We start from the raw sequence: 57,671 nt of genomic DNA on the forward strand, positions 1-57,671 counted from the left end.
AGCTCTTCCGGAACCGCACCTCGCGGCCCGCGGGACTGAGCGCTCACGCGCGGTCCGGGCACGAGGATGCCCCCGAGTCACCTCCCCTATGCGCCATGCGGCCCCCAGGGCACGCGAGAGAGACACCCGGACACCGTAACGGTGGGCGCCGCCCACCGGTCAGCGGCCAGAGCATGGGGGGCACGCCCGGTCCCGTTCCGAACCCGGAAGCTAAGCCCCATCGCGCCGAGAGTACTGCGGGGTCAGCCCGTGGGAGGCCAGGGCGCCGCTGACCGGTGGACGGCACCGAGCCGTACGCTTGAACTGAGAAGGGGGAGGCCTCGCGGCCTCCCCCTTTTTTGCGTTTACTGGGCGTAAATGACTCATTTACACCAGACGATCTTATCGTTTTTGGTATTGAGCTTTTATTTAAAGAAAATAAATCGAATAACAAGGGCAACTGCTATGACCGCAATGATCAAAAGCAGGATTGTCAGTCGATGCTGCTTGCGTCGTTTACTTGTCGAAACGAAGATTGATTTTCCCTGTTTTGGCGTTTCGAGATAGCGAGCCGAATGCGTCAAGGTTTGCTTTGGTCGAGGACCTCTTTGTCGATGAGTGGCGGATGCTTTCATCGGCTCATCACTAGCTGCGCTGTTTTTAGATAATGGTGCGTCTTTCAGATATACAGGGTCTCCCGAGGCGACGCCCATATGTTTACGTCCCGTTTGGGCATCCTCGAGCGTTTGATATCGATTTCTCGTCACATACTCGGGCTCCGGATCATTAATGGGCTCTTGCGAGATGTGGGGGCGATGGAACCGCGGCGGCTGCGTGGAAGTATCTTCCCCCTGCGTCGGCATAAACATTTTGTTCTGGTTTTGGTCGTCCATGATGCCCTTTAGCTCGTTACCAACAACGTGTACGCGCTCATTGTAAGCCCCTTGTTATTTGTAGCTGGGGACATACTCGGTATTTAAGCTCTGGTTCAAAGAACCTTAACCTTATTTAAACCTGAGTCATACGCACTTAGATATGCTTATAGTACTGGACTCAAAAAACTTTATAGTCGATGTATATATGAGCACTGGGTGGGCATATATAAGAGCGTCAAAAGAAGTCCCAGTCACCTGGAGGATGACTCGGCAGTCCTATAAAGGAGTGGTAAACATGGCAAGCATGGTTCCTTATCGTTCGGTTTTTGGCGTTCGTCCCTCTGCAAGCTCGCTGTTCGATCTGTTTGATGATATGAGCGACCTAGCGAACAGCTCGATTGCCTCTAAGGCGTTCCCCGTTGACGTTGAGGATAAGGGCGATGGCTATGAGGTCAAGGCTTATCTGACCGGCGTCGCCAAGGACGATATCGATGTCGAGCTTAACGAGGGCCGTCTGTCCATTAGCGTGAATGTCGAGGAAGACGAGGAGAACGAGGGCAAGAACTTCCTGCAGAAGGAGTTCAGCTCGTACAGCGCGACGCGTGGCGTGTATCTTAAGGACGCTTCGAGCGAGGGCCTCTCGGCTAAGTACGCTGACGGCATCCTGACCGTTACGGTTCCCAAGATCGTCGAGAAGAAGAACGTTACGAAGATCTCCATCGACTAACTTCGTTGGTGTTCTGCGCTATTAAAAGACAGCAAAAGGGGCTGGGAAGCGATTCTCGGCCCCTTTTGCTGTCTAGGACAGTCTATTGAATGGTTGCTGGCCGATGCTGGCTTGCGGGGCGTATCGAGAGTTTTCGCGATCCTTGGAGAAGGGTTGCGGAGCTGCCGACCTCGTCATCCAGGGTTGCGGCCAGAGCTTTGGCATAGCTTTTGACGGTAAGGCTCGGACGATTGTTATCTTGGCTGATATGCATGGCAATGAGCTGTTCGGTGCGATCGGTAACAAGTTCGCGCGCGGCTTCGGCGGCTTGGCCATTGGAGAGGTGTCCCCTTGCAGACAGGATGCGCTCCTGAAGAAAGCGGGGATATTCTCCCTCGCGCAGCATGGCCACATTGTGGTTGCTTTCGAGTGCGAGGACTCGACAATCTTTGAGGGTGTTTATGGCTTGGCTCGATAGCTCTCCGGTGTCGGTGGCAAAGCCGATGGAATCATCGAGGGTGTCGAATCGATAGCCGACTGGATTGATGACATCGTGTGACGTTGAGTAGGTTTGCACGTGGATGCCGGCAATGGATAGGGTGTCACCGGGATCGAATTCCTCGACAGGCAGATGCGAAAGATTTTCTTTGCTCGAAAGAGTGCCCCTACTGGCAAAGAGGGGGCCGTGCCAGTGCTTGCACCAGACATCGAGGCCCTTGATGTGATCGCTATGCTCATGAGTAATGAGAAGAGCCGAGACGTTGTCTGCCGAGAGCCCCAGTTCTGCCATGCGCTTTAATGTCTCGCGGCGAGACAGTCCGTCATCGACCATAATGAGCCCCTGCGGGCCCTCGATGAGTGCGCAGTTGCCTTTAGAGCCACTGCCGAGGATATGAAGGTGCAGGCAAGACATAAGATTCCAAAGGATACAATGGGTGCGGACGAATAGAGGAGGAAGCGAATGCCAACGGTATCACAGCATTACGGACACCATGCCGTGCCTGGGGCAGTCGATGAGACCCGGACGAGGCAGCAGGCAGCTCCTGTCGTGCTCATGGTATCAGGCGGCGCGGACTCGACGGCACTGCTTCTTATGGCGTGCACATCAAAGCTGGATATCCAAGACGGACGCGGTGTTGCCCCCATTGCTCGCGAGCGCCTGCATGTGCTGCATGTAAACCATCATCTGCGCGGCAAGGCGTCCGATGGCGACGAGGCCTTTGTGCGTGAGCTCTGCGTGCAATATGGTTTACCGCTGTGTGTGGAGCACGCTTATTTTGATGGGGAGTCGGGCAATATTGAGGCCGCGGCCCGCGAGGTGCGCTATGCCGCGGCGCGGAGGTATGTTCGCGAACTCTGCGCCCAGACGGGGGCACCGCGAACGGCGGCTCGTATCTGCACCGCGCACACGTCTTCGGATCGCGCGGAAACGTTTTTGATGAACGCGATTAAGGGTTCGGGGCCCGCTGGTCTATCGAGCATTCCTCGCCGGAGGAATATCGTGGTGCGTCCCTTGCTCGACCTAACTCATGGCGAGCTCGTGGGCTATCTACAGGTACATGGTCAGCCGTGGCGTGAAGACGAGAGCAATGAGGATATCTCTTATCTGCGAAATTACGTGCGCCATCGAGTGATGCCGGTGGTGGCGCAGCGTAATGCGAGCGTGTGCAAGACGATTGGCGCCGCCTGTGAGATCTTGGGTGATGAAGATGCGTTTTTGTCTCAGCTTTCGGCACAGGCGTTTCGAAGCTGCCTGCGTAAGGAGGCAGCGGGCGCACTGGTGCTCGATGCCAGGCGCCTTGCTGCGGCCGAGGTGGTAATCGCGCGGCGCATCGTGCGACTGGCGATTAAGCGCATCGATCCGGACGCTCGTCCCGAGATGCGGCATGTTGAGCGAGTCCTTTCCTGCGTTGCCGAGGGTGCCGGCTCGGTCACGCTTCCGGCGGGAATTGACGCGCGCGTTGAGTTTGGCATGCTGGCGTTTAAGGGCCCGGTGGCTCGCGAGGGCCTGGTCGCGGACTGGGTTACCGTACCCGGCCGTTTGCCGTTGGGCGGGGGACGTATGCTGGTCACAGAGCCGATGGCCGTTGAGCCGGGATGCGATATCGTGCGCCGCGCCCGTGAGCTTGCGGCCGCCGGGGAAGTGACAGCTTTGGTAGACGCGGCTGCCTTGGGTTTTGCCGACAGCGATAGTGAGCGGATCCTGGCGGGCTCGCGTGGCGAGATCCCTGTCGAGGCGCGATTGGCGCGCCTGTGGGTGGACGGTCCCGCACCGGGAGACGTGATGTGCCCGTTAGGGATGAGTGGCCGAAGCAAGAAAGTATCCGACTTGCTAGGCGAGGCTCGCATTCCCGTTTCCGAGCGCGCCGGCGTGCCCGTGGTGAGGACGGCGCCGGGAGGTGCTGTGGTGTGGGTCGCCGGAGTTCGCGCGGACGAACGTTTTAAGTGCACGGCGGCGACGCGTGTGGCTTATCTGCTTCGCGTGGTTGACGCGGATTAGCCCCTCGCACCAGCTGTTCTGTGCGGCGTTGACGGTATTCCCGCGCTGATGGTGCGCGGGCTGGAAAATATGCCCCGTGCGCTGCTAGAATGTGTAGTTCGCGTCCATACGGCGGTGTGTGGACGATTAAGCACAAGAAAGGGTTGTCATGGCTTCTCAACATCCGGATATCGAGAAGGTTCTGTTCACGCAGGAGGATATCGACGGCATCGTTTCTCGCCTGGGCGAGGAGATCACTCGCGACTACGCGGGTAAGGATCTGGTGCTGATCGCGGTTCTGCGCGGTGCCGTTGTCTTTATGGGCGACCTGATGCGCAAGATTGAGCTACCGACCAACATCGATTTCATGGCTGTTTCGAGCTATGGCGACGGTGTGAAGTCTTCGGGCATCGTGCGTATCATTAAGGATCTGGATATCGACATCCGTGGTCGCGACGTGCTGATCGTCGAGGACATTCTGGACTCGGGCCTGACCCTCAAGTACCTGATGAAGAACCTCGAGAGCCGCAAGCCCGCTTCGCTGGAGGTCGCTGCCTTCCTGTGGAAGGACGTTGAGGACCGCACCTCGGCCATCACGCCCAAGTATGTTGGAACCCATTGCCCCGATGCCTTTGTGGTGGGCTACGGCCTCGACTATGCCGAGCGCTATCGTAACCTTCCGTATCTGGGCATTTTGAAACCGGAGGTTTATTCGTAAGATGCCCGACGACCATAACGATAACAATTCCCAGACTCCCCGGGAGCCTAAGATCCCGGGGATGCCCGGAGGCAAGAAGCCCACGCGTACGGGCTGGCTGTATTTTATTTTGGCTTGCGCGCTCCTGGGCTACGCCTTCTTTAACATGGGCTCCGGCTTTGCCAATTCTAGCAATACCGTTAAGCTCGCGACGAGCGAGATGGTGAGCGCCATCAAGCAGGATCGCGTCGAAGATCTGACCTATACGGTTCAAGACGGAAGCGTGACGGGTCATTACTGGAAGACGAAGAAGGACAAGGGCGATACGAGCGAGCTCAAGAGCTTCTCCTCGACCTATGTCGGCTCCGATTCGCTTGCCGAGCTCATGTCGGAGCACCCCGATACCAAGTACATCGTCAACACCAACGATCCCGATTTTTGGGGCGACTTGGCGATGAGTGTGCTTCCGACGATCGCCCTTATCGCCATCATGTTCTACTTTATGCGCCAGATGATGGGCGCCAACAACAGGAACATGCAGTTTGGCAAGACCAACGCCAAGACCAACGAGGCCACACGCCCCAAGGTCAAGTTTGAAGACGTTGCCGGCGTGGACGAGGCAGTCGAGGAGCTCGAGGAGATCCGTGACTTTTTGAGCGATCCGGATCGCTATCGCAAGCTGGGCGCCAAGATCCCGCGTGGCGTGTTGCTGGTTGGCCCTCCGGGCACCGGTAAAACGCTGCTGGCCAAGGCCGTTGCCGGCGAGGCGGGCGTGCCGTTCTTTAGCATCTCGGGTTCCGACTTTGTCGAGATGTTCGTAGGTGTCGGCGCCAGCCGTGTGCGTGACCTCTTTAAGGAGGCCAAGTCCCAGGCCCCGTCGATCATCTTCATCGATGAGATCGATGCCGTGGGACGTCAGCGCGGAGCTGGCTTGGGCGGCGGTCACGACGAGCGTGAGCAGACGCTCAACCAGCTGCTGGTCGAGATGGACGGCTTTGAGGAAAGCGAGTCGGTCATCCTGATCGCTGCGACCAACCGTCCTGACATCCTGGATCCGGCATTGCTGCGTCCCGGCCGTTTTGACCGTCAGGTTACGGTCGACCGTCCGGATGTGAAGGGCCGCGAGCAGATCTTGCGCGTTCATGCCGAGAACAAGCCGATGGACGAGGACGTTAGGTTTGAGAAGCTCGCCCAGATGACCGTTGGCTTTACTGGTGCCGATTTGGCGAACCTGCTCAACGAGTCTGCGCTGCTGGCCGCTCGCCGTCATCGTTCCGTGATCTCGATGGACGAGGTCGAGGAGTCGATGGAGCGCGTGATTGCCGGACCGCAGCGCAAGGGTCGCGTGATGACCGAGGCCGAGCGCACCACGATTGCCTACCACGAGAGCGGTCACGCCCTGGTGGGCCACATCTTGGAGCATTCCGATCCGGTTCACAAGATCTCGATCGTCAGCCGTGGCCAGGCGCTGGGCTACACACTGCAGCTTCCGCAGGAGGACCACTTCCTCAAGACCAAGAACGAGATGCTCGACGAGCTCGCCGTGTTCTTGGGCGGTCGCGTTGCCGAGGAGCTCATGTGCGATGACATCACGTCGGGCGCGAGCAACGACCTGGAGCGTGCGACCAAGATGGCGCGCGAAATGGTCACGCGTCTGGGCATGAGCGAGGAGCTGGGTACGCAAGTGTTTGGCGAGGCGCAACATCAGGTGTTCCTTGGTCGCGATTACGCCGATCACCAGGATTATTCCGAGGAGACGGCGCGCCGCATTGATATCGAGGTTCAGCGCATCATGCGCGAGGCCCATCGTCGTGCTGTCGAGATCTTGGATGCCCGTCGCGATCAGCTCGATCTGATGGCGAAGGTGCTGCTTGAGCGCGAGACTGTCGAGGGCGATGCCGTGAATGCCCTGCTCGATAACGAGTGGGACGCCTACCTTGAGCGCGAGGGCGATATCCTGGCGGCCAAGGAGGAGCGCAATGCCAAGGCGGCCGGCATGCCGACCAAGAAGCGCGTGCCTCGCATGAGCGAGGAGGAGCTGGCGGCTGATGCCGCGGCCTTTGCGCAGGCGGCCATGCAGGAGGATGCCGAAGCCGCATCCGATGATGCTGACGATGACCATGCCGTCGTCGATGCCGACACCGACGCCGACAAATAGTCTTTGTGGCGAAAGCCTCCGCGGGGAAACCTGCGGAGGCTTTTTCTTTTGAGCGATATGGGGCCGTCTGTTGATTGGGGACAGACTTAAATGAGCGTTTTCACGCATTTAAGTCTGTCCCCAATCAACATTGCTGCGGCACTTTGCTCGGCTAAAGCGTACAATAGCGCCTATGCGAAAGGGGAACAGATGATCAACGAAACTATGTATGCTCGCGGTGCGGAAAGCTCCATCATCCGTGAGATTTTTAGCTATGGCCTTGAGCGCAAGGCGCAGATCGGTGCGGAAAACGTATTCGATTTTTCGCTGGGCAATCCGAGCGTTCCGGCGCCCGCTGCTGTGGCTGAGTCGATTAAGAAGGCCCTGGAGCTGCCGAGTGACCAGTTGCACGGCTACACCCCCGCTCCGGGCCTGCCGCAATGTCGAGCAGCCGTCGCCGAATCGCTCAACCGCCGCTTTGGAACGAACTATGAGGGTAAGGACGTCTTTATGACGGTGGGTGCCGCGGCTTCGCTCACCTGCACGCTCAACGCCGTTACGAACCCGGGCGACGAGGTTATTGTTATCGCCCCGTACTTTCCGGAGTATCGCGTTTGGATTGAGAAGGCCGGCTGTACGTGTGTTGAGGCGCTCGCCGATGAAGATACGTTCCAGCTGAGCGTGGACAACGTGCTCAAGGCGATTACCGATAAGACGACTGCCGTCATCATCGACTCGCCCAACAATCCGACTGGTGCCGTATATACACGCAACACGCTGACGCGACTGGCCAATGTTCTGCGCGAGGCCAACGCTCAGCGCGATCCCGAGAATCCGATTATGCTCATCTCGGATGAGCCGTACCGCGAGATCGTGTACGGTGCCGAGGTGCCTTGGGTGCCCTCGATCTACGAGCACACCATCGTGTGCTACTCGTATTCCAAGTCGCTGTCGCTGCCGGGTGAGCGCGTGGGGTGGATCTTGGTTCCCAACACCAATCCGCAGGCTGCCCGTCTGATGCCGGCTGTTGCGGGTGCCGCCCGTACGCTGGGTTTTGTATGCGCACCGGCACTCTTCCAGCGCGTGATCATCGATTGCATCGATGAGCCGAGTGATGTCGGGGCCTATGCCCGCAACCGCACGGCGCTCACCGATGCTTTGACGGACTACGGCTATACCTATGTTGAGCCGGACGGTGCTTTCTACCTGTGGGTGAAGGCACTCGAGCCCGATGCGAATGCGTTTTGCGAGCGCGCAAAGAAGTATGAGTTGCTTGCGGTTCCCTCGGACAGCTTTGGTATGCCGGGTTGGTTCCGCCTGGGCTATTGCGTGAGCTACGAAACGATTGTCAATTCGCTACCCGCTTGGAAACAGTTGGCGGACGAGTATCGTTAAAAGTAAAGCGCTCTGCCTACAATGTTTTACGTGAAACGGGGTTTGGTGTTAAGCCGGACCCCGTTGTCATGGACGTTGTGTCTTTGGGATGGAGTGGTTTTACGACTATCGAAGGCTATGCGTACAATGAATATAAGCGACGGCCGTGCCAGATAAGGAGACCCGATGCCCTACCTGCTTTCTTGTGACATTCATACCCATACGATGTTCTCTGCGCATGCATATTCGACCATTGAGGAGAATGTGTACTGGGCGGCAGAGCGTGGTCTGCAGGTGCTCGGATCTGCCGACCATTTGAGCTCTATGGTTACGGCTTGCCCCAATGACCTGCGCAGTTACCAGTTCTTTATCAACCAGGATATCTGGCCGCGCATTTGGAGCGGCGTGCTGGTGCTGCGTGGTGCCGAGGCCGATATCGTTTCGCTGAACGGAAGCCTGTTTGGCGAGGACACTCCTGTCACGCTCGATATCGCCGGCGATTCGTACAGCCGTCAGCATTCGCTGTTCGATTTGGTTACGCGTAATTTGGATTATTTGGTTGCAAGCGTGCATAATCCGCAGATTGCTGAGGGCGCGACGCTGGCCCAGACGACCGAGATGTATATCAATGCCCTGGAGCACCCCAAGGTGTTCATGCTGGGCCACACGGGGCGTTCGGGTGTGCCGTTCGATATCGACGAGGTGCTGTTGGCAGCTAAGGCCAAGCACAAGATTATCGAGATCAACAACCATAGTCTTGAACACGGTGTCGACACTGAGCATTGGGCCGTATGCCGCAAGATTGCCGAGCGCTGCGCCGAGCTGGGCGTGGGCATTGGCGTGTCGACCGATGCCCACATTGGCATGGCCATTGGCAAGCTCGATCACGCGCGCAAGATGCTCGACGAGATTCACTTCCCGCTGGATTTGATCGTGACGCGCGACCGCGAGACGCTGCTGCGCGAGATGGCGGCAGCCAGCGTGTGCGATCTGCGCAATGGGATGTAGCGGAGTTTATAAACCAAGCGAAGGGGGCGGCCCAGGCGGGTCGCCCCCTTTCTTGTCCCAAAAATATACTGAGGTTGGTTAGCGGCGTTCGAGGACCGCTACGGTTTCGGTGTGGTCGGTGTGAGGGAACATGTCGACGGGCGTGATCTTGAGCAGGCGATAGCCTCCGTCGAGGAGCTGATGCAGGTCGCGCTCTTGAGTCACGGGGTTGCAACTGATATAGGTGATGCGGCGCGGCTTAAGTGCGCAGGCAGCTTCGAGGAACTCGGGGGTGGAGCCGGCACGCGGCGGGTCGATGGAAAGGACATCGATCCGCTCGTTGTTGTCGGCGGCATCTAGGATGTAATCGGTGGCGTCGTCGGCCATAAACCAGGCGCTGCGGGTAAGACCGTTGAGCTCGGCATTGCGGCGTGCGTCGGCAATGCCCGCCGGGTTGCGCTCCACACCGAGCAGCATGATGCCGACCCCCTTGTTCTGGGCATCTTTAGCTGCGCAAAGACCGATGGTGCCGCTGCCGCAGTAAGCATCCATAAGCACATCGCCCTGGTGCAGATCCATGCCGTCGATAGCGAGCTGATAGAGCAGCTCGGTCTGCTGCGGATTGGTCTGATAGAACGCGGTGGGGGAGATATCGAATTCGCAACCGAGCAGCTGGTCGCGCATGCACTCGGCGCCATACACGATGCGGGTTTCCTCGCCGAGGATGGCGTTGCCGGGACGTCCGTTGATGTTTTGGGCGACGGTGACGATGTGCGGATTGAGTGCGGCGACAGCCTCAAAGAACTCCTGCGCATGCGGCAAGTCGCGCTGAGCGGTCACGAGCGTGACCATGACCTGGTCGGTACGCCAGCCGCAGCGGACGACGGCATAGCGAAGCAAACCAAGATGCTTGTCCTCATTAAAGGCGGGAATATGCAGCCGCTCAGCTTCGCGTGCGATGCCGTTGAGAATCTGACGGGCGCCCGGTGCCTCGACGGGGCATTCGGGTACGGCAACGATCTTGTGCGTGCCGCGCTCAAAGAAACCGCAACGGACGGCGCCCTCCTTACCGGGAGCAAAGGGAGTGGCAGCCTTATGACGAAAGCCACGCGGCGCAGGATATTTACCCGGGTCGCCCAGGGTGACACCCATGCCACGAATAGGATCTACAGCAATGCCCTCACGCTCACAAAGCGAAGCAAAAAGCTCCTCCATAGCAGCCTGCTTAGCTGCCAACTGCTTTTTATAAGGACGATTGAGCGCCGTGCATCCGCCACAAGCTCTCATGATGGAACAGGGAGACTTGGGATCCACAGCCTTACGCGCAGGCGAAACCGGATCTTTATGCGGACGCTTGGAGCGAGTCTGAGACGCTTTGTCTCCGCCTCGACGAGAGTCAGAACGCTTGGTCTTAGCCCTGCTCTTGGTCGATTTGCTTTTTGCAGCTTTAGAAGACTTGGATTTCGTAGAAGATTTCTCCTCCTTCGACCCCTCAACCGCCTCCACCAAAGCACGACGAGCCCTACGCTCCGCACGAGATTCTGCCATCAATAACTCCACTTATTCATGAATTAAAGCTGCAAGTATTGTACCGTGCCAAGCCAGCAGACGATATACAAGCGGTTTATTCGTGTCAGTGATAAGCCCAACGACGGTTGCCCGCCGCGTGAGGGGTGTGGGGGTTAAGTTTATCGCGAGTTCCGCACGAACAGGAGGCCACTTAATGTGGCCTCCGTCGTGAGCAGGACTGTAGAGCAGGAAACTTAACCCCCACACCCCTCACGCGGCGGGCAAACTCGCCTTGTGCTCTATCACGCTAAAGTGTATGATTCTGAACGTTACACGACTCACTTTACTTAACTAAAGTGCCACCAAGGGGGAATACCATGAATACCGATATGTCTCGTCGTCAGTTTGTTGGTCTAGCCGGTTCGCTCGCTACGGTTCTAGGTCTTGGCCTGGTAGGCTGCGGTGGTGGTGCCGGTAAGGGTTCCGCTGCCGGTTCTGCTGCAGCCAAGGATGTGAAGGGCGCTGCGGAGTCCAAGAAGCTCGTGGTGGGCTTTGATAAGTCCTATCCTCCGTACGGCTTTGTGGGCGACGATGGCGAGTACACCGGCTTTGATCTCGATCTGGCCAAGGCTGTTGCCGATAAGCAGGGCTGGGAGGTCAAATACGAGGCCATCGACTGGGATGCCAAGGATACGCTGCTTAACTCGGGCGCCATCAACTGCATCTGGAATGGCTTTACCATGGAGGGCCGTGAGGACGACTACACGTTCTCCGAGCCGTACATGCTCAACGAGCAGGTGCTCGTGGTCAAGAAGGATGCGGGCATCAAGAGCTGGGACGATCTTGCCGGCAAGACCGTGATTACTCAGACCGATTCCGCTGCGCAGGATGTGCTCGAGGGTGACCAGAAGGATCTGGCGGCGACATTTGCCACGCTCGATACCATCGGCGAGTACAACACGGCCTTTATGCAGCTCGAGAGCGGCGCGGTCGATGCCGTGGCTTGCGACCTTTCGATTGCCCAGTATCAGCTTGCCGCCAAGCCCGATGCCTATACGCAGCTTGATGAGCCGCTGTCCAGCGAGCACTACGCCGTCGGCTTTAAGAAGGGCGACACCAAGTCGGCCGACGCCGTGACCGAGTCGCTCAAGGCGCTCTACGAGGACGGCACGGTTAAGGACCTGTGCGACAAGTATTCAAGCTATGGTCTATCTTTCGATAATTGGGTGCTCAAGTAATGTCTATTCAGGTCATGATGCAGATGCTTGGCCAGGGGTTCTTGGTCAGTTTGCAGCTGTTTGTGTTGACGCTGCTCGGGTCGATTCCGCTGGGAATTCCCGTGGCGTTTATGCGCATGAGCAAAATCGCGCCGCTTCGCTGGATTGCGCGCATCTATATCTCGGTCATGCGCGGCACGCCGCTCATGCTGCAGATGTTTGCCATCTACTTTGCCCCGTATTACGTGTTTGGCATTTCGCTCACGCCCGATTCCAAGTGGACGGCGTGCGTCGTGGCGTTCATCATCAACTACGCCGGTTACTTTGCCGAGATCTATCGCTCGGGCTTGCAGTCCATTCCGCGCGGTCAATACGAGGCTGCCGAGGTGCTGGGCTATTCGCGCGTGCAGACGTTTCTGTATATCGTGATGCCGCAGGTCGCCAAGCGTATTCTGCCTGCGATGGGCAACGAGATCATCACGCTGGTCAAGGACACGTCGCTGGCGTTTGCCATTGGCGTGGGTGAGATGTTCTCGACGGCCAAGGCGCTGGTCGCCTCGCAGGTGAGCATGGTGCCGTTTGCGATTGCGGCGCTGATTTACTGGGTCTTTAATTTCGTTGTCGAGATGCTGCTGGGCGCCGCCGAGAAAAAATTGGATTACTACCATGATTAATTCGGTAATGAATATATCGAACGCTCGCAAGGCGTTTGGCGGCAATGAGGTGCTCAAGGATATCTCGCTCGAGGTAAAGCGTGGAGAGGTCGTGGCGATTATCGGGCCTTCGGGTGGCGGCAAGTCCACGCTGCTGCGGTGTGCCACGCTGCTCGAGACGCTCGACGGAGGCTCGCTCTCGTTTGGCGACCTTGCCGTTGCGACGGATGCGGGTTCGGGCGCGGTCTATGCGAAGGGCGATGTGCCCAGGCAGGCGCGCTCGCGATTTGGCCTGGTGTTTCAGAACTACAATCTGTTCCCGCACTATACCGTGATGAAAAACATCACCGATGCGCCGATCCGCGTTCTTAAGCGCCCGCGCGAGCAGGCGGAAGCTCGTGCGCATGAATTGATTGCTCAGATGGGGCTTGTGGGCAACGAGAACAAGGTTCCGTGTGAGCTTTCGGGCGGTCAGCAACAGCGCGTGAGTATCGCCCGCGCCTTGGCGCTCGACCCGGAAATCTTGTTCTTTGACGAGCCGACCTCGGCGCTCGATCCCGAGCTAACGGCCGAGGTGCTGCGTGTCATTAAAGACCTTGCCGCGCAGAATATGACGATGGTGATCGTGACCCACGCGATGCAGTTTGCGCGCGATGTTGCCGATCGCGTGGTCTTTATGGACGGAGGCCGCATTGTCGAGGAGGGTCCGGCCGAGCAGGTTATCGACCATCCGCGCGAGCAGCGCACGCGTGAGTTTTTGAGCCGTATCGAGGGATAGGCTCAGGTATTTGCTCAACTATTAATTGAGGCGAAGCCGCCGCAGGTCTTACGGTCTGTGGCGGCTTTTTGTTTGCATCGGCGGGGTTCAATAATCGCCTCACAAGCTTGTCTCTTCCTCTCGCCGCCTGTATTCATACGTGTGCCGAAAGGTGTGCATGGACGGTCGCCCGTGAGGGTAGGGTGGTGGCATAGGACATTTGGAGGGTGAGTCGGCTCGGCTGCCGACCATGCTGCTCCCGGGATGGCACCGACCGCGAACTCTCCCCGTTGGCGTCGCGCAATGCGCGCGGCCCTGCAAGGAGGTCATCATGGGTGCTCCCAAGACCGGCAATGTAAGGAACGTGGTGCTCGTAGGCCAAGGCGGGGTGGGCAAGACTTCACTCGCCGAGGCCATGCTCCACCTTTCTGGCAAGACCGCCCGCCTGGGCGGCCACGACGGCACCAAGCCCACGCTCGACTATGACCCCGAAGAGGTCAAGCGTGCATTTTCCATCTCGACGACCATTGCACCGATCGACTGGAAGGGCGCGCGCATCAATGTGCTCGATGCCCCGTGTTACCCCGATTTTATCGGCGACGCCTTTGCCGCGATGAGCGTCTGCGAGACGGCTCTGTTTGTGGTCGACGCCGAGGCCGGCCCGCAGCCTACGACGGTTAAGCTCTGGTATGCCGCCGAGGACCTGCGCTTGGCGCGTGCGGTGTTCGTAAACCGCCTGTCGCGCTCCGAGGCCAGCTTTGCGACCACGATGGACCTGCTGCAGGAGCGCTTTGGCACGCGATTGGGCGCCGTGACCCTTCCCTGGGGCGAGGGCGAGGACTTTGACGGCATTATCGACCTGGTGCGCATGAAGGCGCGCCATTGCAACGGCACCGAAGCCGTTGAGTCGGAGATTCCCGAGGAGTATCGTGCCCAGGCCGAGGAGGCCCATGACCATCTGTGCGAGTTGGTGGCCGAGGCCGACGATGAGCTGATGATGAAGTACCTGGAAGGCGAGGAGACGCTGACGCAGGAGGAGCTTGAGGGCTTGCTGTCGAAGGCGATTGCCGAGCGCATCTTTGTGCCGGTCTTTGCGGGCGATTGCATCAAGGAGCAGGGCGTCAACTCGCTGATGGACGACATCGCGACGTACTTCCCGGCGCCGACCGACTACGGTGAGATGCCGCTTATCGACGGCGATTCGCTTAAGATCTCGAGTGACGATGACCGTCCGGTGGCGTTTGTGTTTAAGACCTTGGCCGATCCGCAGCAGGGTCGCATCAGCTTTATCAAGGTGCTGACGGGTACGCTTGAGCCGGGTCTTGAGCTGATCAACGCGCGTACCCGCAAGGGCGACCGTCTGGCTCACCTGTATGTGATGTGCGGCCGCGACATGACCGAGGTCGGTCACGCCTATGCCGGCGACATTATCGTGGCACCCAAGCTGGCGGCCGAGACGGGCGATACGCTCTCGATTACCGGCAAGGTCGAGGCTGCGGCGTTTAAGTTCCCCAACTCGCAGTACCGCATTGCCATCGAGGCCGAGAATCGCGGCGACGAAGAGAAGCTCTACACGTTTATCGAGAAGGCCTGCAAGGCCGATCCGACCATGAGCATCGACCGCGACGAGGAGACCGGCCAGACCATTATCTCCGCCGTTGGTGAGGCGCAGGTTTCGGTGCTGCTCAACCGTCTGGAGGACCGCACCAAGGTCGTTGCCAAGAGCGTGCCGATCCGCATCCCGTATCGCGAGACCATCCGCCGCACGGCGAGCGCTCAGGGCCGCCACAAGAAGCAGACCGGTGGCGCCGGTCAGTATGGCGACTGCTGGCTGCGCGTTGAGCCGCTCATTGGGCCCGACGGCACGAGCGATGGCTATGAGTTTGTGGACGAGGTCGTAGGTGGCCGTATTCCGCGCTCGCTGATCCCCGCCGTGGACAAGGGTGTCCAGGAGACCATGAAGGACGGTATTATTGCCGGCTATCCGCTCACGGGCATTCGCGTGGCTGTGTACGACGGCTCGTATCACAGCGTCGACTCCAACGAGATGGCGTTCCGCGCGGCGGCTCGCATCGGCCTGCGCAAGGCATGCGCCGATGCCGATCCGGTGGTGCTGGAGCCCATCGAGGAAATCACGGTGACTATCCCCGAGAGCTACGCCGGCGCCGTGATGGGCGACATCTCGGCATCGCGCGGTCGCGTGACGGGCATGGAGACCGATGAGCGCGGAGACACCGTGGTCATCGCCCAGGCGCCGCTGGCCGAGCTGACGGATTACTCGACGCGCCTGCGCTCTATCACGCGCGGCACGGGTGACTTTACCATGAAGCCCGCTGGCTATGAGCAGGTGCCTTATGACGTTCAGGCCAAGCTGGTCGAGCGCTATGAGGAGGGCCGCGCCAAGTAGCGTGTGGTTTTGCCTGCAATGTGGACGCTGACGAAAAGGCCGCCCTGGGTAATCCAGGGCGGCCTTTTTTGATCCCATGGGGACGGAGGAAAACGAATCATTTTTGGGTTACGGGCGGTGCGGTCGGCACTAGTCTCCGGATGCCTGGTTGCGGCCGGTGGCGTAGTCGATCTGCACGTGCGGCTGCAGGTTGTAGCAGTACACGTGGAAGCAGAGGGTCTTGCCGTGGTCCTCGACCGATTGCGCCTCAAGGCGCACGCCGCGGCAGACAAGTTCCTCTTCGTTATACATGGGTGTGACGCGATAGAGCACGTGGTTGCCCGTCTCGCGGATGTAGCCGAGAATCTGCTCCTCAAACGGCAGCATGCCTGTCTCGTTGAGATAACGCGTGCCGGTGAGGAGATTCTTGCGGTTGGCGTTTTCGCCGCAGAGCGACCAGGCGATGAGGTGGCAGCGGTTGTAGAGGCTCTGGCCCGGAATAAAGTCGTAGCGCTGCTGGCGCCATCCAGCGGGATGGATACGCGAGATATCGCCGCGCTCGCCTTGACCGAGTGATTCGGGGCCCACGCAGGCGAGCGCTTTGCGGGTGCGGCCCAGGCTGTCAAGCTTGGAGAACTTCTTAAAGCAACCCTCTTCTGTAGCGCGCTCGTATTCATCGAGCGTGAATGATGGTGTGCCGAGCGGGTGCGTGCTGTCGGCGCGCAGGGCAACGTAGGGGTTGCCGGCGTAGTCGGGAATGCTGCTGAGATAAACACCGCGGGCGCGGTTGAGGTCGGGGTTTTCGACCTCGTCGATGGGGGCAGCGGCGCTGTCCGCGGAAGCGCCGTCGCCGGTGTCGGTTGCGGCGGAATCGGAGCCATCGCCAGAGTCCTGGCTGTTTTGAGGGTCCGGGGAGCTCGCCGTTCCTGATTCGAGCCGATCGACCAGGTCCGCCTCGTCGTCGGTGCGGCTGGGACTTTCGTTTTGTTTTTCGGCCAGAGCTGCCGCCTGTTCATCACTTTGCGGCGACAACAACTTGGGCGCTCCGTCGAGCGACCCTGTGAACAGCGCAAACCCCAGCACCACGGCGGCGCCGATGGAAAGTACTTGCTTGTAGGCGGACTTGCGCGACATTGCGGCTCCTGGATGGACGGTTGGGAATCTACCAGTCTAGCAGGAGCCGGCAGGGGCCGTTCTGTCGAACAAATACTCAAGATTTGGGATAGACGCTACTGATTCATTTGCCTCATATGGAGCTGCGGCGGTTGTGAATGTGGGGCTATTCGGCGTTTCCCCAGATAAAACCTACCAAAACAAATCTGTCCCTTATTGGCAGGTTAATCGTGAGTTATTTCACCGCAACTTAGGGCACGGTTAGGAAGTGTGCACCTTAAAGAGTGGTGCCCTTGATTAGAGAGGTTGCGCTCGTCTCTCTAATTGTCTCTTTAAAGAGAAAGCCAGTTAAAGAGATAACATTGGGCTATCTAACAGTGAATTCGATACATCTCTCTAAATGTCTCTCTAAAATAAGGTGCTTATCTCTCTAAAGTTAGAGAGATAAATCTATTGTTTTAGAGAGACGGAATGCCAAAATTCGTCCGTCAGCTACCATCTGCCAAAATGGCGGATAAAGGACTCATCGAAGTAATGGGCTCATTGACGAGCCACAACCGCCGATATCGGAAGAAGTAGATGCAGCCGGGTCGCCCTTCTAGTGTCTCTCGAAGTTAGATGGGTGCTAGAGGGGCGACTGTCTCGCGATATTTCCCCAGATAAAACCTGCCAAAATAAACCTGTCCCTTTTTGGTAGGTCAGTTAACGCAGTCCAGGTTGAGCATATGCGAGCGAGCAGGCTCCGGGTGCGGTAAGGTGACGTGAAACAAGCGGGCGCTGACCTTTTGGTCGCGCCCGTGAAGTTGAACGTCAGATTGCCGTGCCCGGGGCCTGCGCAGCGCCGAGCAGTTACGCCGTTTGTAAAACGGCGTAACCTAAAGGTTCATGTTGCCGTGGATGTAGGGGGTGACCTCGGGGGAGATATGGTCGCAGCCCAGCTCGCGCAGCGCGGACTCGATGGCGGCGGGCAGCGGGGTCTTGCCCTTGTCGTCGACAGCGACACCGCCGAGGGCGGCAATCTTGGCGACATCTGCGGGCGCGGCCTCGATATGCATGCAGCCGCCGACCAGACGTGCGCGGACCTGAGCCAAGTCAAGATCGTGCAGGTAATCCTCGCAGGCGCGGATTAAATCGACCTTCTCGCGCGTGAGCTCCTCGCCCGTGGGGACGCGCGTGGCAAGACATGCTCCCGCCGGCAGGTTCCAAACGGGATAGCCCCATGCGCGCAGCAGCTCGCGCTCTTCGTCCTTGGTAAAGCCGACCTCCATGAGAGGGGAGCGTACGCCGAGCTCTTCGGCGGCGCGCATGCCGGGACGGTAATCGCCGCGGTCGCTCGCGTTGCTGCCATCGATGACGGTGGGAAAGCCGAGCGACTTGGCGTGGTTGACGATGGCGGTAAAGCCGGCGTGCTTGCAGTGGTAGCAGCGATTAGCATCGTTGCAGGCTACTTGGGGGAGCTGCAGCTGATCCACCGAAAGATTGAGCACGGGGAGCTTAAAATGTGCCCCTTCGTTGGCTTGTCCATCAACGGACCGCTCAAACGAAGCCTGTTCGGGCGTGCCGATGAGCGGTGTGGTGAGATGGACAAGGAGGGTATTGGTAGGCATGATGCGGGCGCATACGGCGGCCAAAAAGCTGCTGTCGACGCCACCGGAAAACCCGATAGCCACGCGTCCGTATGCCAAAAGCAGCTGTTCGAGCGCCGATAGCTTGTCTTGAAGCTCCTCTGCGGGTGCCGTGGTGTCTAAAATCATGAAACGTTCCTTACCATTGAGTACTCGGTCGAAAACTATAATCCTAATGCGTTACTTGCCATAAGTCTTCTATCTATGTAACGAAAGTGCAATATGCTATATACGTTATATACAAGTTTGTAAGTGCGGTAGAGTGGTAGTAACACAATCCGGTGAGGGGACCGATATGATCAAGGCTGTTATTTTTGACATGGATGGAACGCTGGTCGATACCGAGCGTTTGGGGATTAAGGCCTGGAAGGCAGGCGCCGCTGAGCTGGGGCTCGCGATTGATGAAGCGCTGATCCATCAGTTTATCGGCCGCACGCTGCCCGATGTTATGGACATCCTTGATAAGCATTACGGCAGCCATGAAACCACCGAGGCGATCTATCGTCGCCACAAGGAGATTCGCGACGAGATGGTCAAGACCGAACTGGAACTTAAGGCCGGTGCCGCCGAGTGCCTAGACGAGCTGCTGGCTGCGGGCTATCACGTGGGTCTAGCGACGTCGTCGCGCCTCGTTACGGCCGAGCGCAACCTTAAGATGGTCGGTCTTTTTGACAAGTTTGAAACGGTAACGTGTGGCGAGGACGTCGTGCACGGCAAGCCCGACCCCGAGATGTATCTGCTCGCCTGCGAGCGCGCGGGCTTTGCTCCCGAGGAATGTGCCGTGGTCGAGGATTCGCGCAACGGCTGCGTCTCGGGCATCACGGCCGGCTGTCACGTCTTTGCCGTCCCCGATATTGTGCCGCTGCCGCAGGACGTGGTGGATGGCTGCGAGGCCGTGCTCGATACGCTATTCGACCTGGCGGCGGCAGTCAAGGCCGTGCGCTAGACAATTGCGGTGTTGAAACGAGCAATTGCTCACGTTTGCGCTTAAGCAAAAGGGGCCGGCAATAGTCGGGCCCCTTTTGCTTAAGCGGCGACTTAGCATACTCGCGGGCGTGCTATAGATACGCACCGAGGTTGATGGCCGTGGCGTCGGTCTGGCTGCTTGCCTGGGTGCTGGCGCGTTCCAGTAGGAACGGACGTACCAGTTCTTGGCGGTTGATATCCTCGGCGGCGACTGCGGTGACGGTACGCGCTGCGGAGCCGACACGGATATGCTTGATCTTTGCCGGGGCCTTGTTCTCGATTTGCTCCATCAGCAGTTGGACACCCTTGCGGCCAATCTCGTAGCCCGGGGGCGCTACCGTAGTGAGCGGGACCGATCCGCTCCAAGCGAGCGGGTTGCCATCGCAACCTGCTACGCGTACTTGCCCGGGGACGGCGATGCCCTTGTCGACCAGTGCCGAAACGACGCCCGAGGCCAACACATCGGTCAGGCCGACGACAAAATCGGGACGTTCGTCCGCGGGGCGCTCGGCGATTTGGCTGCCGATACCATAGCCGTCGGCCGCCGTGTTCCACTCGCCGGCGTCGATGACTTCGATCTTGATATCGGGGTGCAGGGCGAGCGCCTTATGAATGCCAAGGACGCGCAGGGTGAGTTGCATAAATGCTGCTCGGCCGACGACGACAATATGGTGCGCGCCGCGGGCGATAGCAAGTTCGGCAATGATGCGACCCTGGGCCTCGTTGTCGGCCGCTACGTAGTAGCCGGGCTCGGAGCAATGGATGTCCAGATGGACGATCGGCACGGGCATCTTGGTCATGGCGGGGTGCCAGTCGGGGGATGCCATGGGCTGAACCATGACGCCGGACATCTGGGTGCCCATAAAGTAGCGCAGGTAATGGTCCTCGAGAATATCGTCGTTATCGGCGTTGGCGATGAGCAAGTCGTAGCCGTGCTTGCGGGCCTCGTTGTGGGCGCCGCTGGCGATTTGGAGCGAAAAGCCGTGATCGAGACGGGGGAGCACCAGGCCAAAGGACTTGGTGGCGCCGCCCGCGAGCTGACGGGCGCTTTGATTGGGCAGGTAGCCAAGGCGATTGATGGTCTCGTTGATGAGCTTGAGGGTTTCGGGGCGCAGCTTTTCGGGGTGGTTGAGCGCGTTGGAAACCGTGCCCAACGAAACCCCGGCTTCGCGCGCGACGTCGCTGATTTTAACCTTTGCCATAGCGGCCCCTTTGATGCGTTTCAAGTACAAGCCAGATTGTAGCATCCCAAACCTTCCAAAAAGGGACAGGTTTATTTTGGCAGGTTTTATCTGGGGAAACGCTGTTGCCAGCGCGACCACCACGAAGGGGGCAGGTACCTTTGTGGTGGTTTGGACCGGCTGGACGTGTGTGCATCGAGTGGTATCTAAGTTGAGATACCACTTCTGGTATATCAGCTTGCGTTTGCGTGAGTACAATACTCGAACGTTGTACGTCTCAGCGCCCTTTGTGCGTGGACGTCTTGCAGTCACGCGAACGAAGGGATTTATCTTATGTGCGGAATCGTCGGCTACACCGGCTCTGATATTGCAAAGAACATCCTGGTCACGGGCCTCAAGCGTATGGAGTATCGCGGCTATGACTCCTCGGGCGTCGCGCTCGAGGTGGGCGAGGGCGCCGCGGCGCACCTCGACGTCATCCGCCGCGTGGGCAAGGTCGCGGGCTTGGAGAGTGAGCTTTCCAACATCGACAGCGACGCTACCTGCGGTATCGGCCACACCCGTTGGGCCACCCACGGCAAGCCCTCCGTCGTTAACGCTCACCCCCACACCAGCTGCGACGGTCGTATCGCCATCGTCCACAACGGCATCATCGAGAACTTCGCCGAGCTGCGCGAAGAGCTGGAGGGCCGCGGCCACCACTTTAAGAGCGAGACCGATACCGAGGTCTTCGCGCATCTGATCGAAGAGGCTTATGCCGAGACGCACGACCTGATGGCCTCCGTGCGCGAGGCGTGCACCCACGTAGTCGGTGCCTATGGTCTGGCCGCCGTGTGCGCTGACGAGTCCGGCGTGATCGCCGTGGCCCGCAAGGATTCCCCGATCGTAGTCGGCGTGGGCGAAACCGGCTCCTATGTTGCTTCCGATGTCATCGCGCTCATCGACGCCACCCGCGATGTCGTGGTGCTCGAGGACGGTCAGTTTGCCAAGCTCACGCCCGCAGGCGTCGAGTACACCGACGACGCCGGCAACGTTATCGAGCCCAAGGTCACCCACATCGACTGGGACCTGGACATGGCAGAAAAGGGCGGTTATCCCGACTTTATGCTCAAAGAGATTCACGAGCAGCCGCGCGTCGTGCGCGACACGCTGGTTGGTCGTATGACGCCGGCCGGCGAGCTCGACATCGACGAGCTGGGCCTTTCGCTCGAGGAACTCAACGACATCGACCGCGTCTACGTGATCGCTTGCGGCACCAGCTATCACGCTGGCCTCATTGCCAAGAATCTCATTGAGGGCTGGGCTCGCATCCCCACCGAGGTGGAGGCGGCCAGCGAGTTCCGCTATCGCAACCCCATCATCACGCCGACGACGCTCGTCGTGGCCGTGTCCCAGTCGGGCGAGACGGCCGACACTCTCGCCGCCATCCGCGACGCGCGCATCAAGGGCGCCAAGGTCTTCGGCATCACCAACGTGGTGGGCAGCCCCGTGGCGCGTGAGAGCGACGGCGTCATCTACACCAAAGCCAACAAGGAGATCGCGGTCGCCTCGACCAAGAGCTTCATCGGCCAGGTTGTGAGCCTGACGCTGCTGGCCCTGCTGCTGGCGCAGGTCAAGTACCGCCTGACCACCAAACAGGCACGCATGCTGTTCCGCGAGCTTTCCGATACGGCCGAGCAGATCCAGTGGATTTTGGATACCCAGACCGAGGCCGTTCATGAGGCTGCCCTGCTGTGCAAGGACGCGCAGTCGGCGCTGTTCGTGGGCCGTGGCATGGGTGCCGCTATTTCCTACGAGGGTGCGCTCAAGCTCAAGGAAGTCAGCTACCTGCACGCCGAGGCATATGCCGCCGGTGAGATGAAGCATGGCCCCATTGCCCTGATCGACCCGGGCTTCCCTGTCATCGCTGTGGCCACCAAGAGCGCCACCTACGACAAGACCGTGTCGAACCTTATGGAGTGCAAGGCGCGCGGCGCCAAGGTCATCGTCGTTGCCACCGAGGGCGACGAGGAGATCAACAAGATCGCCGACTGCATCATCCGCGTGCCGGCAGTCCGCGACGTGTTCAGCCCCATCACGGCGAGCGTTCCTCTGCAGCTGCTCGCACGCGAGGTCGCCATCCTGCGCGGCTGCGACGTCGACCAGCCCCGCAACCTGGCGAAAAGCGTTACTGTCGAGTAGTTGGTTCCGCCGTTCTAGCGACTAAGGCCCGGCTCCGCATCAAGACGGAGCCGGGCCTTTTCTGCATTTGCCCAGATAAAACCTGCCAAAATGAACCTGTCCCTTTTTGGCAGGTTAGCGGAGCTTACTGGTCTCGAAGTACTCGGGGAACTGGTCCAGAACCTCGGTTTGGTTGCGGAACATCATGTGCAGGTGCTTGCTGACCAAAAAGCTCGCTTCGATGGGGTCGCGACCGGCGATAGCGCGGCGAATCTGCTTGTGCTCGTTCACGATGTCCTGATTGTCGAGAACCTGCGTGGCGGCGCGCAGCCAGCGGAAGCGCTCCAGGTCGGCATTGGTCTCTTCGAGCCACGACCACACGGTGCTGCGACATGCGATGCTAAAAATCATGTGATGCATGAGGTTGTCGCTCAAAAAGAAGCCGATGCGATCCTCCTCGGCCATGGCCTTTTCCTGCAGCACGATGGCGCGGTCGAGCTGCTCGATGCCGGCCGACGTGGCGCGCGCACAGCACTCCACAATCACCTGCTTTTCCAGATGCTCGCGGATGTAACAGGCACTCTCGGCAAGGGTGAGGTTGATGGGTGAGACGTAGGTGCCGCTCTGGGGCACGGTGCGCACCAGGCCTTCCTGCGCCAAGCGAACCAAAGCCTCGCGCACGGGCGTGCGACCCATATCTAGGTCGTCGCAAAGCTGCTTGACGCCCAGCTTTTCGCCCGGCTTGTAGTCCAGGTAGACGATTTTGCGTCGAATGGTGTGATAGGACTGGTCCTGTAGGCTCGTTTCCTGCTCGCCGACGTGCATCGATTCTTCCATAGCGCCTCGCAACTGTTCTATCAAACTCATATGTCAGTTGTTAATTATGCCGCGAATCAGCTCTCCGCGGTGGGTAATTCGGCTGTTGCCTGAGAACTATTGCGGCATCTTAGTCTGTGTTTGCGCAAGGCTGCGCTCAATGTTGCCGTATCATAAGCCGTCGCAAACGTGAAATAGAAAGAAGGAATCCCATATGCAACTGGCAAACATCGTACGCGAGCGCTGGAAAGGCGTCTTGTTCTGCCTGATCATCGCCATTCCCGCGACGTTGCTCGGCAAACAAATTGAGGTGGTCGGCGGTCCGGTATTTGCCATCCTCTTTGGCATGGTCCTGGCGCTCGTCTTTCCCAAGAATCGTCGCGAACAGCTCACCGCCGGCGTTACCTATACGTCCAAAAAAGTCTTGCAGTACGCGGTTATCCTGCTTGGCTTTGGCATGAACCTCTCCCAGATTCTGTCCAAGGGCGCCCAGTCGCTACCGATTATCGTGGCAACGATCTCGACCTCGCTTGTCATCGCCTTTGTGCTCTGCCGCGTTATGAACGTGCCGGGCAAGATCGCGACGCTTGTAGGTGTGGGTTCGTCGATTTGCGGCGGTTCTGCCATTGCTGCGACCGCGCCCGTCATCGATGCCGACGATCGCGAGATTGCCCAGGCCATTTCGGTCATCTTTCTGTTTAACGTTATCGCGGCGCTCGTGTTTCCGACGCTCGGCGGCATGCTCGGGCTGACCAACGAGGGCTTCGGCCTGTTTGCCGGTACCGCCATCAACGACACCTCGTCCGTAACGGCTGCGGCGAGCGCTTGGGACAGCATGCATCCCGGCGCCAATGTGCTCGAGAGCGCCACGGTGGTCAAGCTCACCAGGACGCTGGCCATTATTCCCATCACGTTGGTTCTCACATGCTGGCAGATGCATCTGGCGCGCAAGGCCGGCGGCGACGCCAAAAGCACGTTCTCGCTTAAACGCGCGTTTCCCATGTTCGTGCTGTTCTTTGTGCTGGCGAGCGTGATCACCACGGTGTTTCAGCTTCCTGTGTCCATCACGGCGCCCATCAAGGAGCTGTCAAAGTTCTTAATCGTGATGGCCATGGCGGCTATTGGTTTTAATACCGATATCGTCGAGCTGGTCAAAAAGGGCGGCAAGCCCATCGCATTGGGCTTTTGCTGCTGGATTGGCATTGCGTGCATGAGTTTGGGAATGCAGCACGTGCTGGGAATCTGGTAGAGAAGTAGCTTGTTTGCGTGCTGCGTGCTGGTGAGCGCATTCTCACGGTGGAGCGATAGGAGCTCTTGCGGGTATGGCTTGTCCGCAGGTTTATAAGTCCCGAAGAGCTCTTATCGCCCCGCCAGGATGGCGATGCGGGGCAACACCTATACTCGCAGGACGGCGCTTTCTGCCCTATAGTGTTTGGTGAGCAATATCGTTCAATTTTGAAACACTCGGTCGTGCGACCGTCGGCGGTTGCACGTCGCTGCGGACAGGGGCAAATCATGGATAGCGATGCCAAGCTGAACATCTTGACCGATGCCCTAGCTGCCGCCGGGGCCTCGGCATTGGCAATCGATGCGCATGGGGACGTCGCGATCTCGACCGTGAATGACGTGGCGCTTGAGCGGGATGTGGCGGTTTTTGTCGCTGAGCGCCTCGACCGTATAGGAGACGGTGCGCGTCTGGTTATGGGGCGTGCGGGTACGCGCCTGAGCCTGACCGTTCGCCCCACCGACAAAGAGGGCGGGGGCCTTTGGGTCGTCGTGGTCCGCGAGGTGCGCGGCGCCGCGGCGCATGCGGGCATCGAGTGGCTCAACGCCGACGAAGTTGAGGTCCGCTACGAATCGAGCGCGTACGGCATCGTTGAGGGGGCGGCCTCGGTGGCTGCGCCGGTTGCAGAGAGTTACGCGCGCGGTGTGCCCCTTATGCTCGAGGGCGAGCTGGGAGCGGGTCAGGTCGAGATCGCCAAGCGCCTCTATCTGGACGGTCCTTTTGCCGGTCAGCCCTTTGTTTCCGTCGCGCTCGATGAACTCACCGATCGCGGTTGGCGCCATGTGCTCAAAAGCGCCGAATCGCCGCTGTTCCAAACGGGGCTGACCCTTTGCATTGAGGACTGGAATGCGGTTGGTCCCCAACGCCTCCGCGAGCTCGTTTCCACGATGGCCGACACCGCGTTGGCGACGCGCTGCCATGTGGTGCTGACGGCGAATGACATGCCGGGCGGCAGCGAAAGTGATCAAGCCGCTTTTGTGACCGAGCGCTTCGCCTGTGCGGTGAGCGTGGCGCCGGCAATCGCCGAGCAGGGAGCCGCGTCGAAGAAGGTTGCGCGCTATTTGGAATATCTCGCTGACGCATTTGGGACGTCAGCGCCCACGCTGTCTGCCGCGGCGGCGAAGACGCTCGATGCTTACCGCTGGCCGCGCAATTATCTGCAGCTCCGCGAGGTCTCGGAACGACTGTATATATTGGTGGGGGCGGGCACGGTGGACCGCACTGTGGCGGAGGAAGTGCTCGCCCAAGAGGACGTGATTAAGACCGCAACCTTTGGCGCCCCGACACTCGAAAGTGACCTGTATATCCTGCGACCGCTGGCCGATACCGAGCGAGATATCGCGCATTTGGTTGTAGACCATCTCCACGGCAACCGAACCCGTGCGGCGGAGGTGCTGGGCATAAGCCGTACAACGCTGTGGCGCTTGCTGAAGGACGACGACCGTTGAGCGAGGCGCCCGTGACCGCGCGCGACGCGTGTGCTACAGTCCAAAGCGTTATTGTTTCGATTTGGTTACGGCGTGCGAGGGCAAATGGCTGAGACTTCAAAACCGAGCCGCAGAAGGCGGAGCGCCGCGCCGGTTAACCGGCGCACGACATCGGTGACGTGGGGCAAACACGCCTCGGCGTTTGATGGCTCGTTCAAACGCACTAAATATGGCTATCCATCGGCAAGCGCTCGCTTGGCCATGCGGGCCGAGTCGTCGCTGTGGGGCCGCAAGCGCGTGGTGGGCTCAAAGCTCAAGCACGACGGCACGCTCGGTTACATCAGCCGCGGGGCGGCTCGCCGCAGCGGGCTCAATCCGGCTGGTTGGCATCGTTATGTTCCGATCGCGGTCGCCGTTGCAGTGATCGTCATCGCACTCGCTGCGCTTGGCTACGCCGGCGGTGGCGCCAACTTGGACGCAGTGTTTAAATCGCCCGAGCTCGCGCATGCAGGCACAGAAGTTATCGAGGGCGCTCAGACCCAGACGGGCGTCGCGCCCCAGCGCGGTATCGTTGCGGCGGCCTCCACCATCGCCGATGCACAAAAGGACGAAGACAAGCAAGGCGACGACGCCGAAACGACCCAGACAAGCGAAGCGACGACAACTCAAATATCAACATAGCTTGCCGGCAGAAGGGGACGTTCCTTTTCTGCCGGCAGTTTGGGACACTCCTGCGCTACTTGACGTACACCACGTTGTCGCGGCGGGGTTTGGGCTCGGGTAGCGTGTCCTCGGCATAGCCCAGAATGCAGTGGCCGACGCCGCGCAGGCTGCCGTCGGCGGGCAGGCCCCAGCTGGCCAGCAGCTCCAGGCCCTCGGGCGAGTCAAAGACCTCATGCGCGCGGTGAATCCAGCACGAATCGACACCCAGTGCATAGGCGGCGTTGAGCAAGTTGCCCATGGCGAGCGAGCCGTCTTCCAGATGTGTGGGCACGCTGCGGTCAACCAACACCACAACAACGGTCTTGGCGCCATAGAAGGGGTCGCCGTTGCTGCCCATGACCTGGGCGTTGAGCTGTGAGAGACGCTCGACGGTCGCGGGGTCGGTGACGGCGACAAACGTCACCGGCTGGCGGCCCATGCCGCTCGGTGCATATTGGCCGGCTTCGATAATACGTGCAAGCTTTTCGGCCTCGACGGGACGATCGCTGTAGTTGCGGCAGCTGCGGCGGTGAATGAGTGCTTCGATAGTCTCCATGGTGTCTCCTTGCGGTGGCGTTGCAGATGCCCCGTTCATACCCGCCGGGCTTAAACGATAGACGGTCAATTGCCCGGCCAAAAGGATAGATTCCAATTGGGAAAGTAGGTTTGCATAAAAGTACCTTCAGAATGTGACAAACAAATGGGATGGTTAAACGTTTTATCCCGTCTACCCTGCGGTTTTTTACCACTTGCCTAAATGACGAACGCATAACCTCTGATAAAGGTTTTACTAAAGGAGCACCAACGTTTATCAATGCGCCGTGGTGGCGCCGGGCCAGGAGGTAACATCATGTTCCAGGCTGGAGATGTCGTCGAGACCGATTTCGAAGGATTTCTGAAGCTGCTGCGTTCCAAGACGCGCGCTTTCGTGTCGATCAACGATCACGAGTACTACATCACGCACACCGATGGCTATTGGCGTGTTCAGGATTGCGAGGCCCTCAACGAGAAGGGCCACTTTACTGACTGCTCCGAGCTGGTCAACACGGTCTGCGAGGTCGTCGAGCTGCCGTGGATTGCCGGCAAAAGCCTGCATGACAGCTTCTCGGGTGCTACGGTCTATGAGGCCGTCGCCGCTTAACAGGCAATAAAACCCGATTTTCACGTGACCGCTGGCGCCGCCCCCGCGCCGGCGGTCTTTTTTGTCGATATGCTTATGTAGAGCCGACCATAAACAACGAGCGTATTGACGATAGTCAAAACTCGGACTAATGTAGAGATATAAATTGGTCAAAACTCGGACTATCGAATGGTGGGAGAGATGAATAGTGCAGTTAGCCTGGTCGATTTCGACCGGATGCTTAACGGGCTTGACCGTATCTATTCGGAGTTCGCGCGTACCTGCGGTCTTTCGGACTGCGCCTACTGGATGCTCGTCGACACGAGTGCAGCGGGCGGAAGCGTTGCCGTGAGTCGGCTGACGAGTGAATGGTTCTACAGCAAACAGACCATCAATTCGGCGATCAAGACGCTTAGGGCGCGAGGGCTTGCGACGTTGGAGTTTGCCGAGGGCAGTCGTAAGAACAAGGTTGTGCGATTGACCGAAGAAGGCGTGCGGTTTGCCAAGCGCTACGCGTTACCGGCGCAAAAAGCCGAGCAACAGGCATTCGAAGCGCTCGAGCCGTGGGAACAGCGCGAGATCATGCGCCTGGTCGGTAAATTCTCCCATGTTCTGAACGAAGAGTGCGAGGCATTTAAACGGCAAGTGGCCGCCGAGAACGAGGCTGACGATAAGGGCGAGGGGGACACATGCGACTCTTAATGAGGTTTATGAGGCCGTACCGCGGTCTGATTGCGGTGACGCTGTTTGCGGTGCTGATAGATAACGTCGGTACGCTGTTGGTTCCCACGATGCTGGCGAACATGGTCAACACCGGTATTACCACGGGCGATGTCGACTATATTTTACGTAACGGCCTGTACATGCTTATCGCGACCGGCATGGCCAGCGGCGGCACGGTGCTGGGCTGCTATCTTTCGGCGCGCCTGGCCGCCAACGTGGCCTGCGATATCCGCAATGCCGTGTACGACAAGTCGCTCGAGCTGTCCGCCAGCGACTTTGAGCGCTTTGGCACGGGTTCGATGATCACACGCTCGCTCAACGACATCAACGTGATTCAGCAAGCTGTCCTTCAGACGATTCAGCTGGTGTTGCCGGTGCCATTCTTGGTCGTGGCAGGCATCATTTTTGCTTGGTTCATCGATCCCGCCATGGGCACGCTGCTGGGCGTGGTGGTTGCGATCGTGCTGGTTGCGGCGGTCTTTACGGTGGCTAACGCCGCGCCGATTTTTATGCGCCTGCAGAGCTTTATCGACCGCATGAACGTGGTGCTGCGCGAGAACATCGTGGGCGTGCGCGTCATCCGCGCATTTAACAAGGAGCGCCACGAGGAGCAGCGCCTGGACGAGGTGTTTAGCGATTACGCGGCCAACGCCATCAAGGTCAACCACCTGTTTGTGGGTCTCGACAGTTCCAGCTTCTTTTTGATGAATATCGCCGAGGTGGCGGTGCTGTGGGTGGGCGGCAACCGCGTGGGCGTCCACGCCATGCAGATTGCGAGTATCTCGGCGGTGCTGGAGTATGCAATTCTGATCCTGTTCTTTGTGATGATGGCGCAGATGGTGGTGCTGACACTTCCGCGCGCCGCCGCATGTCTGAAGCGCGCGCAGCAGGTGCTGGAGATCGAGCCGAGCATCGTGGACGGTGACCGCACGCTGGATGACGGGGCGCGCGAGCCCCAAGACGAAGCCGATGCGGTGGCCGTGTTCGACCACATGTCGTTTCGCTTTGACGATGCCGACGAGGACACTCTGTGCGACCTGAGCTTTGCCTGCCGTCGCGGTCAGACGACTGCGATCGTTGGCTCGACAGGCTCGGGCAAATCGACGGTGGCAAAGCTTCTGCTGCGCTTCCACGATGCCACCAAGGGCTCCATTCGCCTGAATGGTGTGGACCTGCGCGAGCTTACGCAAGACGAAATCCGCGGGCGCATTGCCTATGTGCCGCAGAAGGCGTGGCTGTTCTCGGGCACTGTGGCAAGCAATCTGCGCTTTGGCAACGAAGACGCGACTGAGGCCGACATGCTTCATGCGCTCCAGGTTGCCCAGAGCACCTTTGTGCTCGATCAGCCGCAGGGGATCGATACCCCGGTGGCGCAGGGCGGTACGAACTTTTCGGGCGGCCAGCGCCAGCGTTTGGCAATCGCCCGTGCGCTCATGAAGCATGCCGATCTATATATCTTCGATGACAGTTTTTCGGCCCTGGACTTTAAGACCGATGCCGCCCTGCGTCATGCGTTGCAAGACGAGATGCGTGACGCTGCGGTGCTCATCATCGCGCAGCGCATCTCGACGATCTTGCACGCCGACCAGATCGTCGTGCTCAAGGATGGCGAGGTTGTGGGTCTGGGCACGCATGGCGAGCTTATGGAAACCTGCGAGGTGTACCGCGCCATCGCGGAATCGCAGATGAAGGGAGGTGAGTAGCATGACCGAGGAGCTCAAGAAGCGGGGCGGCGTTGATGACGCCGCTGCCGCGGGACTGGTCGAGGAAACGGCTGCCGCGTCGACCGAGCTGGATGACGCCGCCAAGGCTGCAGCCGAGCGCGAGGCTCGCCGCCAAGCGCTCTACGAGGAAAACGAACGTGCCGAGGACGAGCGCGCCCGCGCCGAGGCAGAGCGTATGCGCGACGTGGACGACGAAGACGAGGACGAGACACCTCGGGATACCTGGGCGACGGTGCGCCGCCTGTGGAGTGAGGCTGCCGGCGACCATTGGCGCTTCTATATCGTGTTTGCGAGTATTGTGTTCTATGCCATCTTTAACACCGCTGCGCCGGCATATAGCGCTCGCGTGATCGATGAGCTGTGGGGCCACATTCAGGTGGCGTTTGCCAACGACACCACCTTCAACATCACCTGGGAGAACTGCGGCAGGACCATCTTCATCTACTTTATGATCTGGACGGCCGCCGCCTCGTTCTACGCGCTCCAGAGCTTTTTGATGTCGAGCGTGGCCGAACGCCTCAATCTGCGCCTGCGCAACCGCATCGCGCAAAAGCTCAACCGTCTGCCGCTCGCCTATTTTGACGCGCATCGTCCCGGCGAGGTCGTCAGCCGCGCGACCAACGACCTGGACAAGATGTCCGAGAGCATGCAGCGCGGATTGCTGCAGCTGCTCGTGTCGATCGGCACGGTTGTTGGTGCTGTGAGCGTGATGTTCGTGTTCAGCGTGCAGCTTACGCTCGTCTTTCTGTTCTTTACGGCACTGTCGCTGCTGGTGACGAAGGTCGTCTCGCGCCGCACACACGATGTGACGGGCGAGCGCCAGGAGTGGGTGTCCAAGATTACGAGTGCGGTCGAGGAAGGCTATTCGGGCCGTCTGGTGATCCGCGCGTTTAACCGCGAACGTCAGAGCTCCGCTGAGGTGCACGAGGCTTCGAAGGAACTGGCTCGTGTGAGCACCAAGGCCGACTTTATGATTAACGCCGTCGGCCCCGCGGTGCGCTTTATCGGCCGCCTGGCACAGATCGTGATTGCGATTGTGGGCTGCAGTATGCTGGTTGCCGGCCACATGACCGTCGGCGTGTTCCAGGCGTTCTTCCAGTTTATCTACGAGGCATCCGAGCCCATGACGCAGTTGTCGTTTACCTTCAACTCGCTGCAGAGCGCACTGGCGAGTGCAGAGCGCGTGTTTGACCTGCTCGATGAGCCCGAGATGGAGGCCGATCCGCTGCCGGACAAGGCCGCCAAGCTGCCGGGTCGCGTGGAGGGCCGCGTCTCCTTTGAGCATGTGCGCTTTGGTTATTCGCCCGACAAGCCGCTTATGCGCGACGTGTCGTTTACCGCCGAGCCGGGCCAGAAGATTGCCGTGGTGGGAACCACGGGCGCGGGCAAGACGACGCTCATCAACCTGCTCATGCGCTTCTACGAGATTGACGGCGGGCGTATTACGCTCGACGGCGTGGATACGAGCCGCATGGACCGCGGCGAGCTACGGCAGCAGTTTGGCATGGTGCTGCAGGACGCCTGGCTGTTCGATGGCACGATTGCCGAAAACATCGCCTACGGCTGTCCCGAGGCGACGCGCGACGAGATCGTGGCCGCCGCTCGTGCCGCGCAGGTCGACTTCTTTGTGCGCACCATGCCGCAGGGCTACGACACGCGCGTGGCCAACGATGCCGAAAGCATCAGCCAGGGCCAGCGTCAGCTGCTGACCATCGCACGCGTGCTGCTCAACAACCCGGCGATTCTCATCCTGGACGAGGCGACCTCAAGCGTGGACACGCGTACCGAGCTTGCCATCGGCCGTGCCATGGATGCGCTTATGCGCGGGCGCACGAGCTTTGTGATCGCACACCGCCTGTCGACGATTGTGGATGCCGACCTGATCTTGGTCATGGATCACGGCAACATTATCGAGCAGGGCACGCATAAGGAGCTGCTGGCTGCCGAGGGTGCCTACGCCGACCTCTATCTGAGCCAGTTCGCATAATGTGACAAAGGGACAGTCCCACATGTCGCATCAACGCAAAGGCGCGCCGGGGATGAATTCCCTGGCGCGCCTTCTTGCGTTGATGCCGATGTCGTTTTGTGCCGCTTGCGTTCCTAGCGCTCGTCCACGAGCTTGGCGACGAGGGCTTTGAGCTCGGCCACCTCTCGCTCGAGTTCCTTGACGCGGCGGGCATTCTCGGTGATGCCCTGGCGGTTGAGGGCACTCTGCTCGGCGGCGTCATCGGGCATGTACTCGCGATGCTGCTTGGCGTCGAAACTCTCCTCGAACACGCGGCAGCCGTTGCGCTTGATGATGCGTCCCGGCACGCCCACGACGGTGCAGTTGTCGGGCACGTCCTTAACGACGACCGAGTTGCCGCCGATTTTGACGTTGTTGCCGATGCGGATGTTGCCGAGCACCTTGGCGCCCGTGCCCACGGTGACGTTGTTGCCTAGGGTGGGGTGGCGCTTGCCGGTCTCGTTGCCGGTACCGCCGAGCGTGACGCCCTGGTAGAGCACGCAGTTGTCACCCACAATGGTGGTCTCGCCGATGACGACGCCCATGGCGTGGTCGATAAAGAAATGCTTGCCGATCTGTGCGGCGGGATGAATCTCGACGCCGGTGATGTGACGGGTGATTTGCGAGAGCACGCGGGCGAGCGAGCGATGACCGTGCTCCCAGAGCCAGTGCTCGGGCACGTGGTTCCACTTGGCGTGCAGGCCAGGATAGGAAAGGAAGATGACCAGACCGTTTTGCGCGGCGGGGTCCTGCGCTTGGACGGTCTTGATGTCCTCGCGAATGGTATTGATAAAGCTCACCGGCCGCCCTCCCTTAGCGCCATGGCAATGCGATTCAATAAAGTATAGCGATTCGCTAGGGATTAGGAAGGACAATCTTGGCGGCATTGCGCGACAGGTGTCAGTTATGCAAACTTGCTGGTAATGGAGTCATGCTTTTGTGGGGTTGCGCACGAGGGGACGCCGCAACCGTATACTGGTCAACTTGGACGTATCCGCGCCCACAACTGAGAGGTTTTACTTCATGGGTTTCATTAATTTTATCGCCGAGCTGCTCAAAGACCCGCGCACCGCGATTGCCAGCTGGATCGCCGCCGGCCCGCTTATGGCCTACGGCTGCGTGTTCCTGATCATCTTTATCGAGACGGGCGTGGTGTTCTTCCCGTTCCTTCCCGGTGATTCGCTGCTGTTTGCTTCGGGCTTCTTTGCCCACAACGGTGGCTTTAACATCGTGGCTTTGCTGGCCGCCGCATGGGCTGCTGCCATCTTGGGCGATCAGTGCAACTTTATGATCGGTCACTTCTTTGGCCGCAAGATCATCGCTTCGGGTAAGGTCAAGGCCATGACGCCCGAGCGCATTAAAAAGTCCGAGGACTTCTTGGACAAGTGGGGCCACCTGGCCATTTTCCTCGGCCGCTTCTTCCCGTTTATCCGCACCTTTGTGCCCTTTATCGCCGGCATGGGCGGCATGCACTGGCGCAACTTTGTCATCTTTAACGTGCTGGGTGGCATTACCTGGTCAACGCTCTTTACGCTGCTGGGCTACTTCTTTGGCGGCATTCCCTTTGTGCAGGAGCACTTTGAGCTGCTGATTATCGGCATCGTTGCCGTGTCGATCATCCCGACCGTGGTCGGTCTGGTCAAGGCTAAGCTGGGTAAATAGAACGCGTAGCTCGAGCCAGCGCGCAAACCGTGCAGTTGAGGCCCGTCGCCGTTTACGGTGGCGGGCCTCTTTAGTTTCAAGACTTTAGTCCGCTGGCCGCGCAGCGGCCAGCTTTAAACCACCCGCTACGCGGGTGGAGACAAACGGCTTTACAAAGCCACCCCTCCGACCGATATTGACGATTGTTCAGGCCGTCAAGAATTCGAGTCGAAGGGGTGGTCGCCATGGCCCAGAAGGCCTACAGCCTTTCCCACACGAAGTGGATGTGCAAGTACCACATCGTGTTCACGCCGAAGTATAGGCGCAAAGTGATCTACAACCAAATCAGGAGCGACATAGGGGAGATCCTCAGGAAGCTGTGCGAGTACAAGGGGATCGAGATAATCGAGGGGCACCTGATGCCCGACCACGTGCACGTGCTGCTGGCGATCCCGCCGAAGTACAGCGTCGCGAGCGTCATGGGCTACCTGAAGGGGAAGAGCTCGCTGATGATATTCGACAGGCACGCCAACCTCAAGTACAAGTTCGGCAACAGGAAGTTCTGGGCGGAGGGCTACTACGTGTCCGCCGTCGGCCTGAACGAGGCGACGATCGCCAAGTACATCAGGGAGCAGGAGTCCCACGACATCGCGCTGGACAAGCTGAGCGTGAAGGAGTACGAGGACCCCTTCAAGAGGGGGTGATGCTGCCGGTTCGACCGGCGCGCCACGGGTCAAGATGCACTAGGCCTGGACGAAGTCCGGGCCCGCGCCTTTAGACGCGAGCCCGGGGCCCGTGGGTTATACCCTAAGAGCAAACCACCCTTTTTAAGGGTGGTTCTGATTTCAGCCAAATGAAAATACTTTACTTAGTTAAAGAAAAGCGTTTTATCAGACGCGTACGGGGAGTACAATCTCGTGCATGCGAATCGACGTGCCATCGGCTTTGATGCTGCCCGCGTGTCCTGCCCGGCTCTACGCTTCCGGGTATGCGACGTTGCGACGCGGCCGGCTTCGGTCCTTGCGTGCGGGTTCGCGAGTATGCAACCGTGTATGTAAGGAGCGACATATGACTGTCGAGAAGAAGGATATCGATTGGGGTAGCCTCGGCTTTGGCTACATGAAGACCGATTACAGCTATGAGGCCCATTGGAAGGACGGCGAGTGGGACGAGGGCGGCCTGACCACCGACCACACCCTGCATGTCTCCGAGTGTGGCGGCATCTTCCACTACTGCCAGGAGGTCTTTGAGGGCCTGAAGGCCTACACCGCCGAGGACGGCAGCATCGTCTGCTTCCGTCCCGATATGAACGCCGAGCGTATGTACAACTCCGCCCAGCGCCTCGAGATGCCCCCGTTCCCCAAGGACAAGTTTGTCGAGGCCGTCAAGCAGGTCGTCTCTGCCAACGCTGCATGGGTTCCGCCCTTCGCCTCTGGCGCAACCCTGTATGTGCGTCCGTTTATGATCGGCTCCGGTGACGTGATCGGCGTGGCTCCCGCTCCTGAGTACACGTTCCGCATTCTCGTGACCCCGGTCGGTCCGTACTTTAAGGGTGGCCTCAAGCCCGTTAAACTGCGCGTTTCCGAGTACGACCGCGCCGCACCGCACGGCACCGGCAACATCAAGGCCGGCCTGAACTACGCCATGTCCCTCAAGCCCACGATGGAGGCCCATCGCGAGGGCTATGCCGAGAACCTGTATCTCGACTCCGAGTCCCGCACCTATGTCGAGGAGACCGGTGGCGCCAACGTCCTGTTCGTGAAGGAGGACGGCACCCTCGTCGTTCCTCAGTCGCACACCGACTCCATCCTGCCCTCTATCACCCGTCGTTCGCTCGTTCAGGTTGCTCAGGACCTGGGCATGACCGTCGACCAGCGTCCCGTCGAGTGGGCCGAGGTCAAGGCCGGCACCTTTGTGGAGTGCGGCCTGTGCGGCACCGCTGCCGTCATCTCCCCGGTTGGCGAGATCGACAACAAGGTTTACGGCGCCGACGAGACTGTGACCTTCCCGGCTGGCTACACCGAGATTGGCCCTGTGATGAAGAAGCTCCGCGAGACCCTGACTGGTATCCAGTCTGGTGCTGTCGAGGACAAGCACAACTGGGTTTACACCGTCGCGTAATTTGTCTTACCTATCCGGGCAGAGAGCAAGTTCCCTCCCGGCGCGTCCTCGGACATGCAAGAAGCCCTCGCTGCGCACTTCGTGCGGCGAGGGCTTCTTGCGTCCTGCGGAGTGCGCCGGAAAGGAAGGCCGCGCTTTTGTTTTGGTTCGCGCCATGTGGGGGTGGCGGCGATGTGCATTTTTGCGAGTATTCTGCAATCGAAGGCCCCTGCATACCGACCTCGGGCAAAAAATCGGGATTTCTCGATGTTTTCTACGGATGATGGGCGGGGTTATGGGCTTATAGCGTTTGATTTGCAGGGATATTCGCGGTCTTTGGCACTTATCGTGGCGCCCGAAGCTCTTGGTTATGTTGAATACTCCTAAAAATGCACGACGCTTAGAGGGGGACCTTTGCGAAAAAGGAAACCGCCCCGTCGAAGTATGCATTTGACGGGGCGGTTTATACATTTGGACGATTAAGGATGCGCTGTCAAACTACTAGAACTTGACGGTCGGGGCCTGGCGGGCTGCTTCGGCGGCCTCGAAGCCCTGGCGCTCCTTAAACTGGAAGATGCCAGCAAAGATGACAGCCGGGAACGTCTGAATGGCGTTGTTGTAGCTGAGCACGCAGTCGTTGTAGCTCTGGCGTGCATAGCTAATCTTGTTCTCGGTGTCCTCGAGCGATGCCTGCAGCTGCGTAAAGTTGGTGTTTGCCTTAAGATCGGGATAGGCCTCGGCCACAGCGAAGAGCTGGCGCAGTGCGCCGGTCAGCACGTTGTCGGCTTCCATCTTGGCCTCGGGCGTGGTGGCCTTGACGGCGGTGTTACGCGCGCTGATCACGGCGGAGAGCGTCTCCTGCTCGTGCTTGGCGTAGCCCTTGACGGTTTCGACCAGGTTGGGGATCAGGTCGTTACGGCGCTGCAGCTGCGTATCGATGTTCTGCCAGGCGTTATCGATGCGGTTACGCTTGGTGACCATGTTGTTGTAGATGCCGGCGATGGCGCAGACAATCACAATGACAACAACGATGCCGATGATGACGGTAATCATGATGTCTCCGTTTCGAATGGCCGCGGCGGCATGCGCCAGCTGCCGTTGGTATAACGCTACTAGTATACCCGCAACGTTTTACCGTGCCGAACTTTCCGGTAAGCGTTGTGTTTTCGGCGGGGTCGGCACCGGGGCAAAGCGCGCGAGGTACAGGTGTAAGATATGCGACAGATTGACGAGTGTTGTCTTTGCCCTGAGGATGGCGATGCCAGTGGACCTTCGCATTAAGAAAACCTACCGCGCCCTTTTCGATGCCTTCACCGAGCTTCTCGAGGAGCATCGTTTTGAGGACCTGACGGTTGCCATGCTTTGCGACCGCGCCATGATTCGCCGCACGACGTTCTACAAGCACTTTCGCGACAAGAACGATTACTTTGCCTTTTATATCGATGAGCTCATGTCGGGCTTGCCGCAAAAACAGCCCGATGAGGCCGGCGCAGTGTCTGCCGAGGACGTGCGCGCGCTTCGGCACGCGATTTTGGACGATGCTATGGATTTGATTCTGACGCACGAGCGGCTCATGGATAACATTTTGGCAAGCAGCATGTCGGGCATGTTGACCAACGTTATTTGCGACCGCATTGCCCGCTCCATCCGCGAGCGTGTGATGAACGTGCTTGCCGAGGATGCCCTGGCCCCCGTGTCACTCGAGACGACGTCCGAGTTCGTCGCCGGCGGTATTATTCGACTTTTCACGATATGGTGGGAATCGGGCCACGATCTTGAGCGTCGACCCGAGATGGCCGACGTGGTCGATGCACTGTTCGAGCGAACCATGACGCCGGTGCATCACTAGAAGTGGCGGAGAGAGGGGGATTCGAACCCCCGGAACGCTCTCGCGCTCAACGGTTTTCAAGACCGCCGCATTCAACCGCTCTGCCATCTCTCCGTGAGTCGTAATGATAGCATCGTTTTGAATTTGCAACAGGGAAGGCGAACGATGACGATCACCGAAATCGACGAGAAGTTCATGCGCGAGGCGCTGGCGGAGGCGCGAGTCGCCACGGCGGTGGGCGAGGTGCCCATCGGAGCCGTAGTGGTGCGCGACGGTGAGATCGTCGCGAGGGCGCACAATCGGCGCGAACTCGACCAGGACCCTTCGGCTCATGCCGAGTTTGCGGCCGTGTGCGCCGCTGCCCAGGCGCTTGGCCGCTGGCGCCTTTTCGACTGTACGGTTTATGTGACGTTGGAACCCTGCTGCATGTGCGCGGGCCTTATGGTCAACGCGCGCGTGGGGCGCTGCGTGTATGGCGCGAGTGATGCCAAGGCGGGCGCGCTGGGTTCGCTGTATGACCTGAATGCCGATTCGCGCCTGAATCATCGGTTTAACGTGACGGCTGGGGTCCTGGCGGATGAATGCCGCGAGCTGCTGAGTAGCTATTTTGGCGGTCTGCGCGGAGCGGGTGGCAGCGGCTGCGGCTGCGGTCCGAACCTTGAGGCGCATGCCGCCCACGCCGCGGCGCTTGCAGGTGCCGGTGAGGATGCTGGCATGGCGGTTGACTTTGGTCCTGCGTGTCGCCGACCCCGCCGTGTGCTGTTGGCGATTGACTCCTTTAAGGGCAGCGTTTCGAGCGCGCAGGCGGAGGCGGCGGTTGCCGAGGGCATGCGCCGTGTGTGGTCCGATGCCCAGGTGGCCGCATTGCCGCTGGCGGATGGCGGCGAGGGGACGCTCGATGCCGTTGCCGCGTGCGGCGGTGAGATTGTGACCTGCGAGGTGGCAGGTCCCTTGGGCGACCGCGTGTCTGCCCGGATGCTGGTGGACGACGAGCGCGACTCGGCTGTAATTGAGATGGCCGAGGCGGCGGGTATTGGGTACTCGCCCTGTACAGAATCGGCGGCGCTTGCGGCTTCGACCTATGGCGTGGGCGAGCTCATGCTTCGCGCGGTTCGCACGGGCGCAAAGACTATCTATATTGGTTTGGGCGGCAGCGCCACCAACGACGGTGGCGCCGGCATGCTGCAGGCGCTGGGCGCGCGTGTGGTCGATGATCAGGGATGCGATGTCGTCCCCGGTCTTGCCGGCCTTGAGCAGGTGGCGAGCGTTGATCTGGCGCCCGCGCTGCAGGCTTTGGATGATGCTCGTATCGTTGTGCTTTCCGATGTCGAGAATCCGCTCGTGGGGCGTCGAGGCGCACTGGCGGTGTTCGGCGGGCAGAAGGGCCTGCCGGCGGATGATGTCGAGGTGCTGCGCAGATACGACGGCTGGATGGTCGGCTACGGTCGCTTGCTCGATGCGGCGATTGCCAGAGCTCGAGCCCAGGGGTTGTTGCGCACACCCGAGGGCGCACGGACATTTGGCTCGGTGCTCGGTGTACCCGGCGCGGGCGCTGCCGGTGGCTTGGGCGCGGCGTTGCTGGCGCTCGGCGCGGAGCTACGCTCGGGTGTGGAGACGGTGCTCGATCTCGTGGGGTTTGACGAGCGCGTGCGCGATGTCGACCTGGTCATAACGGGCGAGGGCAATATGGATGAGCAATCCGCCGCCGGTAAGGCGCCGGTGGGTGTGGCTCGCCGCGCCAAGCGATATGGCAAGCCGGTAATCGCTGTCGTGGGCGGTCGCGCTGACAACCTCGATGCGGTGTATGGGCAGGGCGTCGACTTGGTGCTTCCGATCTGCCGCAAACCCATGTCCCTCGACCAGGCGCTCGAACCACGGGAAGCCACAACCAACCTCATCTGTGCCGGCGAGGCAGCCGCCCAATCCTACGACCTCGCCCGCCTCTAAGGCCTATCTCCCTATAAGTTGCGGTGGAATACGGAGTGTTTTTGCCTTTAAGGTGCCAATTCAGTCCGTATTCCACCGCAACTTCGAGAATGGCCATTCGAGGTTGGCTGCCTTGGGCCTTGGATCGGACCGTTTGCCACGAAATGCGGCCATCTACTACGTTAAACCGGCCACCTTCGACCATCCCGGAATTTGCAAAAACAAAACCGCAGGTAGAAAGCTTGCCGATTTTCGAAAAAGCCGGCTATGGTTGACCCTTGCGGCCTAAACGTAGTAGATGGGCCCTTTCTGTGGTGCGGCACCAAGCCGGTCATTTTGGGATCGGACTATTTTGACTACTCATTGGCTGCTCTGGCAATCGGGCTGCAAAAGTAGTCAAAAAAGCTCCGTCCCAAATTAGCTACCTTGCTCTGGCGGGCGGGAGCGGGTAAGATATACCGAGCGCCTAGCGCGTTCGATGGGTTCGGATGACGACATGTTCCGAATCTGGTCAGGTCCGGAAGGAAGCAGCCATAAGGAGCCTCTGTCGGGCATCCGAATCCATCGAGTGCGCAGGCGCTTTTTGGTGCCGCGGCTACCCGCGAGTGCCGGCAGGGCGCTTGGTGTCTCGCTGGTCCTCGGCTTTGCCTGCGGGATCGCTCGACTACCAAGCGCCCTGCCGGCACTCGCGGGTAGCCGACCAAAACCACCTGAAGGGTCACATTTATCTGAATAATTTAATCCCGTGTCTTTTGCTGCTCGTTGGCGTTGTCTGGAGCGCGGCGGCTACGTGGTTCAAGAGACGGCGGCATTGCCATCTGTTTTTTCAAGTAAAGAGGCTCGTTTCCCTAGGTTGGGGAAACGAGCCTCTTTTTGTCTCTGGGTTTGTGGATTGGCGGAGGTAGTATGTTCTGGCAGCTATTTTGAGTTCTTGATGCGGCGTGTGGCTGTGGCGGTTATTCCGAGGCCTGCGGTGGCGATTCCTGCGAGTGCGATTGCGCTCGGTGCTGTGTCGCCCGTGTTTGCGAGCTTGCCGGCGGTCGTATCTGCTTGCTTGCCGCTGCTCGAGTTCGCCTGCTTGGTGGAGCTTGGTAGGGCGTCTTTGCCGGTTGCAGGTGAGGCAACGGGCGGTGTCGCCTCGGCGGGTTGCGTTGAGCCGGAGGGAGGCACTGTCTCGGCGGGTTTCGTTATCTCGGGCGAGGTGGTCTTATCTGCCGCGGCCTTTGCCTCTTCGTATGCCTTGCAGGCGTCGTCATAGGCCGCTTGCGCCTTTTCCAAATCGCCGAGGAGCGCATTTCGCTTGGCAATGTCCTCGTCGATCTGGGCTTTAGCTTCCTCTGCCTCACTTTCGAAATACTGAACCTGTTTTTCCTGGCTTTCGAGCCGGCGTTGGTAGCGGTGAAGATCATCTTCACAAGATTCTTCTCGCCTTTCTGCCGACATGATCTCACTGCGCAACTGCTTAATATGCTCCTTAATAGCTGTGCTGGGCGCCTCGTCGCCGAGCTCCTTGAGTACCTTATCTAATTCTGCCTGAAGGCCGCTTGTCCGGTTGTGGGCCTCATCGTATTTGGCTTGGGCTGCATCGACGTTCGCTTGCATGGCGGGAAGGGGTTCCCTCCGTTTGGCGGCTTCCGCCACCACCATGTCGTAGAGTTCTTGAAATGCGGCAATGTCATCATCGATTTCCGCAAGTTTCTCGGGACTTGCGGCGTCTTTCGCGGCCTCGAGGTTTTTGAGCGCTTCCTGCATGGCTGCATACGCTCTTTCTTTTGCGGCGGCCGCATCTTCCGTCTGCAAGGCAACTGCACCGGTGGGGGAGCTGGTTTCTGCCGCGATCGCCGTTGCGGGGGCGATCCCCGCGACAAGTGCCGCGGAAAGGGCGATGCCCACAGTTGCTCGTCTTGCTCTTCTTGCGAGAATGTCGTTCATCTCGGCACCTCATTTCAAGGGTCGGCGACTAACTTGGTAGCACTAATGTAAGTATATCAGGCGGTCGACCCGACACTGGCTGGGTGTGCGCGTGCCTTTCCGCTTCTTTGGAAACCGAATCCCATTAGAAATGACGAGTTGTTTACGCTTCTTTTGGGCTCACCGTACTATCATGATTCGAATTGAATGTGGATGATGATAGGGAGCGCCTTTTTATGATTGAGCTGCTTAGGCGTTTTGGTGGTAAGTTTCGCCGGTATATGGTGATCGGCCCTGCGTGTAAGCTGATCGAAGTGATCTTTGACCTACTGACGCCGCTGGTGATTGCCCAGATGATCGACAAGGGCATTGGCTCGCACGACGTGAGCGCCGTTATCCACTACGGCATGCTACTTGCCGCCATGGCCGTGATCGGCATCTCGTTTACGCTCGTCTGCCAAAAGATGGCGGCGCTCACCTCGCAGGGCATGGGCACCGATATCCGCGGTGCGCTCTACCAGCACATCAACAAGTTGAGCTATGCCGAACTCGACCGCTTTGGCACGCCGTCGCTTATCACCCGCATCACCAACGACGTCAACCAGGTGCAGCTCGCTGTGGCGCTGGGCGTACGCATGCTCATCCGCTGGCCCTTCTTGGCGGTGGGCTCTATGTGCGCGGCCCTTGCCATCGACCTTAAGCTCGGCATGATCTTCTTGATCTGCACGCCCGCTATCGGCCTGGTGTTTTGGTTTGTCATGGCGCGCTGTATCCCGTACTACAGGCAGCTGCAGGCAAAGCTCGACCGCATTGCGCTCATTTGCCGTGAGGGCCTTTCGGGCGCCCGCGTGGTCCGCGCCTTTGTGCGCGAGGACCACGAGCGCGAGCGCTTTGCCCAAGCTGCCGATGACCAAGCCAATACCGCCATCGCGGTGGGCAAGCTCTCGTCGATCCTTAACCCCGTCACGTTTCTTGTGATGAACCTGGGCGTGTGCGCCATCCTGTGGGTGGGCGGCATACAGGTCAACGTGGGCGAGCTTACGCAAGGCCAGGTCATGGCGTTCGTCAACTACATGACGCAGACCCTCACCTCCATCGTGTACGTCGCCAATCTGGTCGTGGTCTTTACCAAGGCGAGCGCCAGCGCGTCGCGTATCAACGAGGTGCTCAACTGCGAGCCGAGCATCACCGACGAGGATAACGAGCCGGTCGCACTGCCCCAGGCACCCGCGACGGACGTCGACGCCCCGGTCTCCGCGCTGAGCTTGAGCCATACGAGCTTCTCCTTTGGCGCGGGCGCCGCCAACGCCGTCAATGACGTGACCCTGGAGCTGCCGCTGGGCAAAACGCTCGGCATTATCGGCGGCACGGGCAGCGGCAAGTCCACGCTCGTCTCGCTCATCCCGCGCCTGTACGATGCGAGCACCGGCAGCGTGAGCGTGATGGGCGCCGACGTGCGCACCTGGCCGCTCGATCAGCTGCGCCATGTGGTCGCGACCGTTCCGCAGCGCGCATCGCTGGTGAGCGGCACAATCCGCAGCAACCTGACCTGGCGTGACGAGTCGGCGACCGACGAGGAGCTCTGGGCAGCGCTCGATATGGCGCAAGCGAGCGAGTTCGTGCGCAACAAGCCGCAGGGGCTCGATGCCCCGGTCGAGGCGGGCGGTAAGAACTTCAGCGGTGGCCAACGCCAGCGCCTGACCATCGCGCGTGCCCTGGTGGGCTCGCCGCAGGTTCTGATCATGGACGACTCCGCGTCGGCGCTCGACTTTAAGACCGACGCGGCGCTTCGCCATGCCATTCGCGAGCGCAGCGTGCGCGGTGCCGTCGAGGGCGGGCTGCCGCTCACGACCGTCATCGTGAGCCAACGTGTCTCGACCGTGCGCGACGCCGATATGATCTGCGTACTTGACCACGGTTCGGTCGCGGGCCTGGGCGCGCACGATGAGCTCTACACGACCTGCCAGCTCTACCGCGAGATTTGCCAGTCGCAGCTTCGCCGCGAGGAGCTCGAGGGTCAGCAGGGGAGCACGACGCCCGCGTCCGCTCCGACCGCCCCCGCATCCGTCTGCGCAAAGGAGGGCTGCTAAATGAATCCGTACACTTCCTCCGGTTCGGTCGCCACGATGACGGCCAACGTGTCCGGTAACGATAACCTCAACGACCTGGGCGACGGTCCGCGCCAGCCCGGCGATCCCGAGCGCTATCCCGTGGGTGCGGTGACCCGCCGCCTGCTGGGCTATGTTCGCCCGCATCGCATTTCGTTTGTAGCGTCGTTTGTGAGTGCCGCCGTCTCGGTGATCTTGCAACTCTATACGCCCATTCTCATCGGCGAGGGCATCGACCTTATCGTCGCCGCCGGGCAGGTGGACTTCGACGCGCTGCTGCCGCTTGTTACCAAACTCGCGCTCGTCGTGGTGGGGGCCGCGGCCTTCCAGTGGCTACAGGGCTATTGCGTTAACCGCCTGTCCTACGAAACGGTGCGCGACATGCGCGTGGAGGCGAGCGATAAGCTCAGCCGTATGCCGCTCAGCTTTATCGACAGCCATGCCCACGGCGACCTTATGAGCCGCGTAGTCAACGACGTCGATCAGGTGGGCGACGGTCTGCTGCAGGGCTTTACGCAGCTCTTCACCGGTGTTATCACCATCGTGGGCACGCTCGCGTTTATGCTCTCCATTAACCTGACCATGACGCTCGTGGTGGTACTCGTCACGCCGCTTTCCATTTTTGCAGCTGGTGCTATTGCCAAGCTTTCCAACAAAAGCTTTACGGCACAGCAGCGTATTCAAGGGCAGCTCGGCGGTCATATCGAGGAGTACGTAGGCGAGCAAAAGCTTGTCGACGCCTTTGCCTATGGTCCCAACGCTCAGCAGCGCTTCGATGCCCTCAATGCCGAGCTCTACACCGCGGGCGAGCGCGCGCAGTTTATGGGTTCGCTTTCCAATCCCGGTACGCGCTTTATCAATAACATCATCTATGCCGTGGTCGCTGTGATCGGCTGCGTGGGCGTGATCACGGGCGTGCCCGCGGCGCTTACGGTGGGCGGCGTGCAGATCTTCCTGTCCTATGCCAACCAGTACACCAAGCCGTTCAACGAGGTCACCAACGTCATTACGCAGATCCAGACCGCGTACGCCTCGGCGCGCCGCATGTTTGCGCTGCTCGATGCGCGCGAGCAGGAGCCCGACGCGTCGGACGCTGTAGAGCTTACCGCCCCGCAGGGTGAGGTGACTTTTGAACACGTGGACTTTAGCTACGTGCCCGACCGCAAACTGCTGCAGGATATCTGCATCGAGGCTAAGCCCGGCATGCGCTTTGCCCTGGTCGGCCCCACGGGCTGCGGCAAGACGACGCTCATCAACTTGCTGCTGCGGTTTTACGATATCGATGCCGGACGCATCATGGTCGATGGCCGGTCTTCGCGTGACTACACGCGCGCAAGCCTGCGCCGTGCCTTTGGCATGGTGCTGCAGGACACTTGGCTGTTCGAGGGCACGGTGGCGGAAAACATCGCCTACGGCTGTCCTGACGCCACGCGCGAGCAGGTTATCGAAGCTGCCAAGCGCGCGCATGCGCACAAGTTTATCGTGCAGCTGCCAGGCGGCTACGATACGGTCATCGGCGAGGACGGCGGCACGTTTAGCCAGGGTCAAAAACAGCTGCTGTGCATCGCGCGCGTCATGCTCACCGACCCGGCTATCTTGCTGCTGGACGAGGCGACCTCGAGCATCGATACCCGCACCGAGCTGCAGGTGCAGGCGGCATTCGACGAGCTCATGGCCGGTCGCACAAGCTTTGTCGTGGCGCACCGCCTGAGCACCATCCGCAACGCCGACTGCATTCTGGTGATGCGCGACGGCCAGATTATCGAGCGCGGCACGCACGACGAGCTGCTGGCGGCAGACGGCTTCTATGCCGAGCTCTACCGCAGCCAGTTTGCCCAGTAGGGGCTACCGATTAGCGGCAGATGGTTTACATCTGCGTTGTTAGTACTAAGATATTCATCTAATAAATTGCATTAGTGGCTTTAGTTTTGGGGGAAACGAGGCAACGTGACTATGACGTGCTCTCTGGTGGTTAACAGCAAGAGCGGTAATACCAGGATGGTTTCGGGCGCGATCAAGCGCGCTCTGCAGGCTGCGGGCGTTGAGTTTGTCCATGCCGCGGCGTTGAGCGACGATGCGGATGCAGATCAGGTTGCGCTCGAGGCACAGGGCGCCTGCGCGGCCGACACAGTGCTCGTCGGTTTTTGGTGCGACAAGGGCGCGTGCACGCCTTCGGTCGCGGCGTTGCTCTCCGCCTTGCACGGCAAGCGCGTCTTTCTGTTTGGCACCTGCGGTTTTGGGGCCGACCAGAGCTATTATCAGCAGATTATCGATCGTGTGACCTCCAATTTGGCTGAGGATGCCGAGCTTGCGGGTTGGGCGATGTGCCAGGGCAAGATGGGCCCCGCGGTCAAGCAGCGCTACGAGGCCATGCTCGAGCAAGATCCCGACAACGCGCGCTATAAGATGCTGCTCGACAACTGGATTGCTGCGAAGGACCATCCCACCAAGGAAGATCTGGATAACATGGCCGCAGCCGCCAAGAAGGCCGTACTGGGAGAGTAGCTTCGCCGTCCGCGATCCTTCGTGCAAAACAATACAAATGTGAAAGCCTCGAAGTTCTCGAGGCTTTTTTCTTGACACTTGTGGGCACAACCGCTGCAAGCGTTTGGGGCGACTTTTTCCATCACCCCGATGACGAGGCCGTTCTGGACAACACGCTCGCATATGTTCGCTGGATGTATTCAGAATGGGACGGGCTTTCCGGATGGATGGGGTTTCGGAAAGTGTGTCCCGGAATTCGCCTTTGGAGTGGGATGCAGTTTCCGGTTGAGGGCTCTGGCGGAAACTGCGACCCGGAATTTGCGATCGGAGTGGGATGGAGTTTCCCAACGGGGCCGTAAGCGGAAGCTGCATCCCACTCCGGACGTGAATTCTGGGACACGGTTTCCGGATGCAAAAAGGCCACATGGTGTGGCCTTCAACTTATATATGTTCAGCAGGTGTCCCCATGACAAGCCGCGCTTCAACACCGAGGCGTCTGCCCGGCGACGCGGAATGTAAGGTTCATCGCGAGTTCCGCACGAGCCGGAGAGCACTTAATGTGCTCTCCGTGCGAGCAGGACTGTCCGAGCAGGGAACCTTACGTTCCGCGCCGCCGGGCAGACGAACCAGTTATGAGTGACCCGCTACTTGATCTTGGTCGTGCCCGGCGCCAGGTTGGGGTCGGTCTCGTTGGCCTCGGTCTGGAAGTGCTCGGTGTACACGTTCTTGCCGTCGCGGAACATCTCGTAGTACTGCATCTTGGCGTAATCCTCGCGCGCCTTGGTGGCGGCTGCTGCGGCGGCGTCGTCGCCGGTGACGTTGGAGGAGAGCGCCCAGCGCAGGCTGGCGTCCTCGTAGCCCACCGAGTTGATGGCGGGCAGCGACTCGCGCAGCGTCATGTGCGCCTTCTGATAGTCGGTCAGCGGTGCGCCGATCAGCTGCATCAGCTGCGTGGACAGGTAGTTGGTGGACAGGTCGTCGACCTCGCTCGTCTGGTCGCAGCCGGCAACGTCGTAGTTAGCCCAGATGATGTAGTCGGTCTGCCACAGGCGCTCCTGATGCGTGGCATCGTCCTCGCCGGTAAACCACCTGTCGTTGAACTTGGACGGGAAGAACGGCTGGTGATCGCCCCAGAACACCACGACCACCTTGCGGTCGAGCTTGCTCAAGGCGTTGAGGAAGTAACGCAGCGCCTGGTCGGACTGCTCAATGCACGAGACGTACTCGTCGACATCGGAGAGCGTGCCGTCCTCAACGGTCTTGGCGTCCAGGTCGGTCGTGTCGATGTTCAGGTGCATCTGCTTGTCGACCGGCAGCAGGCCCGTATCGTAGCCCGAGTGGTTCTGCATGGTCACGTCGAAGATAAACTGCGGATCGGCGTTCTGGTCGAGCAGCTCAAGAATCTTGTCGTAGGTCGCCTGATCGGTCACCATGCCACGCAGGGTGTCGGCTCCCTGGAAATCGTTGATGGACAGGAACTGGTCAAAGCCAAAGTCCTTGTAGACGTTCTCGCGGTTCCAGTTGGTTGCGTGGTTGGGGTGCATGGCCGTGGTGGAATATCCGAGCGACTTGAACTGCTCTGCCAGGTTCCCAGTCGTTTCCATGTTGTAGATGGTGTAGGGGTACACGCCCGAGCCCAGGTTGGCCATGGAGTTGCCGGTCATAAACTCAAACTCGGTATTGGCGGTGCCGCCGCCGTAGGCGCTCACGTAGAGCTTGCCGCGGCTGAGGCAGTTGGACAGGTTCTTAAAGTACTGCGGGCCTTCGTAGCCGGCGCGCATGTTCTGGTAGATCGAAAGATCCGAGAAGGTCTCGTTCATGATGGCGATGACCGTGGGTTTCTCGCTATCGAACTGCTCCTTTGCGGCGGCGCGCTCGTCGCTCTTGGCCGCGTCGGACTTGTCGTAGGCCTTGGCGTACTTTTTGAGCGTGGCCTTGGCATCGTCGACGGAGTAGTCGGCGGGTTTGGGCGGCTTGATGGACTGCGCTGCGCTAATGAAAGCGGGCAGGTAGCCCTCGCGCCAGTAGCTCTCGAGCGGGCGCCAGGTGTAGACGGTGATACCGAGGGTGTTGTAGTAGTCGATGAGCGTGACGTGTGCGGTCACGCCGCCCAGGCACAGCACCGCCACGAGCAGGTTGGTGAGCAGCATACGCTTGGCGTTGGCGGCGCCCTTCTGACGGTGCGGTGCCACCAGGCCGGCGTACTCGCATAGCAGCATGGCGATGGCGGTAAAGCCCATGGACAGCACGCAGAACAGTGAGATCGAGAAGGTGTAGCCGGTGCCGGCGACCGCGGCGGCGGTGGAGATGGCCGAAAGGTCGCCCGGCTGGATGGGCATGGATTTAAACGTGATGACGAAGAACTCGGCAATGCCCAGGACAAAGAGGGCAAAGGCCAGGACCGCGGGAGCTGAGCCGTGGCGCTGGAACAGGAAGAACAGGCCGACCATGAGCGTGGTGATGATGGCCCACTCGAGCAGGATGCACAGGGGGTAGACCCAGGTAAAGTCGTGGTTGGACGAGACCTCCATGCCCAGCAGCGCAAAGACGCCGGCGAGCAGCAGACACAGGACGGCGGCGACGAGCGGTTTGCCCACAAAGGCGCCGCGCAGGCGGGCGAGCTTGCCGGTGGGGGCGGGGGCGTCGGTAGCAGCGAACGCAAAGACGCGCGGGGCGATGCGGTCGCGGGCGATGCTGGCCCAGGCGCAGCCGGTGAGAATGGCGTTGGTCAGGATGAGCATCACAAAGGCGAGTGGCTCGTTTTGCGCGACGAGGCCAATGGCGCCCCAAATGGTCAAAAAGAGCTGGAACAGGCCGAAGGCGACGCTCCACCCAAGAGCGCTTTTGGCAACGGTGCCCGACTGAGCGCGAATGGCCTTGGCCTCGCGCAAGACAAGGTAGACGGTCGCCGCAAGACCGACGAGCGAGATGGCGGCAGCGAACATGCTGAGACTCCTCACAAACTAAAACCTACGAAAGCGGGGGTTTACCCGATTGTTACCAAGATATGCGCTGCAATTGGTGTCTGCGCACAACAACCAGCCATATTAACGCGCACGTGTGGCGGTGTGGCGCAATGTAGTGGCGACCTGCGCGATAATGGACGGGAATTACACGGAAACGTAAAGGCTTCTTAAAGAATTAGCGAGGATGAGGCGATGAACGAGCAAGTTTGCACCAAGGCTGTGGATACGTGCGGCTATCCGGTCGAGACGACGGGCAATGCGGTGCTGGACACGTTGGAGCACCGTTCCTCCACGCGTGCCTTTGCACGTGATGACGACGACCGTCCCGTGGCGGTGACCGACGAGCAGCGGGCGGCGATTCTGCATGCGGCGAGCCGTGCGCCGTCGGCGGGCGCCATGATGATGTATTCCATCGTGAGCATCCGCGAGCAGGCTACGCTCGACCGCCTGGCCGACCTGTGCGACCACCAGCCCATGATTGCCAAGGCGCCCTGGGCACTCATATTTGTGGTCGATTATGCCAAGTGGATCGATCTGTTTGAGCACGTGGGCTGCTTTGAGCCCGAGTTTGTCGAGCGCACGGGCAAGGCGCCCCGCCGCGCGCCGGGTTTGGGCGACTTTGCCATCGCGGCGCAGGATGCCGTGATCGCCGCGCAAAACGCCGTGGTTGCCGCCGAGGCCCTGGGGCTGGGGAGCTGCTACATCGGCGATATCGTCGAGAATGCCGAGGAAGTCGCCGAGCTGCTCGATCTGCCGCCCTATACCATGCCGCTATCGATGCTCATCATCGGCACGCCCCGTAAGGAGCGTCCGGCAATCGCGCATCCCGTGGTGAACCTGGTGCACGAGGAGCGCTACTGCCGTGCGGATGCCGCGACCATGGACGCGCAGGTGGCCGAGATGGACGCGATGTTCCGTCCGCATGCCCGCGAGGCGGGGGAGCGCGTCGTGGACATCTATACCCGCAAGCACACGAGTCCCTTTATGGCCGAGATGAGCCGCTCCATGGAGTGGTGGTTCAAAAACTGGCTCGGAAAATGACGGATGTGACAAAGGGACAGCCCCTTTGTCACATTCCATATCGCCGCGGTGGCCTAAAGGCCGTATAAATGTTTATCTAGCTGGGAAAACAGTGCATTAAAACATGGGCCGATTGCCTATAATCCCTTCGAACATTAAAGTTGGGAGGAAACCGGCTTATGGAACAAAAGGCCAAGGAGGCAGCCTCGCACGCTGCGATTCCTGTGAGCATCTCGGCGATGCTCGTCACGCTGGGCGTGGTGTACGGCGATATCGGCACCAGCCCTATGTATGTAACCAAGGCGCTCGTTGCCGGCAACGGCGGCATCGGAAGTGTGACGGAGGAGTTCGTGCTTGGCGCGCTCTCCCTTGTCGTGTGGACGGTCACGCTGCTGACCACCATCAAGTATGTGCTCATCTCGCTGCGCGCCGATAACCATGGCGAGGGCGGCATCTTTGCCCTGTACAGCCTGGTCAAGCGCTGCGGCAAGTGGCTTATCATCCCCGCCATGCTGGGTGGCGCCGCGCTGCTCGCCGACGGCATCCTGACGCCGGCCGTTACTGTTACCACGGCCATCGAGGGCCTGCGCACCATCCCGGCGGTCCATGCCGTGCTGGGCGATGACCAGGGCCGCGTCGTGGCCATCACGCTCGCCATCATCATCGCGCTCTTCTTGGTACAGCGCATCGGTACGGCCAAGATCGGTCACGCCTTTGGTCCCATCATGACGCTGTGGTTCCTGTTCTTGGGCGGCACGGGTCTGTTCTTTGTCTTCCAGCACCCCGCCGTGCTGCTGTGCCTCAACCCGGTGCGCGGCATCGCCTTTTTGCTAAGCCCCAACAACCACGCGGGCATCATGATTCTGGGCAGCTGCTTCCTCGCCACCACCGGTGCCGAGGCGCTCTACTCCGACATGGGCCACGTCGGCCGCGGCAACATCTACGCCACCTGGCCGTTCGTTAAGTGCTGCCTGCTGCTTTCCTATATGGGCCAGGGTGCTTGGCTTATCAACAACGCTGCCAACCCCGAGCTCATGGGCATTGCCGACCTCAACCCGTTCTACCAGATGCTCGCCCCGGGCCTGCGCCCGTTTGCCGTCGGCCTTTCCACCATCGCGGCCATCATCGCCTCGCAGGCGCTCATCACCGGCGCATTCTCGCTGGTGTCCGAGGCCAGCCGTCTGGACCTTATGCCGCACATGCAGGTCTTCTACCCTGCCGAGACCAAGGGCCAGCTCTACATCCCCATGGTCAACAACGTCATGCTCGTGGGCTGCGTCATCGTGGTGCTGCTGTTCCAGAACTCGGCGCATATGGAAGCCGCCTACGGCCTTGCCATTACGCTGACTATGATGTGCACCACGCTGCTGCTCTTCTTCTACCTGCACGAGGAGCGCAAGCTCAAGGTTGCTCCGTGGATCTTCGCGGCCTTCTTCCTTTTGCTCGAAGGCTTCTTCTTCGTGAGCTCGCTCACCAAGTTCTTCCACGGCGGCTACTTCACCATCCTCATGGCTGCACTCATCATGGGCATTATGGTGTGCTGGTACAACGGCACGGCGGTCGAGCAGCGCCAGTTTACGCTGCTGCCGCTGCGCAGCTACCTGCCGCAGCTCAAGCACCTGCGCGACGACGACCGTTACGAGCGCATGAGCGACAACGTCGTGTACCTGACCAAGGACACCCATACCGACTACATCGACCGCGATATTGTCTACTCGATCTTGGACAAGCATCCCAAGCGTGCCCACGCCTGGTGGTTTGTGAACGTCGAGACCATGGACGAACCGCATACCTTTGCCTATTCGGTCGAGACGTTCGGCACCGACTACGTGTTCCGCGTGCATCTGTACCTGGGCTACAAGATCAACCAGCGTGTCAATGCCTACCTGCGTCAGGTTGTTCAGGACCTGGCTGCCACCGGCGAGCTGCCGCCGCAGACGCATGACTACTCGGTCTACAAGGATCCGGGTAACATCGGCACGTTCAAGTTCGTCCTGATCCGTAAGCTTCTGGCGCCCGAAAGCGATGTGGAGCCCAGCGAGCGTACGGCCATCACGCTCAAGTACATCATCCGCCGCGCCGCCGGCACGCCCGCGCGTTGGTACGGCCTGGAGAACTCCAACGTGAGCTTTGAGTACGTGCCGCTGTTCACCAAGTTCAAGGCCGTGAATAAGATGCAGCGCCTGGCTCCCAACGAGCGGCCGTAGTCGACGCTCGAGGTTTGTCTGCGAACGGGCGGGTTTGTATTGACGGGGATTGAGTCCTGGGAGGAAACCATGGATGCAAAGGTGCTTGACGGTTGCGATCTTGCGACCGAGCTGGTGCGTGAGGTACGCGCCGATGCTGCCGAAGATCGGTTCTTTACGAATCGGGCCAACATGGATATGGCCGACCGCGTGATTTCGATCGTGGTGACGGTGCTTGTCGCGGCGTGCGTGTGCGCACTGCTCGCGCACGTGCTGTTTGTCTAACGACCGCAGGTTGCAAAGGCTTTACACTTGGAACCACCACAAGGGGAAACCACCACAAGGGTGCCTGTCCCCTTTGTGGTGGTTTTTGTTTTTGAGAGAGGGGCGGGACGCTGATGGACGTCCGTACGGACGGCGATATTGCCGATAGCTTTTGGTGGCGGCGCACAACGCTGACGCGCCGCACTCCTCTGTATGACGCCTGCGTATCGGTGGGGCTGCTGGTCGCGGCGACGATTGTGGGCGCGCTGCTCGACCATCCGGGTCTCGCGCCGAGCATCATGATCGTCTATGTGTTCGCCGTTCAGCTGTGCGCATTCTTTACCTGGAGTCGCCTGTATTGCTTGCTGAGCTCGGCTGCCGCCGTGGCGCTCTACAACTTTTTGTTTGTCGACCCGCGCTACTCGCTGTCGCTTATCGACCGCGGCTATCCCGGCATGTTCTTCATCATGTTCGTGGTTTCGCTTGTGTCGAGCTCGATTGCGTTGGCCCTGCGCCGCGCCTTGGCACAGGCTGCCGCCAGCGACCGCCGCACGCATATGGTGCTCGAGACCAACCGCATGCTGCAGCGGTGCGCCGATCAGCATCAGATCGTTCACGCCATGGCCACGCAGCTGGCGCGTCTTTCGGGCTGTCCGGTTGTGTGGTACAGCGCCGACGCCGAGGGCGATGACCTGCTGCCGCGTGCGACGTACACGGCCGTGGGCGATGCCGCCCCGGTGCACGAGCTGGCGCCGCAGATGCCGCCGAGGCTCTCGGCGTCCGCCTACGTGGGAACGCCGCTCGACGCCACGTTTGGCGGTTCGGCGTTTTATGGCATCTACCTGACGGTTCGCACGGGCGACGGCTTCGTGCGCTCGGGCGACCCCGCCTCGGTGGTGGGCGTGCTGGCTATCGTTGCCGAGCCCGATGTGCTAACACACGAGGAACGGACACTTGCCGATGCCATCGTGAGCGAAGGCGAGCTGGCACTCGATCGCGCTCGTGCCATGGAGGCCCGTGAGGAGGCGGCGGTGCTCGCCAAAAACGAGCAGCTGCGCGCCAACCTGCTGCGCTCCATCTCGCACGACCTGCGCACGCCGCTCACCAGTATTTCGGGTAATGCCGACGTGCTGCTCGACCAGGGCTCGACCGGCACCGCCGTGCTCGACGCCCAGACGCGCCGCGGCCTGCTCCTGTCTATTCGCTCGGATGCGCAATGGCTCAACGCCACTGTCGAGAATCTGCTCGCTATCACCAAGCTCGAGGGTGGCGGCATGCGCCTGTCGACCACGCTCGAGCTCATGGACGATATCGTCGAGGAGGCACTGCGCCACGTGAACCCTGCCGTGCGCGAGCACGACCTTAAGGTGGTGCCGTGCGACGAGCCGGCGCTCGTCAATGTCGACGCGCGCCTGATGGTGCAGCTGGTGGTCAATCTGGTGAACAACGCCGTCACCTATACGCCCGCAGGCTCGCATATCGTGATTTCGATTGGCGTCGACGATGGACGCGTAGCGTGCTCGGTGGCCGATGACGGCCCGGGCATTGCGCCCGAGGACCGCGAGCGGATCTTTGAGTCGTTCTACACCGCCAACCACGGTTTGGCCGACAGCCATCGCAGCGTGGGTCTGGGTCTTTCGCTCTGCCGCTCCATTGCGTTAGCGCATGGCGGTAGCATAGAGGTTGCCGCGGCGGATCCGCACGGCTCGGTCTTTACGATTGAGCTTCCCGTCGCTGACGTTTCGTTTGATAAGGAGTAGCGCTGTGCCGAACTCTGCCGTAAAACCGCTCATCTTGGTCGTTGAGGACGACCCCGCCGTTCGCAACTTAATCGTTGCCGCACTCGAGGCGCACGGCTTGCGCCATATGGCCGTGGAGACCGCCCATGCCGCCATCGCCGCCGCCTCATCGCAGGCACCGAGCATTGTGCTGCTCGATCTGGGCCTGCCCGATATGGACGGCGTCAAGGTGGTGGAGTCGGTGCGCGCATGGTCGGGCATGCCGATCATCGTGGTCTCGGCGCGCAGTGAGGATGCGGACAAGATTCGCGCGCTCGATGCCGGCGCCGACGACTACCTGACCAAGCCGTTTTCGGTCGAGGAGTTGCTCGCGCGCATTCGCACAACGCTCAGACGCCTTTCGTATGCGCAGATTGGCATGGGTGCGTCCGAGGGCTCGTTCGATGCCGGTGAGCTGCATATCGATTTTGATGCCGGTATCGCCACGATGGATGGCGAGGAGCTGCATCTGACGCCGATCGAGTACAAGCTCCTGTGCCTGCTGGCGCATAACGCCGACAAGGTGCTGACGCATCAGTTTATCCTGCACGAGATTTGGGGCACGGCAACTAAGAGCGACCTGGCGAGCCTGCGCGTCTTTATGGGCACGTTGCGCAAGAAGATCGAGTCCGACCCCGCGCACCCGCGCTATATCCAAACGCACGTGGGCATTGGCTACCGATTGGTCACCCAAGGTTAGATCGCCAACCACCATCCCAATATGAGTTGCGGTGAAATACGGTCTAAATTTGCCTCATTCCAGGCAAAACAGTCCGTATTCCACCGCAACTTTGTCTATTTGCCCTCGGGTTTGCTGGCGTAGAACTTCTTCTTTTTGGGCTTGCCGGCAGGAGAGGGTTTGCCGGCAAAGTTCGACTTGCCGTTGCCGGCCTGCGCGTGCGCGGGTACTGCCGCACGGGGCTTGCGGGCTTCGGGATTGCGCAGTTCCTCGGTTCGCTCTGCAATCTCCTCGGCGCTAAAGCCGACTTCGGCCATGGCGTCCTCGATGGGCAGGCGGCGCACGATATAGCAATGGTGCACCTTCTGGTTGCGTGCGAAGTCCTCGGGGATGGTCTGTGCCGTAATGTCCTCCAGCACCACGCCCGCGCGTGCGAGCTTGCGCGTCTCGGGACGGAAGCCACGCAGGTTGCAGCTAAAGATGGCATGTCCACCCTGTGCGAGCAGGCGCGATACGCCGGCCAAAAGCTCAACATGGTCGCGTTGGACATCCCAGGTACGGCGGCCCATCTTGGACGAGTTCGAGAACGTGGGCGGGTCGACAAAGATCAGGTCCCAGCGGTTGCGCGTCTGGCGTTGGTCGCGAATCCAGGCGAGCACGTCGTCGCGCACAAAATGATGCTGCGGTCCCACAAAGCCGTTTTGGCGCATGTTGCGCTCGGCCCAGTCCAGGTAGGTGTTGGAGAGGTCGACCGTCACGGTCTCCTCGACGCCGCCGTCCGCCGCGTAGCAGGTGGCGGTGCCGGTATAGGCAAACAGGTTGAGGAAGCGGCGCGCCTGCTTGGCGTGCTCACGCACCAGGTTGCGGGTGACGCGGTGATCCAGGAAGATGCCCACATCCAGATAGTCGTCAAAGTTGACGGCAAAGGTGAGGCCGCCCTCTTCGATGAGCGGCAGACGACGGCGTGCGATATTGGCGCGCTCGCCCGAGCCGCCCTTGCCGGCGCCCTGCTTGCCGTACTGCGAGCCGCCGCGCGAACGCATGCGGGCCTTGGCGTGCACGTGCTCGGCGGGAACATCCAGGATGCGTGGCGCGATGGCCAAGATGTCGAGCATACGGGCCTGGGCCAGTGCGGGGTCGATGGTCTTAGGCGCGGCGTATTCGGCGATGACGAGCCAGCGGCCCGGCGTCTGCGGGCAGCCCTCGTACAGATCGATGGCGGCGGAGTAGTCGGGTAGGTCGGCATCGTAGACGCGGTAGCAGCTTACGCCCTCGCGCTTGGCCCACTTGCGGCGCAGACGGGCATTCTTGCGCAGGCGGTTGGCGAACTGCTCGGACTCGGGGATGAGCACGGGCAGCGGCTTGCCGTCGCCCAGGTCGAGCATGGCGGCAGGCTCGGGCATGGCGGGGGCGGTGCTGCCTTCATCATTGGCATTGTCGGCATCTGCAGCCTCGCCCTCAGCATCCGCACTGGTCGAAGCCTCAAACGCCGCGGCGGCCTGGTCGAGCGAGGGCCAGACTTCGACGGTCGCCTCCTCGTTGTTGGGCATGACGGCGATCGAGCGCTCGGGCTCGGCGTGGAGCGCGCGGGCCAGCAATCCGTCGCGGGTGAGCGCGGCGACCGGCGCCGCGGCAAGCTCGGGCGCGCGGCGCAGCTCACTGACGAGCGTCATGGTGTCATGCATGAGCGAAAGCGGTGTCTCGGTCGTATCTGCGACCACGGCGGCATCGGCGACGGCGCCCGCATGGTCCAGCACGGTGGCGGACTTGGCGGCGCAAAAATCAACAAAGCGCTTGTAGCCGGCACATTTGACCATGCGCTCGGCGGTCTTGCGGGCGGCGGGGTCAACATCCACGGCCACGATGCGTACCTGGCGCTCGCGTGCTGCCGCCTCGCGCTCGCGTGCCTCGGCAAGCAGCTGCTCCCACAGAGCGGCGTCGTGCAGCTGCCAGCCCTCAAAGCCCCAGCGCTCGCGTGCGGCGCCCGGGGCGCGGTCGGTCAGAATGTTTACGGCTTCCAGCAACAGGCCGCCGCCGGCGCACGAGGCATCGATTAGCGTGGGAAGGGCTTCATTCTCGTAATCGTCGGCCGTCAGCTCGCGCTCGCACAGTGCGGTCCAGCCGACCTGCGCCAGCACCAGGGCGGCGTAGTCGGGGCGCAGCACGTGCGCGCCCTC

General features: G+C 60.2%; 45 protein-coding genes, 1 tRNA gene, 1 rRNA gene and 1 other RNA gene (1 of these 48 running past the window's edge). 34 read left to right on the forward strand and 14 right to left on the reverse strand.

Annotated elements, in window-relative coordinates; genetic code table 11:
* Positions 1-158 precede the first annotated feature (158 nt).
* A 5S ribosomal RNA gene (gene rrf / locus AAAX59_RS05080) occupies positions 159-274 on the forward strand.
* Between the two features lie 130 nt (positions 275-404).
* On the opposite strand, the gene AAAX59_RS05085 is transcribed toward rrf, so the two are convergent.
* Complete coding sequence (locus AAAX59_RS05085; protein ID WP_138113597.1) at positions 405-872, reverse strand: hypothetical protein; 468 nt, start codon at positions 870-872, stop codon at positions 405-407.
* Between the two features lie 277 nt (positions 873-1,149).
* On the opposite strand from AAAX59_RS05085, the gene AAAX59_RS05090 reads away from it, so the two are divergent.
* The gene (locus tag AAAX59_RS05090; protein ID WP_035138719.1) at positions 1,150-1,581 is read left to right on the forward strand and encodes an Hsp20 family protein; all 432 of its coding nucleotides are present in this window, start codon (positions 1,150-1,152) and stop codon (positions 1,579-1,581) included.
* An 82-nt stretch (positions 1,582-1,663) separates the two neighbouring features.
* Here AAAX59_RS05090 and AAAX59_RS05095 read toward each other — a convergent pair whose 3' ends face one another.
* On the reverse strand, positions 1,664-2,473 hold the full coding sequence (locus AAAX59_RS05095; protein ID WP_349070967.1) for an MBL fold metallo-hydrolase: 810 nt from the start codon (positions 2,471-2,473) through the stop codon (positions 1,664-1,666).
* A gap of 48 nt (positions 2,474-2,521) precedes the next feature.
* On the opposite strand from AAAX59_RS05095, the gene tilS reads away from it, so the two are divergent.
* From tilS to AAAX59_RS05120, 5 genes are all read left to right on the forward strand, one after another.
* Positions 2,522-4,060, forward strand: coding sequence for a tRNA lysidine(34) synthetase TilS (gene tilS, locus AAAX59_RS05100; protein WP_349070968.1), 1,539 nt, complete (start codon positions 2,522-2,524; stop codon positions 4,058-4,060).
* 148 nt (positions 4,061-4,208) lie between these two features.
* A complete protein-coding gene (hpt, locus tag AAAX59_RS05105; protein WP_006235600.1) occupies positions 4,209-4,757 on the forward strand; it encodes a hypoxanthine phosphoribosyltransferase in 549 nt (182 codons plus the stop codon).
* A 1-nt stretch (position 4,758) separates the two neighbouring features.
* Positions 4,759-6,894: an ATP-dependent zinc metalloprotease FtsH gene (ftsH, locus tag AAAX59_RS05110; protein ID WP_349070970.1), complete on the forward strand. Its 2,136-nt coding sequence runs from the start codon at positions 4,759-4,761 to the stop codon at positions 6,892-6,894.
* 189 nt (positions 6,895-7,083) lie between these two features.
* The gene (locus AAAX59_RS05115) at positions 7,084-8,268 is read left to right on the forward strand and encodes a pyridoxal phosphate-dependent aminotransferase (RefSeq protein ID WP_215693567.1); all 1,185 of its coding nucleotides are present in this window, start codon (positions 7,084-7,086) and stop codon (positions 8,266-8,268) included.
* Positions 8,269-8,433: 165 nt separating this feature from the next.
* Positions 8,434-9,255, forward strand: a complete 822-nt coding sequence (locus AAAX59_RS05120) for a phosphatase (RefSeq protein WP_349070972.1) — start codon at positions 8,434-8,436, stop codon at positions 9,253-9,255.
* 78 nt (positions 9,256-9,333) lie between these two features.
* Here the strand turns inward: AAAX59_RS05120 and rlmD are convergent, their stop codons facing one another.
* On the reverse strand, positions 9,334-10,548 hold the full coding sequence (gene rlmD, locus AAAX59_RS05125; RefSeq protein ID WP_349071013.1) for a 23S rRNA (uracil(1939)-C(5))-methyltransferase RlmD: 1,215 nt from the start codon (positions 10,546-10,548) through the stop codon (positions 9,334-9,336).
* Between the two features lie 572 nt (positions 10,549-11,120).
* Between rlmD and AAAX59_RS05130 the strand changes: the two genes are divergently transcribed.
* From AAAX59_RS05130 to AAAX59_RS05145, 4 genes are all read left to right on the forward strand, one after another.
* Complete coding sequence (locus AAAX59_RS05130; RefSeq protein WP_099432383.1) at positions 11,121-11,981, forward strand: transporter substrate-binding domain-containing protein; 861 nt, start codon at positions 11,121-11,123, stop codon at positions 11,979-11,981.
* Complete coding sequence (locus AAAX59_RS05135; RefSeq protein WP_006235606.1) at positions 11,981-12,634, forward strand: amino acid ABC transporter permease; 654 nt, start codon at positions 11,981-11,983, stop codon at positions 12,632-12,634. Before AAAX59_RS05130 ends, AAAX59_RS05135 begins: the two co-directional genes overlap by 1 nt.
* Positions 12,627-13,391, forward strand: coding sequence for an amino acid ABC transporter ATP-binding protein (locus AAAX59_RS05140; protein WP_349070973.1), 765 nt, complete (start codon positions 12,627-12,629; stop codon positions 13,389-13,391). The genes AAAX59_RS05135 and AAAX59_RS05140 overlap by 8 nt, the downstream gene beginning before the upstream one ends.
* Positions 13,392-13,701: 310 nt before the next feature.
* Positions 13,702-15,777, forward strand: coding sequence for an elongation factor G (locus AAAX59_RS05145; RefSeq protein WP_128620655.1), 2,076 nt, complete (start codon positions 13,702-13,704; stop codon positions 15,775-15,777).
* A gap of 129 nt (positions 15,778-15,906) precedes the next feature.
* On the opposite strand, the gene AAAX59_RS05150 is transcribed toward AAAX59_RS05145, so the two are convergent.
* Positions 15,907-16,890, reverse strand: coding sequence for a DNA/RNA non-specific endonuclease (locus tag AAAX59_RS05150; protein ID WP_349070975.1), 984 nt, complete (start codon positions 16,888-16,890; stop codon positions 15,907-15,909).
* Between the two features lie 854 nt (positions 16,891-17,744).
* Positions 17,745-18,623, reverse strand: coding sequence for an ATP-dependent sacrificial sulfur transferase LarE (locus AAAX59_RS05155; RefSeq protein ID WP_349070977.1), 879 nt, complete (start codon positions 18,621-18,623; stop codon positions 17,745-17,747).
* A gap of 166 nt (positions 18,624-18,789) precedes the next feature.
* On the opposite strand from AAAX59_RS05155, the gene AAAX59_RS05160 reads away from it, so the two are divergent.
* Entirely contained in the window at positions 18,790-19,440 is a 651-nt protein-coding gene (locus AAAX59_RS05160) for an HAD family phosphatase (RefSeq protein ID WP_161115403.1), read from the forward strand.
* Between the two features lie 112 nt (positions 19,441-19,552).
* Here the strand turns inward: AAAX59_RS05160 and AAAX59_RS05165 are convergent, their stop codons facing one another.
* The gene (locus AAAX59_RS05165; protein ID WP_349070978.1) at positions 19,553-20,662 is read right to left on the reverse strand and encodes a LacI family DNA-binding transcriptional regulator; all 1,110 of its coding nucleotides are present in this window, start codon (positions 20,660-20,662) and stop codon (positions 19,553-19,555) included.
* 312 nt (positions 20,663-20,974) lie between these two features.
* Between AAAX59_RS05165 and glmS the strand changes: the two genes are divergently transcribed.
* Positions 20,975-22,822 (forward strand): glutamine--fructose-6-phosphate transaminase (isomerizing), encoded by a 1,848-nt coding sequence (gene glmS, locus AAAX59_RS05170; protein ID WP_349070980.1) that lies wholly within the window; start codon positions 20,975-20,977, stop codon positions 22,820-22,822.
* Positions 22,823-22,936: 114 nt separating this feature from the next.
* Here the strand turns inward: glmS and AAAX59_RS05175 are convergent, their stop codons facing one another.
* Positions 22,937-23,638 carry a GntR family transcriptional regulator gene (locus AAAX59_RS05175; protein WP_050766156.1) on the reverse strand — a complete coding sequence of 234 codons (702 nt, stop codon included), beginning with the start codon at positions 23,636-23,638 and terminating at the stop codon, positions 22,937-22,939.
* A gap of 193 nt (positions 23,639-23,831) precedes the next feature.
* Between AAAX59_RS05175 and AAAX59_RS05180 the strand changes: the two genes are divergently transcribed.
* The 3 genes from AAAX59_RS05180 to AAAX59_RS05190 all read left to right on the forward strand — a co-directional run bounded on the left by AAAX59_RS05180 (position 23,832) and on the right by AAAX59_RS05190 (position 27,010).
* Complete coding sequence (locus AAAX59_RS05180) at positions 23,832-24,866, forward strand: YeiH family protein (RefSeq protein ID WP_349070982.1); 1,035 nt, start codon at positions 23,832-23,834, stop codon at positions 24,864-24,866.
* Between the two features lie 266 nt (positions 24,867-25,132).
* Positions 25,133-26,350 (forward strand): helix-turn-helix domain-containing protein, encoded by a 1,218-nt coding sequence (locus tag AAAX59_RS05185; RefSeq protein WP_349070984.1) that lies wholly within the window; start codon positions 25,133-25,135, stop codon positions 26,348-26,350.
* Positions 26,351-26,503: 153 nt separating this feature from the next.
* Positions 26,504-27,010, forward strand: coding sequence for a hypothetical protein (locus tag AAAX59_RS05190; RefSeq protein WP_349070985.1), 507 nt, complete (start codon positions 26,504-26,506; stop codon positions 27,008-27,010).
* Between the two features lie 55 nt (positions 27,011-27,065).
* On the opposite strand, the gene AAAX59_RS05195 is transcribed toward AAAX59_RS05190, so the two are convergent.
* Positions 27,066-27,587: a nitroreductase family protein gene (locus tag AAAX59_RS05195; RefSeq protein WP_349070986.1), complete on the reverse strand. Its 522-nt coding sequence runs from the start codon at positions 27,585-27,587 to the stop codon at positions 27,066-27,068.
* Between the two features lie 294 nt (positions 27,588-27,881).
* On the opposite strand from AAAX59_RS05195, the gene AAAX59_RS05200 reads away from it, so the two are divergent.
* The 4 genes from AAAX59_RS05200 (at position 27,882) to AAAX59_RS05215 (ending at position 32,585) form a co-directional block, all read left to right on the forward strand.
* Entirely contained in the window at positions 27,882-28,172 is a 291-nt protein-coding gene (locus tag AAAX59_RS05200) for a CDP-alcohol phosphatidyltransferase (protein WP_349070988.1), read from the forward strand.
* A 180-nt stretch (positions 28,173-28,352) separates the two neighbouring features.
* Positions 28,353-28,853, forward strand: a complete 501-nt coding sequence (locus tag AAAX59_RS05205; RefSeq protein ID WP_215693539.1) for a MarR family winged helix-turn-helix transcriptional regulator — start codon at positions 28,353-28,355, stop codon at positions 28,851-28,853.
* A gap of 8 nt (positions 28,854-28,861) precedes the next feature.
* A complete protein-coding gene (locus tag AAAX59_RS05210; RefSeq protein ID WP_349070990.1) occupies positions 28,862-30,577 on the forward strand; it encodes an ABC transporter ATP-binding protein in 1,716 nt (571 codons plus the stop codon).
* Between the two features lies 1 nt (position 30,578).
* Complete coding sequence (locus AAAX59_RS05215) at positions 30,579-32,585, forward strand: ABC transporter ATP-binding protein (RefSeq protein ID WP_349070992.1); 2,007 nt, start codon at positions 30,579-30,581, stop codon at positions 32,583-32,585.
* 113 nt (positions 32,586-32,698) lie between these two features.
* Here AAAX59_RS05215 and cysE read toward each other — a convergent pair whose 3' ends face one another.
* A complete protein-coding gene (cysE, locus tag AAAX59_RS05220) occupies positions 32,699-33,403 on the reverse strand; it encodes a serine O-acetyltransferase (RefSeq protein ID WP_035138740.1) in 705 nt (234 codons plus the stop codon).
* A gap of 223 nt (positions 33,404-33,626) precedes the next feature.
* On the opposite strand from cysE, the gene AAAX59_RS05225 reads away from it, so the two are divergent.
* From AAAX59_RS05225 to AAAX59_RS05235, 3 genes are all read left to right on the forward strand, one after another.
* A complete protein-coding gene (locus AAAX59_RS05225; protein ID WP_349070993.1) occupies positions 33,627-34,265 on the forward strand; it encodes a VTT domain-containing protein in 639 nt (212 codons plus the stop codon).
* A gap of 224 nt (positions 34,266-34,489) precedes the next feature.
* The gene (tnpA, locus tag AAAX59_RS05230; protein ID WP_349070994.1) at positions 34,490-34,948 is read left to right on the forward strand and encodes an IS200/IS605 family transposase; all 459 of its coding nucleotides are present in this window, start codon (positions 34,490-34,492) and stop codon (positions 34,946-34,948) included.
* 364 nt (positions 34,949-35,312) lie between these two features.
* Positions 35,313-36,365, forward strand: a complete 1,053-nt coding sequence (locus AAAX59_RS05235; RefSeq protein WP_349070996.1) for a branched-chain amino acid aminotransferase — start codon at positions 35,313-35,315, stop codon at positions 36,363-36,365.
* 480 nt (positions 36,366-36,845) lie between these two features.
* Here the strand turns inward: AAAX59_RS05235 and AAAX59_RS05240 are convergent, their stop codons facing one another.
* Entirely contained in the window at positions 36,846-37,397 is a 552-nt protein-coding gene (locus AAAX59_RS05240; protein ID WP_082421874.1) for a LemA family protein, read from the reverse strand.
* Between the two features lie 205 nt (positions 37,398-37,602).
* On the opposite strand from AAAX59_RS05240, the gene AAAX59_RS05245 reads away from it, so the two are divergent.
* Positions 37,603-38,193 (forward strand): TetR/AcrR family transcriptional regulator, encoded by a 591-nt coding sequence (locus AAAX59_RS05245; RefSeq protein WP_349070998.1) that lies wholly within the window; start codon positions 37,603-37,605, stop codon positions 38,191-38,193.
* Positions 38,194-38,196: 3 nt separating this feature from the next.
* On the opposite strand, the gene AAAX59_RS05250 is transcribed toward AAAX59_RS05245, so the two are convergent.
* Positions 38,197-38,286: transfer RNA gene (locus AAAX59_RS05250), tRNA-Ser, on the reverse strand.
* A 51-nt stretch (positions 38,287-38,337) separates the two neighbouring features.
* On the opposite strand from AAAX59_RS05250, the gene tadA reads away from it, so the two are divergent.
* Both tadA and ffs read left to right on the forward strand, forming a co-directional pair.
* Complete coding sequence (gene tadA, locus AAAX59_RS05255) at positions 38,338-40,119, forward strand: tRNA adenosine(34) deaminase TadA (RefSeq protein WP_349071000.1); 1,782 nt, start codon at positions 38,338-38,340, stop codon at positions 40,117-40,119.
* A gap of 454 nt (positions 40,120-40,573) precedes the next feature.
* Positions 40,574-40,669: signal recognition particle sRNA small type (gene ffs / locus AAAX59_RS05260), an RNA gene on the forward strand.
* A 347-nt stretch (positions 40,670-41,016) separates the two neighbouring features.
* On the opposite strand, the gene AAAX59_RS05265 is transcribed toward ffs, so the two are convergent.
* Positions 41,017-42,030: an LPXTG cell wall anchor domain-containing protein gene (locus tag AAAX59_RS05265; protein WP_349071002.1), complete on the reverse strand. Its 1,014-nt coding sequence runs from the start codon at positions 42,028-42,030 to the stop codon at positions 41,017-41,019.
* A gap of 215 nt (positions 42,031-42,245) precedes the next feature.
* On the opposite strand from AAAX59_RS05265, the gene AAAX59_RS05270 reads away from it, so the two are divergent.
* The 3 genes from AAAX59_RS05270 to bilS all read left to right on the forward strand — a co-directional run bounded on the left by AAAX59_RS05270 (position 42,246) and on the right by bilS (position 46,622).
* On the forward strand, positions 42,246-44,099 hold the full coding sequence (locus AAAX59_RS05270; protein ID WP_349071003.1) for an ABC transporter ATP-binding protein: 1,854 nt from the start codon (positions 42,246-42,248) through the stop codon (positions 44,097-44,099).
* A complete protein-coding gene (locus AAAX59_RS05275) occupies positions 44,100-45,959 on the forward strand; it encodes an ABC transporter ATP-binding protein (RefSeq protein ID WP_349071004.1) in 1,860 nt (619 codons plus the stop codon).
* Positions 45,960-46,070: 111 nt separating this feature from the next.
* Positions 46,071-46,622, forward strand: coding sequence for a flavodoxin family protein BilS (gene bilS / locus AAAX59_RS05280; protein WP_349071005.1), 552 nt, complete (start codon positions 46,071-46,073; stop codon positions 46,620-46,622).
* Between the two features lie 623 nt (positions 46,623-47,245).
* On the opposite strand, the gene AAAX59_RS05285 is transcribed toward bilS, so the two are convergent.
* Entirely contained in the window at positions 47,246-49,546 is a 2,301-nt protein-coding gene (locus AAAX59_RS05285) for an LTA synthase family protein (protein WP_349071006.1), read from the reverse strand.
* Between the two features lie 213 nt (positions 49,547-49,759).
* On the opposite strand from AAAX59_RS05285, the gene AAAX59_RS05290 reads away from it, so the two are divergent.
* The 5 genes from AAAX59_RS05290 (at position 49,760) to AAAX59_RS05310 (ending at position 55,515) form a co-directional block, all read left to right on the forward strand.
* Positions 49,760-50,608, forward strand: a complete 849-nt coding sequence (locus AAAX59_RS05290) for a nitroreductase family protein (RefSeq protein ID WP_349071007.1) — start codon at positions 49,760-49,762, stop codon at positions 50,606-50,608.
* Positions 50,609-50,766: 158 nt separating this feature from the next.
* A complete protein-coding gene (locus AAAX59_RS05295) occupies positions 50,767-52,794 on the forward strand; it encodes a KUP/HAK/KT family potassium transporter (protein ID WP_349071008.1) in 2,028 nt (675 codons plus the stop codon).
* 69 nt (positions 52,795-52,863) lie between these two features.
* Positions 52,864-53,058 (forward strand): hypothetical protein, encoded by a 195-nt coding sequence (locus AAAX59_RS05300; protein ID WP_006235656.1) that lies wholly within the window; start codon positions 52,864-52,866, stop codon positions 53,056-53,058.
* 113 nt (positions 53,059-53,171) lie between these two features.
* Positions 53,172-54,797, forward strand: a complete 1,626-nt coding sequence (locus AAAX59_RS05305; protein WP_349071009.1) for an ATP-binding protein — start codon at positions 53,172-53,174, stop codon at positions 54,795-54,797.
* Positions 54,798-54,801: 4 nt separating this feature from the next.
* Positions 54,802-55,515, forward strand: coding sequence for a response regulator transcription factor (locus tag AAAX59_RS05310; RefSeq protein ID WP_349071010.1), 714 nt, complete (start codon positions 54,802-54,804; stop codon positions 55,513-55,515).
* 95 nt (positions 55,516-55,610) lie between these two features.
* Here the strand turns inward: AAAX59_RS05310 and rlmKL are convergent, their stop codons facing one another.
* Positions 55,611-57,671, reverse strand: partial view of a bifunctional 23S rRNA (guanine(2069)-N(7))-methyltransferase RlmK/23S rRNA (guanine(2445)-N(2))-methyltransferase RlmL gene (gene rlmKL / locus AAAX59_RS05315; RefSeq protein WP_349071011.1) — the 3' portion only. It continues 510 nt past the right edge of the window; only the last 2,061 of its 2,571 coding nucleotides appear in the window; its start codon lies off the right edge, out of view; the stop codon is at positions 55,611-55,613.

The organism is Collinsella sp. CLA-ER-H2 (genome assembly GCF_040092405.1).
Lineage (GTDB): Bacteria > Actinomycetota > Coriobacteriia > Coriobacteriales > Coriobacteriaceae > Collinsella.

Excerpts from the sequence above, each read along its gene's own strand:
- AAAX59_RS05225 (WP_349070993.1), top strand. The coding sequence starts at position 33,627 with ATGGGTTTCATTAATTTTATCGCCGAGCTGCTCAAAGACCCGCGCACC.
- AAAX59_RS05295 (WP_349071008.1), top strand. The coding sequence starts at position 50,767 with ATGGAACAAAAGGCCAAGGAGGCAGCCTCGCACGCTGCGATTCCTGTG.
- AAAX59_RS05145 (WP_128620655.1), top strand. The coding sequence starts at position 13,702 with ATGGGTGCTCCCAAGACCGGCAATGTAAGGAACGTGGTGCTCGTAGGC.
- AAAX59_RS05265 (WP_349071002.1), bottom strand. The coding sequence starts at position 42,030 with ATGAACGACATTCTCGCAAGAAGAGCAAGACGAGCAACTGTGGGCATC.
- hpt (WP_006235600.1), top strand. The coding sequence starts at position 4,209 with ATGGCTTCTCAACATCCGGATATCGAGAAGGTTCTGTTCACGCAGGAG.
- tilS (WP_349070968.1), top strand. The coding sequence starts at position 2,522 with ATGCCAACGGTATCACAGCATTACGGACACCATGCCGTGCCTGGGGCA.
- AAAX59_RS05090 (WP_035138719.1), top strand. The coding sequence starts at position 1,150 with ATGGCAAGCATGGTTCCTTATCGTTCGGTTTTTGGCGTTCGTCCCTCT.
- AAAX59_RS05130 (WP_099432383.1), top strand. The coding sequence starts at position 11,121 with ATGAATACCGATATGTCTCGTCGTCAGTTTGTTGGTCTAGCCGGTTCG.
- AAAX59_RS05285 (WP_349071006.1), bottom strand. The coding sequence starts at position 49,546 with ATGTTCGCTGCCGCCATCTCGCTCGTCGGTCTTGCGGCGACCGTCTAC.
- AAAX59_RS05085 (WP_138113597.1), bottom strand. The coding sequence starts at position 872 with ATGGACGACCAAAACCAGAACAAAATGTTTATGCCGACGCAGGGGGAA.
- AAAX59_RS05305 (WP_349071009.1), top strand. The coding sequence starts at position 53,172 with ATGGACGTCCGTACGGACGGCGATATTGCCGATAGCTTTTGGTGGCGG.
- tnpA (WP_349070994.1), top strand. The coding sequence starts at position 34,490 with ATGGCCCAGAAGGCCTACAGCCTTTCCCACACGAAGTGGATGTGCAAG.
- AAAX59_RS05240 (WP_082421874.1), bottom strand. The coding sequence starts at position 37,397 with ATGATTACCGTCATCATCGGCATCGTTGTTGTCATTGTGATTGTCTGC.
- AAAX59_RS05135 (WP_006235606.1), top strand. The coding sequence starts at position 11,981 with ATGTCTATTCAGGTCATGATGCAGATGCTTGGCCAGGGGTTCTTGGTC.
- ftsH (WP_349070970.1), top strand. The coding sequence starts at position 4,759 with ATGCCCGACGACCATAACGATAACAATTCCCAGACTCCCCGGGAGCCT.
- AAAX59_RS05270 (WP_349071003.1), top strand. The coding sequence starts at position 42,246 with ATGATTGAGCTGCTTAGGCGTTTTGGTGGTAAGTTTCGCCGGTATATG.
- AAAX59_RS05235 (WP_349070996.1), top strand. The coding sequence starts at position 35,313 with ATGACTGTCGAGAAGAAGGATATCGATTGGGGTAGCCTCGGCTTTGGC.
- AAAX59_RS05200 (WP_349070988.1), top strand. The coding sequence starts at position 27,882 with ATGTTCCAGGCTGGAGATGTCGTCGAGACCGATTTCGAAGGATTTCTG.
- AAAX59_RS05120 (WP_349070972.1), top strand. The coding sequence starts at position 8,434 with ATGCCCTACCTGCTTTCTTGTGACATTCATACCCATACGATGTTCTCT.
- AAAX59_RS05155 (WP_349070977.1), bottom strand. The coding sequence starts at position 18,623 with ATGATTTTAGACACCACGGCACCCGCAGAGGAGCTTCAAGACAAGCTA.
- AAAX59_RS05175 (WP_050766156.1), bottom strand. The coding sequence starts at position 23,638 with ATGGAAGAATCGATGCACGTCGGCGAGCAGGAAACGAGCCTACAGGAC.
- AAAX59_RS05185 (WP_349070984.1), top strand. The coding sequence starts at position 25,133 with ATGGATAGCGATGCCAAGCTGAACATCTTGACCGATGCCCTAGCTGCC.
- AAAX59_RS05180 (WP_349070982.1), top strand. The coding sequence starts at position 23,832 with ATGCAACTGGCAAACATCGTACGCGAGCGCTGGAAAGGCGTCTTGTTC.
- AAAX59_RS05095 (WP_349070967.1), bottom strand. The coding sequence starts at position 2,473 with ATGTCTTGCCTGCACCTTCATATCCTCGGCAGTGGCTCTAAAGGCAAC.
- AAAX59_RS05115 (WP_215693567.1), top strand. The coding sequence starts at position 7,084 with ATGATCAACGAAACTATGTATGCTCGCGGTGCGGAAAGCTCCATCATC.
- AAAX59_RS05275 (WP_349071004.1), top strand. The coding sequence starts at position 44,100 with ATGAATCCGTACACTTCCTCCGGTTCGGTCGCCACGATGACGGCCAAC.
- AAAX59_RS05300 (WP_006235656.1), top strand. The coding sequence starts at position 52,864 with ATGGATGCAAAGGTGCTTGACGGTTGCGATCTTGCGACCGAGCTGGTG.
- glmS (WP_349070980.1), top strand. The coding sequence starts at position 20,975 with ATGTGCGGAATCGTCGGCTACACCGGCTCTGATATTGCAAAGAACATC.
- AAAX59_RS05290 (WP_349071007.1), top strand. The coding sequence starts at position 49,760 with ATGAACGAGCAAGTTTGCACCAAGGCTGTGGATACGTGCGGCTATCCG.
- AAAX59_RS05215 (WP_349070992.1), top strand. The coding sequence starts at position 30,579 with ATGACCGAGGAGCTCAAGAAGCGGGGCGGCGTTGATGACGCCGCTGCC.
- AAAX59_RS05150 (WP_349070975.1), bottom strand. The coding sequence starts at position 16,890 with ATGTCGCGCAAGTCCGCCTACAAGCAAGTACTTTCCATCGGCGCCGCC.
- AAAX59_RS05195 (WP_349070986.1), bottom strand. The coding sequence starts at position 27,587 with ATGGAGACTATCGAAGCACTCATTCACCGCCGCAGCTGCCGCAACTAC.
- AAAX59_RS05245 (WP_349070998.1), top strand. The coding sequence starts at position 37,603 with ATGCCAGTGGACCTTCGCATTAAGAAAACCTACCGCGCCCTTTTCGAT.
- tadA (WP_349071000.1), top strand. The coding sequence starts at position 38,338 with ATGACGATCACCGAAATCGACGAGAAGTTCATGCGCGAGGCGCTGGCG.
- AAAX59_RS05210 (WP_349070990.1), top strand. The coding sequence starts at position 28,862 with ATGAGGCCGTACCGCGGTCTGATTGCGGTGACGCTGTTTGCGGTGCTG.
- AAAX59_RS05160 (WP_161115403.1), top strand. The coding sequence starts at position 18,790 with ATGATCAAGGCTGTTATTTTTGACATGGATGGAACGCTGGTCGATACC.
- AAAX59_RS05140 (WP_349070973.1), top strand. The coding sequence starts at position 12,627 with ATGATTAATTCGGTAATGAATATATCGAACGCTCGCAAGGCGTTTGGC.
- AAAX59_RS05165 (WP_349070978.1), bottom strand. The coding sequence starts at position 20,662 with ATGGCAAAGGTTAAAATCAGCGACGTCGCGCGCGAAGCCGGGGTTTCG.
- bilS (WP_349071005.1), top strand. The coding sequence starts at position 46,071 with ATGACGTGCTCTCTGGTGGTTAACAGCAAGAGCGGTAATACCAGGATG.
- AAAX59_RS05205 (WP_215693539.1), top strand. The coding sequence starts at position 28,353 with ATGAATAGTGCAGTTAGCCTGGTCGATTTCGACCGGATGCTTAACGGG.